The following is a 57,671-nucleotide window of genomic DNA, read 5'->3' on the forward strand; positions in this document are numbered from 1 at the left end:
TTAAATTTCGTCTTTCTTTTAATATCATTTCACATCTTAAAAATTTGACATTTACAAGAGGTAAGTTATTTAATCATTCATTTATAAATTATTAAAACGAATAACAAACTTTCCAATACAATTACTAATTCGTCTAGAGATTTTTAATTATAAACTTTTTTTTACCGTCATGCCTCATATTTTAGCTTACTGTAAAATTGGACTTGCAACAAAAAGTCGGACAAATTTTCTAAGACCTATGCCACATTCTTCATTTGATAAAATTCTAATTCCATCTCTTTAGGTGTTTTGTATCCCAAAGACGAGTGCAATCGTTTTCTGTTATACCAGACCTCTATATATTCAAAGACTTTAGATTTAGCTTCCTCGATAGTTTTAAAGTTATGATGATAAATTAATTCAACTTTAAGTGTTTTAAAGAAACTCTCTGCTACAGCATTATCCCAACAATTCGCTTTTCTACTCATGCTTTGGGTAATTAAAGTATTCTTATTAATCCATTTTCTAAATTCTATAGAAGAATATTGTATGCCTCTGTGTGAATGAAAAAGTAAAGATTCGGATATTTCTCTTTTTGATACTGCCATTTTCCAAGCTGGAATAATAGTTTGATTGGTATATAACCTTGAGCTTAATGACCATCCAATTACTTGCCTGTCATATAAATCAATAATGGTAGTAAGGTATAGCCAACCTGTAACTGTTTTTATATAGGTTAAATCTGATACCCAAACTTCATTTAGTCTATTTGCTGTAAAGTTTCTATTTAAATGATTTCTACAAAGTAGGATATGGATGATTAGAATCTGTAGTAACTTTAAACCGCTTTTTAAGTTTACTCCTCCAACCATTGATACGCATCAGTTTAGCAACTCTCTTTTTTGATATATGATGACCTTTCCTTTTTAGTTGTTCAGCTATTCTAGGGCTACCATAAGTTTGATTGCTTAAATCAAAAATCTCTTTTATTAAATTTGTAAACAGACTGTTTTCTATAGCTCGATTTGATGGTCCATAACTGAACCATCTATAATAACTACTTCGACTTACTTTTAAAACTTTACACATCTTTTCAATAGGATACATATGTTTATAGCTTACTATAAATTGATAGACTTCCCATAGCTCTTGGAAAAGATGTGAACGGCTTTTTTTAATATTTCAAGTTCTAATTCTTTTTCCTTAAGGGCTTTTCGCAATCGTTTTAATTCTATAGAATCAGTCTCTTGTTTTATAGTAGCCTTTGGAGAAGCTTTTGTTTTTTGACCTGCTCCCCACTTATAAATCCGTTGCACCTGAACTCCTAGCTCATCTGCTAATTCTTTAATGTTTTCTCGCTGATAACTTAATCGTACTGCTTCTGATTTAAACTCAGTACTGTAAACTCGTTTTTTCATTATTCTAAGATATTTGTTTTTATTTAAACAGTCTTAAAATTTCTGTCCGAGTAAATGTAGTAACTCCAACCAAATCATAGTGACCAACATTAAACAAATTGCACTTCAAAAGTGTTAACAAAAAATCAAACTTATTAACCATTAAAAATCCAAATTAATATAGATTAAAATAAAACAATCTAAATTAAAATAAATGCACAAATACCTATAATCCAGTATTTTAAAATATAAAAAAACTTAAATATATTAGTTGAAAATTTATATATTATGTTACGTAGAATAGACCCTTACACAGGTGAAGTTTTTTATCCAAAAAGAAATAACCAATACTTCGCTAATAGACAAAACCAAATTGCCTATAACAATCAAAAAGCAAAAGAAATTAGAGATTTGATGGCTAAAATTGATAATCATATCCGCAATAATTGGAAAATCTTAGTAGATGCGCTTGAAGAAAACAAATTCTTAATAAGAAATAAAGATTATTTATTAGGTTGTGGTTATAATTTTAACTTCTTTCATTTTACTAAAATCATTAAAAATGAATATTACTTTGGCATATATAACTATGGCATTACTTTATTAGATAACGGATTATATAAAATCATTAAACTTGAAGGCGATGAATGAATACTTAGAAATAGAAGATATCATAAAACTATCAAAGACTAATATCAATACTCAAATAGATATGTATTCAAACCAAGATACAATCCAAATTGAAAAAACTAAAAGTAAATTAACCCAAATTAACATAGGTTTATTTGTAATTATTTTAATAGTTGGAGGCATCTTATTTTATAATTACAATATAAAAAAAGAAGAAGTAAATAAGCCAATTTAAACTGTTTTAAAGTAAATTAATTTAGATTAATTTACTTTAAAACAGTTTAACATATAAAGGTATTATCTAATAAAATGTGTGAGTTTATAAATCTCAAGTTAAAAATTAATCTGATATTTTTTATTTATTAATTTTAAATTTTACCTACTTCTGAAACCATAAGACATTTTAAAGGAAGATTTTTTAAAGCAACTAAAATATATTTTGGAAATGAAAAAATAATCCCCCACTATTCTTTTAATTTCTCTGGGTTTTTCCATATGAAATTATTAAAAGATACTATTGCTGATATAATATCTACTCAATTAGCAACCTAACATATAAAAAGGTTTTTTTTCCTTGGCGGTGCAAGGCTAGCTTATTTAGGTTTAATTTAAAATAGGCATTCACCTAATATTACAGATTCTAAAACGACCGGCTTTTGAACTAAAATGTCATTAATCTAATTAGCATTATTCTTAATTACTTTACTATTTTACTGTGTGGTGATTATAACTAATTTGTTTAGCCAAACGGATTTTTTCATTTAACCCTAATTAACTTAAAGTATTTGAGCGCCACATTTGTTTTTGATAGCCCGAATCTATATTTTAAAAAATGTATCCCATACAGTTTTATCGTAAATGGGGAATTAGGAATTAGCAAATTAGCTTTTGGTACCCCCCTATACTTTATCTTTATTATTGATAATTCTAAAAAAACTGATTTTTTGACCGTTGATACTTTTGGTGAAAAACTCTATACTTAAATCCTTATGAATCATGTATTTTCTCAGATAATTACTAAAGGTTCTTTGAGTGAATGTATTATTACCGTCTTCGTATAATTCTTTATATTCTTCATATAATTCTTTGGTATTGTACTCCTCATTTGGCTTAAATTCTTTGCTTTTAGCCCAGCCAAGAAATTCTTCTCCTATTATTTGCCTTAACCGATTTTCAACCATATTAATGGATGGGGCCGGAATTAGACCTTTATCTAAGTACAATTGTATGCAATCTATCATATACCAGTAAAACCTATTATATTCGTTATCATCCCACTCATCTGTAAAAAACCGACAGCCATGTTCTTCAACGATGGGTTCTTCGACTCCTGAACCTATTTTACGTGAATAATAATCAGATAACTCAATAATAAATTGACGCCGTTTTCTTGTTGAGCCAACACAATCCAATATAATATTTGAGCATATCAAGATTTTAGGACTGTCTTGAGCAAGTATAAAAAAAGAATCTTTGAACTTCTGTTCTAAATTAAATCCGTCAGTTGAAAGGGAATTAAATCGATCGATATCCATTTCCTTGCTTACGTCATCAATCCATAATACTTTAGTAGCTCTATCTACATCTTGAAAGTCAAAACGACTATTACCTTTAAATTTTTTTCCATCGATTTTTACTGTATTTCTTATCATAGCGATTGCATTCGATATAAGTCCCTTTCCTGTGCCTCCCTGAGGAATATTTACATCGGTTATCGATTCGTCATACAATAAGACCATTTGCCCTCCAGAACTCCTTTGAAAAGAGTGCATTAAATACCCTAAACCACTTCTAAGTGATCGTATTCTTTTACGATCCTTATTACAAACATTTTCAATAAATTTTGAAAAATGGCAACTTGAAGAATCTCTTTGCTTAATTTGACGATTAATTATATTTTTTTTCCATATTAAACCATCTACAGTGATACTATATGGTATTCTAACAACTTTTTTAGCCTTAATTTCAACTATTCCATTCTCAAAAAATACACATGCTTTTTCTGTTGAATCTTTTTTTATTGGGCTTTCATCTTTGCATAAAAAATCCAAAAAATTATCATTCAATACTGTATTTGTTTGACGATAAAACATTTCTGTTTGTGCCTCCGAAGTAAAACATCCTTCTACACAATCAATCTCAATATTTAACTCCGGTAATTGCGTTAAGTAATCATTAACGAGGTCTTTTATTTCTTTTAAGGAAATTTCAGAAATTATATTAAACTCTTTTCGAACTAGTATAAATGATTGATTTTCTCTTACATGACAAATTCCTAGATGTTCTAGAAGGCTGATAACTCCTTTTTTATATAGTCCCGATAAAAACAAATATTCTTCTCCGCTTTTCTCTTTTTTCTTTATTATAGTGAAAATATCAATCCCAAATTTTGAATTCCCAAGGTCTACCTTTTCTGTGCAAAAATGACCGTCAATTTTTGATACTTCATTGAATGTATTCAGTATGTCTGAAGTTAATAAGTCTTTATTTTCCATTATTTTCTTCCTTTTTTATTCATGAATTTATCTGCTTTAGTTTCAGCTACAGAGGGTCTTCCCTTTTTAATCCACTGGTTTAATTCTTTCCTTGAAAATGTTAATGGCCGGCCAAAAGAAACAACTGGTATTTCAAGTCTTGAAACTTTGGTGTATATCGTTTTTTTTGTGTAACCAGTTAATGCAACCGCTTGATCAACATAAATAATGTCTGATTTATTAATTCCATGCTTTTGTAAATCAGAAGGGTTTAGATTAACCTCACGTGTTAAGGATTTGTTTAGCTTAACAAATTCTCCTACAGTCAGGGTAATCAAGAGTCTTTTATCATTTTCCATAATATTTATATTGGTATTTAATTTGAGTTTTATAAACGCAGATGGAATAAACAAAACAGCCATACATTAACTAGCTTAGAATATTATTCAAAAGATGTAACAACATCTTCATTTTTTGATATTCTTAATAGTAAGAGTTATGCTTTATTCTTTTTTTAAAAACAAGTGATTTGACCGTTTTGGGATAAACGCTACTTTACTGTATTAAAAAATGTGGTTTGCAGTTTTACCCCCCGATACTATGAAATTTTGAATATTGCCGTAAAAAAAAGTGTTTAGTGATTGTTTTCCTGAATATTCTCATCGATCAATCTGACGATATCCTTATGTTTATAAAAAATCCGCTTTCCTACTTTTGAGGTTCTGATATTATAATCCGCTGAGAAGGTTGACATTTTAGTGTCTCCATAATTGAAAAAATCTTGAACAACCTTTTTAGGTATCCAATCTCCAAAAGTTATTGATTTTTTTAGCGTCTGTGTTTCGTTTATTTCCATTTGAATTTATTTTGATTCAAATTTCTAATAAAATACTAACTTGCTGTGGAACAAAAAACTAACTAAGACAAAATCAGCCGCTCTACGCGTTTAATCTTAAATCGCCTTAAAGTTTCATAATTTGATATTGCTTCTTCACTATTGTTTAATAATTCCTTTTCCCTTAAAATAATTTCTAATAAATCATAAAACTCGACTTTAAAATCAGACTCATTAAAGTCTATAGAATTAAGTTCTTTATTAAAATCTACTAAATAATTATATAAATTATGTAAGTCATTTTTATGAGAATATTTTATTTTATGCGTTACAGATGTCAATGGGTTTTTCACAGAAATATCCATTTTATAGCTGGGGATTTCTTTTTTAATTAAATCATTTAATATATGGATATCTTCTATGGCTTCTGTCAAAATTGGAGGAAAACTTTGGCTGTGTAATTGTCTATTCACCTTACGTGCAATAGCTGAAAAATTTATATTAAAATCCAATGCCATTTTTTCCTTAATTACAGATAAACTATACAGCTCATAAAAGCCCCATATGACTTCGTAAGGATATAAATATTTTGATTCTTCATGGTATTGATCTAAAGATTTAAAAAAATATAAATAGGACATAAAAACTTTAGGTGTATATTTTTTTAAACTCAATCTTCTAACAACATCTTTTACCTCATCATCATTATAAAAACATAAAGCAGCTACATACTTATAAATTTCAACATAGCGTTTCAATTCATTAAGTTTCAAATAATCCTCTTCATGTGTATTTAAATGATTGATGATTTGACTTCTCTTCGATTGTAATAAATCAAATATTTTTTCCTTAAACGCTATATTTATGCTTTTGAGCTTTCCCTTCATTTTAATAACTTTTTAAAATGTTTTTGTAATTTCTTTTTGGCACCCTTTAAAATATCATCACTTACATTAAAATAATGACTGTCTATATCATTACTACTGGTATGACCCATTAAGCTTTTAATAACTAAACTTTCTCTGATTCCAGATTCAAAGATAGATTGTCTGAAGAAGCGTCTTGCGGTATAGGTACTAAGTGAAAAATCGATTCCCGTCTTTGCTGCTATAAGCTTTAAGTTTAAATTCATTTTGTCTAAACTACGCTCAGGTAGTATCCTGTCTTCTGGAGTTTTTCCGTCATATTTATCTACGAGTTCCACTATCTGTTTTGTTAAAAATTGCTTCGTCTGTACCTTTGATTTTTTTCTCTTTAACTCTATTAAACCGTTTTTTATATCTTGATATGTTAAATCTGTTGCATCACAGTAACTCAGTCCACTATAACATAAAAATAGAAAAATATCTCTATATACTTCTAAAGTACTATTTTTTGATAAATCTAGTTTGGCTATTTTTACAAAACAATCATTAGCCAAACGAGGCCTATCTGCTTTTTTAAAAGGAACTTTTACACCATTAAAAGGATTAGTTGTAATACGCTCCTCAAATAGTAGTTTATTAAATATGGGCTTGACATTCTTAACAATTGAGTTCACGGATTGGCTATTCATTCCTATTTTTTCTTGCTCAGGAATGGGTGTTTTTAGGTATTCAATGAACATAGAAACATGCAGCTTTTTAAAGTCTTTAATACCTAAAAAATTTAACTTTTTATGCTCTAAAAAGTTACATAGATGATTGATTGATTTTTTGTAATTTCTTTTGGTTCCAGGAGCCTTATCGACATCTGGAAATATAATTTTATCATAAAATTGATTGGCTGCATTTATAACTGAAATACCCTCCTCGTCCTTTTTTCTTGACAGCAGATAGTCAGTAATTTGGTGCGGCGTTACTGTTCCCATTTTAGTTAGGTGGATTCGCAGGTAGTTATGAAATTCATTTTGTATTTCATTAAGCAAAATATTATGTGCTAGCAAATGCTTTTGTTTTGAGCTAAAGCGCTGCAAATCTTCATCCCAGTATTTGATATCCTTGCTACTGATTTTTGTGGTACTAATTTTTCCTTCAGCTTTTTTTCGATTGTGTACAATTCTTAAATACAAAGGATAAGACTTATTGTCCACTATCTGCTTTGGCGTTTTAATGTAAAAATTGGATGTTGTTCCCATAATTTTAAATTTTGTTAAAGATTTAAATTCTTATAAAATGTTTGTGGAACAAAAAATTGACATCACTTCGATTGTCATGAACTTAATTGAAATTAATCTTGCTATCTGTTTCGTCTTTTAGAAGCAGAAATTTTATGTCTTTTCAAAACTTTAACATTTTTGTGAAACATTTTTTCATTTGGTGAAACAATAGTGAAACAAAAATGTGGTTTGAAACGAATTCTAACAAACCCAATTGAAAACAAAAACCCCACAGTTCCTAAGAAACTGTGGGGTAATGAAATTAATTGAAAATGTTTTAGTGACCGCGAAGGGATTCGAACCCCCAACCCTCAGAGCCGAAATCTGATATTCTATCCAATTGAACTACGCAGCCCTTTTTATTAATAACTAACTTAAGATAATTTAGACTTTACTATATTAGATATGGTTTTACCATCTGCTTTACCTGCTAGTTCTTTACTAACCATACCCATTACTTTTCCCATATCTTTCATAGAGTCAGCTCCTGTTTGCTCAATAATAGCGACAACAACTTTCTCTATTTCTTTATCAGTTAATGCCTCTGGCAAAAACTGTGCTATAATATCAGCTTCTGCAATTTCCGAACTTGCTAAATCTTCTCGTCCTTGTTCTATATAAATAGCAGCACTATCTCTGCGTTGTTTTACTTGTTTTTGTAAAATTTTAAGTTCTAGCTCTTCTGATAAGTCTGCTTTTGCACCATCTTCTGTTTGTGATAATAAAATAGCTGATTTTACAGCTCGTAATGCTGTTAATGCTGTTTGATCTTTTGCTTTCATGGCTTCTTTTAAAGCTGTCATAACTGCGTCTTGTAAACTCATCTTTATTTATTTTTTGATACGCGAAGATAAAAAATAGATTCTTGACATTATTAATAAGTAGAGAAACTTTATAAAATAAAAAACCCAAAAAGATGAGGGTTTCTTTTTGGGGTTTAATAACAAAGTATGGTTAAATTAATCTACATTATCATGTAAAAACGAATTATTTGTTCTTAATTGGATATCATCATTATCATCTAATCCTATACTAGTTCTAGACATATCGGTTTCAGAGGAATGCTTAGCATCCTCTAAACTTACACCTTGCCTTTTATAAGCTGGTACTTTTTCTATATCATCAATTTTAGCATTATTGAATTTATAGTTGAAATCTTTCATTTTGCGTCTTCTTTCTTCTGCACGCTCTTTTAGCAAATCAGAAATTGGACTATTCATTGGATCAATTTCATCCAAAACTTCTTGCTCTTCAACAAACTTTTCTATAACTTTTTTCTCAAAAACAACTTCTTGATCATCTATCTCTAGAATACTATTTAAAGCTTCTTGTTTCTTATTCATTGAAGATTCTATTTCTAGATAATCATCAAGCGCATATCTAATATCACCTTCTTTGTTGGTTTCATTTACAGGAATTAACTCAACATAGTCATTTACCGGAATATCTTTTACTTCCTCATCCGTTAATTTATATGAAATAACCTCATTTTCAGTTTCTTCCTTTTTACTGCTTTCGTTAAATGATAAAGGCAAATCAAAAGTTAAGGTTATTTGTTGTTCTTCTTCTACATTATCTGAAACAGAAAGTTTATAATTCTTGTCTTCCATTTCTGAAGACATTCTAGTTACTGGTTTAATTATAAAATCTTCCTCTTCTTCAATATTAGCGTATACTTCATCATACACAACATCAATATTTTTAATTATTTCTGATGTTGGAATTAAATCTATAAGATCTGAAACTGATGTATTTGATTGTTTATTTATATCGGTTTTTTCAATATAATTAGCATCAATCTCTTCAGTATCAAAATCTAAAGTATGCCGTACAAAAGAAGTTTCTGCTTTCTTTTCTAACTCAATGATTGGCGCAATAATTACGGGCTCTTTCTCTTTTTTACTTACTACTTTATCTTCAGTAAGAGAATGTACAACCTTTTTAGTTTCTGTATTCGAAATTTCGTCTTGTTGTTCAACATTAAATCCGGTTGCAATAATTGTTACGGCTATAGACTCTTCTAAAGATTCATCTTCACCAACACCCATAATAATATTTGCACCATGCCCAGCTTCACTTTGAATATGATCGTTAATTTCACCAATCTCATCAATAGTAATTTCATGAGAACCAGAAACAATAAGCAGCAATACATTTTTAGCTCCGGTTATTTTATTATCGTTTAATAATGGTGAATCTAGTGCTTTACGAATAGCATCTTGAGCACGGTTTTTACCTGATGCTAATGCAGAACCCATAATAGCTGTACCACTATTACTTAGTACCGTTTTAGCATCACGCAAATCAATATTTTGAGTATAGTGGTGTGTAATAACTTCGGCTATACCACGAGCAGCAGTAGATAGCACTTCATCAGCTTTTGAAAAACCTGCTTTAAAACCAAGGTTCCCATAAACCTCCCGAAGTTTATTATTATTAATTACAATTAATGAATCTACAACTTCTCGTAAATTTTCTATACCTTTTTGAGATTGTTCAATACGCATTCTACCCTCAAATTGAAACGGCATAGTAACAATCCCAACTGTTAAAATATCTAAATCTTTAGCCATTTTAGCAATAATAGGCGCTGCGCCTGTACCTGTTCCACCACCCATACCTGCGGTAATAAATACCATTTTGGTATTGGAATCTAACATTTGTGCGATATCATCAAAACTTTCTACAGCCGATTGCTCACCTATATCAGGGTTTGCACCAGCTCCTAACCCTTCAGTTAAGTTAAGTCCTAATTGAATTTTGTTTGGTACACCACTATTTTGAAGTGCTTGTGCATCAGTATTACAGATATAAAAATCTACACCTTTAATGCCTTGTTGAAACATGTGATTGATAGCATTGCTACCACCACCGCCAACACCAATAACTTTAATAACATTTGATTGATTTTTAGGTAAATCAAATGCGATGCTTTCGAATTCTTTTTTGCTGCTCATAAATTCTATTTTACTGGGGTTTTATACTTAATATTTTTTTTAATTCTATGGATTATCTTCATATGCCTTTTGGCAATTTTATTCTCGATTTCTTATTCGGCATTATCTAAAAAGTCTTTAACTCTTTCCGTTAACTTGTCTAGAAAAGAACGTCTTTCTTTAGTTGGTTTCTCTTTAATTTCTTCTTCTGAAGGTTTTTCTTCAATATTTTCAACTTCTTTTTGTTGTTCTACTTTTTTTCTTTCATGGCGTTTTAAACCATCTAAAACTAAACCAACGGCTGTTGCATAAAGAGGGCTTGTTATATCATCATCGCTGTCGCCAGCTAAATGCTCATTTGGATAACCTATTCGGGTATCCATACCTGTAATATATTCAACTAATTGTTTTAAATGTTTTAATTGGCTTCCTCCTCCTGTTAAAACGATACCAGCAATTAGCTTTTTCTTTTGTTCTTCGTGACCGTAATTTTTTATTTCAACATAAACCTGTTCTATAATTTCTACAACACGGGCGTGAATTATCTTAGAAAGATTTTTTAAAGTAATTTCTTTAGGCTCACGTCCTCTCAATCCTGGAATGGAAACAATCTCGTTATCTTTATTTTCTCCTGGCCAGGCAGAACCAAATTTAATTTTTAATAATTCGGCTTGTTTTTCTATGATAGAGCAACCTTCTTTAATATCTTCAGTAATCACATTACCTCCAAATGGAATAACTGCAGTATGACGAATGATTCCATCTCTGAAAATTGCTAAATCAGTGGTACCCCCTCCTATATCAATTAAAGCGACTCCAGCTTCTTTTTCTTCTTGACTTAGTACAGCGTTAGCCGAGGCTAGTGGCTCTAGAGTAATACCTTCGAGGTTTAATCCAGAACTTTGAACACATCTACCAATATTTCTTATTGATGACACTTGCCCAACAACGACATGAAAATTAGCCTCCAATCTTCCACCATACATACCTATTGGCTCCTTAATTTCAGCTTGTCCATCAACTTTATATTCTTGAGGTAATACATGTATAATTTCTTCACCAGGTAGCATTACTAATTTATGCACTTGATTAATAAGCCTGTCAATATCATCTTCATCAATAACAGTCTCAGAATTTGAGCGGGTAATATAATCACTGTGTTGTAAGCTACGAATGTGTTGTCCAGCAATACCAACGGTAACATCTTCAATTTTCATATCTGCTGCAACTTCAGCCTCTTGAACTGCTTGTTGAATCGACTGAATAGTTTGTGTAATATTATTTACCACACCACGGTGTACCCCTAAACTTTTAGATTTGCCAATGCCTAAAATTTCGACCTTACCGTATTCGTTTTTACGACCAATCATCGCCACAATTTTTGTGGTTCCTATGTCTAATCCTACTGCTAAATTATGCTCCATGGCTTAAATTTTGGTACATATTACTTGGTTTTCAAACTGTAAATTTACTTTACTGTAATTATTTAATGTTTTCTCTTTTAAGCTTTTCTGATAAAAAGCTTTTAGATTATTTATTTTTTTATCCAAAAAATCTACATCTCCCAGTTTTACTGTAAAATTGTATTGTCTTAATCTTAAATACAGTTTTTCACCTATATCTTGATGTATTTCTATAACATGTTTTTTTAAAAATTCATCATCTTTAATTTTTTGCGCTATTTTATAGGCACTTTTTAAATTATTTTTTTCAACAAAACCAGTAACTAACGGCACCCTGGCTGAATAATTGGGTGACAAAGGCATGTAAAAACCTTCGTCATCAATATAATAAGACGCATTAGTACTTACTCTAGCTATAGGTGTTTTTTGTTCAATTTCGGCATTAAGTGTACCATTTACAGATACATACACTTCAGCATTTTTTACCATTGAATTAGATTTGAGGGCTTTTTCTAACAGACTCAAATCTAAAGTTTCTTTGGGTACATTTTTAACGCTTCCATAATTTTGTATTAACAATTTACTAACAGTCTCGTTAGTTATAAAAAGGTTGTTTTCTCCAATAAATTTAACATTAGGTTTTGATATTTCTCGTTTCGCATTTCTTGCAGAGGCAAATGCGAATAAAAAGACTATCAAGCCTAATAAAGCACAAATTTTTATGTGAAACCATTTAACTCGCAATAGTAAATTCTTTTTTTATATGTTTTACTTCTTCACCAATATCACCTGCTCCAATAGTTAAAATAACCTGTGCATTACTTTGATGTATTTGGTAAACTAAATCTGTTTTATTTACTAATTTTTTGTTTTGATTAGTAATTTTATTTAACAACCAACTTGAAGTAACACCTTCAATTGGTAACTCTCTTGCAGGATAAATATCTAATAAAATTACCTCATCAAAATTGGATAAACTTTTTGCAAAATCATCAATAAAATCTCGTGTTCTACTAAATAAATGTGGCTGAAAAATAGCTAATACTTTTTTATCAGGATACATTTCTCTTACCGCTTGATGAACCGCATTAATTTCTTCAGGATGATGTGCATAATCATCAATAAAAACTAATTTATCTGTTTTAATATGGTAGGTAAATCTGCGCTTAACACCCTTATAAGATGCTAATGCTTTGGCGAGCTGTTGGTGAGGGCATCCATACTCTACTGACATCGCCAAGGCTATTAATGCATTCGACAGATTATGTCTACCAGGTAGGTTAAATTGTAAATTTTCTAGAATTGTTTTAGGTGTTTTAACATCAAAAACATAAGTTCCGTTTTCTATTTTAATATTTTGAATTGAGTAATCTGCGTCATCCTCAATGCCATATGTAATCCCATTTAACGGCAAGCCGTTTTTAACAAATAATTTTCCATCAGTTTTTACTTTTTTAGAAAAATCTTCAAAAGATTTAATCAACTCGGAGGCATCACCATAAATATCTAAATGATCAGCATCCATTGAAGTAATACATGCCATATCTGGTGAAAGTGTTAAAAATGATCGATCGAATTCATCAGCCTCAACTACAGAAACCTCAGTACCATTAAGTATTAAATTGGAATTATAATTTTCGCTAATACCACCTAAAAAAGCGGTTACAGGCACATTACACTCCTTCATTAAATGCCCCAGAATACTAGTTGTAGTTGTTTTACCATGTGTACCTGCTACAGCTAGACAAAACGTGTTTTCAGTTATAATTCCTAATATTTTAGATCGTTTAAAAACTTGAAAATTATTTGTTTTAAAATAGGTTAACTCAATATGATTTACAGGAATCGCTGGTGTATAAACCACCAATGTACTTTCTGGGTTTAAAAAATTTGAATTGATATTTGAAATAGCGTCTTCAAAATGAACCTCAACACCTAAAGCAGATAAACTATCTGTAATATCCGTTTGGGTTTTATCATAACCAGCAACATGTTTACAGTTGGCAACAAAAAAACGAGCTAAAGCACTCATGCCGATACCTCCTATACCAATAAAATAAACATTATGTATACCGTTTAAATTCATTTTATTTTTTTAAGAAGTTTTTCAACTTCATCAACAATATCATTTGTAGCATTAACCAATGCAAGTTTTTTAATATTATCACCTAATTCTTTTTGTTTTTCGGCTGAAGCTACGAGCTGCGAAAACTTGTTTTCGAAATCGGCATTCAAATCCTCTTCTTTAATTATCATAGCAGCGCTATTATCAACAATAGCCATAGCATTTTTAGTTTGATGATCTTCTGCTACATTTGGTGATGGAATAAAAATAACTGGCTTACCCACAATACAAAGCTCAGATACAGAACTCGCCCCAGCTCTTGAAACAATTATATCTGCTGCAGCATATGCAAAATCCATATTATTTAAAAACTCATAAACCTGCACATTATTTGTGTTATTATAAATTTTATATTGCTGATAATACAACTTCCCACATTGCCAAATAACCTGAACATTTTGAGTATCAAGAAAATCTAATTCTTTTTCAATTAACTCGTTAATGCGTCTAGCACCCAAACTGCCTCCAATAACCAATAAGGTAAGCTTGCCATGTTTCAAATTAAAAAAGTTTTTAGCTTCAACAGTTTTTGTATCTATATCTAACAATCCTTTTCTAACAGGATTCCCTGTTTTAATTATTTTATTTTCAGGAAAAAAGCGCGCTAAATTATCATAGGCAACACATATAGTATTAGCTTTTTTTGATAATAGTTTATTAGTAATTCCTGGATACGAATTTTGCTCTTGAATTAAACTTGGTATTTTATTTAAAGATGCTACAAATAATAGAGGTCCACTGGCAAACCCACCTGTTCCGATAGCAATATCTGGATTGAAGGCTTTTACAATTTTACAGGCATTCCAAAGACTACTTATTACTTTAAAAGGAAACATTAAATTTTTCAATGTTAGTTGTCGTTGAATCCCTGAAATCCATAGTCCTTTAATTTCATAGCCACATTCTGGAACTTTTTCCATTTCCATCCTATCTCTAGCACCAACAAATAAAAACTCTGCATTTGGGTAACGCTGTTTTAATTCGTTTGCAATAGCAATAGCAGGATAAATATGTCCTCCTGTCCCTCCTCCTGATAATATGATTTTATATTTCTTCATTTAAATAGCTTCAGACAAAATCTCTAAAGGATTATCTTCACTTACTTCTTGGTCTTTAATCTCTTCTCTTTTAGCACTTACACTAAGAATAATACCTATGGCTAAACAGGTCATCCAGATTGAAGTACCACCACTACTTATTAACGGTAGCGTTTGCCCAGTAACTGGAAATAATTCTACGGCTACTGCCATATTAATTAATGCTTGAAAAACTATTGGTAAACCAACACCTAAAACCAAAAGCTTACCAAATATGGTATCTGACTTTTGAGAAACTATAACGATTCTAAAAAGCAACCATAAGTAAAGCGTCATTATTACAAAACCTCCGATTAATCCATATTCTTCTATGATGATTGCAAAAATGAAATCGGATGACGATTGTGGTAAAAAGTTTTTTTGCATGCTTTTACCCGGGCCAACTCCATAAATACTTCCAGTAGCGATAGCAATTTTTGCTTTTTCAATTTGATAATCTGCCTCTGTATCTTCAGGATTAGAAAAACTTTCAATCCTACCCATCCAAGTATCAATTCTATTTGGCATAGCATCAGGAAAAGCTTTTGCTATCAAAATAAATAATGCTAAAACTAAAATCCCAGAACCTATTATAACAGCCAAATAACGAAGTGGATAACCCCCAAGAAAAACCAACATAACTACCATTAAAAACATAATGGCAGCCGTTGAGAAATTAGCTGGAAGTATTAATATAAGTACTAAAAAAACCGGAGTCCATAATGGCAAAACAGACTCTTTAAATGTGATGTCTTTATCTTTAATTTTAGACATGTATCTTGCAACATATACCATTAACACAACTGATGCCAATGTGGATGTTTGAAAAGACATACCAACTATGGGTATTTGTATCCACCTACTTGCATTAGCACCTTCAATGGTGGTACCTTGTAACATGGTAATCCCCAACAAAACCAATACTATAGGTATCATTACTAATGATAAGCCTCTAAAGTATCTGTATGGGATTTTGTGTACGCCATACATAATGACAAAGCCTAAAAACAAATGCATAAAATGCTTTATAAAAAAAGTAAACGTATTACTCCCTCCTCCTTTATAAGCCAGATTACTCGCCGCACTATAAACAGGCAAAAACGATAGAATAGCCAGTAACGCCACTATTGCCCAAATTAACCTATCTCCTTTTATGTTATTAAACAGTGTTTGCACTTTATTATTTTATAGATTTCTTACGGCATGTTTAAACTGACGCCCTCTATCTTCGTAGTTTTCAAATAAATCAAAACTCGCACACGCAGGTGATAACAAAACATTGTCTCCAGCATCAGCTACTTTATATGCTATTTTGACGGCTTCACTCATAAATTGAGTTTCAACAATGATATCGACCATATTTCCAAAGGTGTTCATTAGTTTTTCATTATCAACTCCCAAACAAATAATAGCCTTTACTTTTTCGTTTACAAACTGAAACAACTCCTCGTAATCATTTCCCTTATCAACACCTCCAACTATCCAAACTGTTGGCGCATTCATACTTTCTAAAGCGTAATATGTAGCATTTACATTGGTAGCTTTTGAGTCGTTTATATATTGAACTTTATTAATTTTCAAAACCTCTTCTAATCGATGCTCTACACCTTGAAAATTTTCTAAACTTTCACGGATTGTTTGTTTCCTTATTTTTAATAAATGTGCTACGGTTGAGGCTGCCATGGCGTTTTTAATGTTGTGTTTTCCTTCTAATGCTAGATTTGATGTAGGCATAATTAATTGGTTGTTATCTATAGTTATTTTAATATTCTCTTTATCTAAGTAAGCGCCATTTTCGATAGTTTTTGATAACGAAAAGGGCAATAATTTTGATTGAACTGGATTATTTTCTAAATGATTCACTATCACCTCATCATCAGCATCATAAATAAAATAATCATCACTAGTTTGATTCATGGCGATTCTGAATTTTGAAGCGATATAGTTTTCAAACTTATAATCATATCTATCTAAATGATCTGGCGTAATATTCAGTAAAACTGCTATTTTTGGTTTAAAATCTTTAATATCATCTAACTGGAAACTACTAATCTCTAACACATAGTTTTCAAAATCATCTTCTAAAATTTGTTTCGCAAAACTATCACCGATGTTTCCTGCTAAACCAACATTTAATTCTTGTTTTAAAATATGATGTGTTAATGTTGCTGTAGTAGTTTTACCATTACTACCTGTAATTCCAACTACAGTTGCATTCGTATATTTTACCGCGAATTCGATTTCTGAAACCAAACTAATTCCGTTTTCATGAATTTGTTTTACTATCGAAATCTTGTCAGGAATACCAGGGCTTTTCATGACGATATCTGCATTTAAGATTTTATCTTCTGTATGCTTTTCATCTTCCCATTCAATCTCATTATGTATAAGAACTTCTTTATATTTATCTTTTATTTTTCCTTTATCAGAAACAAAAACATCGTATCCTTTTGCTTTTCCTAAAAGCGCTGTTCCAACACCACTTTCTCCTCCTCCTAGAATTACCAACCGTTTCATTATCTAATTTTTAAAGTGACAATAGAAAGTATGGCTAACAAAACGCCAACAATCCAAAAACGGGTTACTATTTTACTTTCGTGATATCCCAATTTTTGATAGTGGTGATGTAATGGCGACATTTTGAAAATGCGACGCCCTTCTCCGAATTTTTTCTTGGAGTATTTAAACCAACTTACCTGCATAACCACCGATAAATTTTCAGCTAAAAATATCCCACACAAAACAGGAATTAACCATTCCTTACGAACTGCTATGGCTATTACCGCTATAATTCCACCTATAGTTAAACTACCAGTATCGCCCATAAAAACTTGCGCTGGATAGGTATTATACCATAAAAACCCAATGAGCGCTCCAACAAATGCAGCTATATATATGGTAATCTCGCCTATGCTCGGGATATACATGATATTGAGATAATCTGAAAAATCGATACGACCAGAAACAAAAGTGAATATCCCTAAAGTGAGGACAATTATTGCTGAGGTGCCTGCTGCTAAACCATCAATACCATCGGTTAAATTGGCTCCGTTAGAAACTGCTGTAATTATAAAAATAGCAACTAAAACAAATATTACCCAGGCATGTTTTTTTAAATCTGGACTTATCCAAGTGATTAAATTTGCATAATCAAACTCATTATCTTTTATAAATGGTATCGTAGTTTTAGTTGATTTTTCTTCAGCTTTAAAAAGTTTTGAAGGTAAAATATTGGGGTTTTTTGCCAATAATTCTAGTTGTTGATCTAAAGGAAGTTTTTCTTTAATAGTTACATCTTGATTAAAAAATAATGTCAACCCTACAATCAACCCTAAACCAACTTGACCTGCAACTTTAAAACGACCTTTTAGACCCTCTTTATCATTTTTAAATTTCTTTAAATAATCATCAATAAACCCTATGGTTCCCATCCAAAGTGTAGTGACTATAAGAAGAATGATATAAACATTTTCCAGTTTAGCTAATAAAAACACAGGTATTAATGTTGCTAAAATTATAATAATCCCACCCATAGTTGGCGTACCTGCTTTCTCTTTCTGACCCTCTAGCCCTAAATCTCTAATGGTTTCACCCATTTGTTTTTTTGCTAAAAAGTGAATGATACGTTTACCATAAATAGTAGAAATTAACAATGACAAAATCATCGCTGCTGCAGCTCTAAAAGTGATAAACCCAAAAAGAGATGCTCCAGGAAATTGAAACTGTTTTTCTAAATATTCAAATAGGTAATAAAGCATTTTATAGTTGGTTGTTGGTTATTTTCCTAATTGTTTTAATAATTCTTGTACTATTTTAAAATCATCAAAATCAAAGCGTTCTCCTTTTATTTCTTGATAAGTTTCATGTCCTTTTCCAGCTATTAAAACAATATCGTTTGGTTGTGCCATTTGGCATGCTGTTTTAATAGCTTGTTTCCTATCTGCAATTGTTAAGACTTTTTTAAAGTTTTGAGGTTCTACGCCTTGTTCTATTTCAGTTAAAATAGTTTGAGGGTTTTCGCTCCTAGGGTTATCATTTGTAAAAATGACTTTCGTACTCAAAGAAGATGCAATATGTCCCATTTTTGGGCGTTTGGTTGTATCTCTATCTCCACCACATCCTACAACGGTTATCAATTCTTCATTTTTAGTGCGGATACTGTTTATGGTTTCCAATACATTTTTTAGAGCGTCTGGTGTATGTGCATAATCGACAATAGCCGTTATTTTTTGATCTGATACTACATATTGAAAACGTCCACTTACACTTTCCAAATCACTTATCAATCTTAGAATTTCAACTTTTTCAAGTCCCAATAATTCCGCAGTAGCGTAAATAGCTAAAACATTGTATGCATTAAAATTGCCTATAAGTCTTGTCCATACTTCGCTTTCATTTAACTTAAGTAATAAACCTCCTAATTGGTTTTCTAAAATCTGCGCTTTATAATCTGCATAGCTTTTTAAAGCGTAAGTGTATTTTCTAGCTTTAGTGTTTTGCATCATCACCAAGCCATTCTTATCATCTATATTAGAAATCATGAAAGATGAAGGTGAAAGTGAATCAAAAAAGCTTTTTTTAACATCTCTGTATTCAGCAAAAGTTTTATGATAATCTAAATGATCGTGAGATAAATTAGTAAATATGCCACCTTCAAAATGCAAACCTTCAGCCCTGTATTGATGTATCCCATGAGAACTCACCTCCATAAAACAGAACTCTACACCAACGGCATTCATTTCATTTAAATACTTATTAATAGTTATGGAATCTGGAGTTGTATGCGTTGCTTTATACTCAGTATTATCAACCATTATTTTTACAGTAGACAACAAACCAACTTTGTAACCTGCCTTTTTAAATAATTGATACAATAAACTAGCAACGGTTGTTTTACCATTGGTACCAGTAACACCAACCAATCTTAAGTTTTGAGATGGATTATTATAATAGTTTGAAGCTATAATAGCCAAGGCTTTATTAGAATTATCTACTTCAACATAGGTAATACCTTCAATAAGACTCTCAGGCAACTCCTCACAAACCACACTTTTTGCACCATTATTTATAGCGACATCAATAAATTTATGTCCATCGGCGATTAAACCTTTTATAGCTACAAATAAATTGTCTTGTTTTATTTTTCGCGAATCAAAATCTATGGCATTCACACCTACACTTGTACTGCCTACAACTGCATTAATAGTTACTTTATATAATATATCTTTGAGCGCTATCATGAAGCCTTTAATACAATCGTTTGATTATTTTCTAATTTTGTGTTTTTATCTACTGATTGAGATTTAATAATACCTGTACCATCAAGTTTTACTTTAACATTTACTTCCATATTCTCCAAAAGAGAGACAGCATCCATTGCTGGAATACCAACTAAATTTGGCATGATAGTTTTATATGTTTGAGCCGTATTGTAAAATGATTCGTATTCATTTTCTATACTAGACTCCGTAATTTGTAACATTTTAACCTCATCAACAATTGGTGTATCTATGAAGATTTTTTGAGCAATTTTTTTAAATACAGGTCCAGATACATCTGCACCATAGTAACCAACACTTTTATCCGGCTCATGAATTACCACTATGCATGAATATTTTGGATTTTCTGCAGGAAAATAACCAGCAAAAGAAGATATATAGTTCAGCTTTTCCTTATTCTTATAATCTTTTTGACACGTTCCCGTTTTTCCAGCCATAGAAAAGTTTTCAGAATACAAACGATGACCAGTTCCATGTTCTTTTTCAACAACGTTTTTAAGTAATTGTTGTAACTTAGATACGGTCTCTTTTGAACAAACTTGCTTATTAATAATTTCTTTTTGAAAGGGCTCCACAACTTTATCGAATGATTTAACCTCTCTTAAAAATCGAGGCTTCACCATAACACCATCATTTGCGATCGCATTATAAAAAGTTAATGTTTGCAAAGGTGTGAATGAAACGCCATACCCATAAGCCATCCATTGAAGCGCGATACCACTCCAACGCCCATTTTTAATTCTTGGATCTGGAATAATTGGTTTTGGTTCACCTTTTATAGGTAAGTCTAAATCTTTATTCAGACTCATATCATATAACCTATCAACAAATTTTTCAGGTTGATGTTTATAGGCTTTATCAATTGCTTTTACGATACCTGTATTCGAAGAAACCTCAAAAGCTTTTGAAATAGTTATTTTTCCGTAACCTCCATTTTTTGAGTCTCTAACTTTTTTACCATAATAAGTTATAATTCCTTTTTCTGTATCAACAACATCACTACTATCTACTAATTTATCTTCAAAGGCCGCTGCTAATGCCATTAACTTGAATGTAGAACCAGATTCATGACTTTCTCCAACCGCATAATTTAAACGCTCATAATAATACCCGTTTGCATTTCTTCCTAAATTAGAAATAGCTCTAATTTCACCGGTTTTGGTTTCCATCACAACAACACATCCGTGGTCTGCTTTGTATTTTTCTAACTGTTCTAACAGTGCATGATGCGCAATATCCTGCACATTAACGTCAATAGTTGTATAAACATCATATCCATCTTGCGGCTCCACTTCATTAGCATCACTTAAAGGTTTCCATTGCCCTTTTCCTATTTGTTGTTTTTTTCGTTTTCCATCTATTCCGCGTAGATATTTCACTCCAAAAGCCCCATCAATACCTGCTCTGGTAACATTACCTTTATCATCAAAACGTTCATAACCAATGGAACGTTGCGCAATACCACCCATAGGATGTTCGCGCTTAGTAGTTTGCTCTACAATTAAACCTCCTTTAAAAGCACCAAGGCTTAACAACGGAAAATTTCTTAATCGTGTATAATCTGAATACCCAATATTTCTAGCCAATAAATAATATCTGTTTTTATTAGCACGTGCTTGCCTTAAATCTTTCTCAAGTTTACCAGAAGATTTACCTGAAAATTTAGAAAGCGAATCGCACAAAGGCTTTATGTGCTTTTCAAATATATTTGACGATGGCGTTATAGCATCAATTCTGATATCATATTTAGGTATAGAAGTGGCTAATAAATTTCCATTTACAGAGTAAACATTGCCTCGGTTTGCAGGTATAACAACATCTTTCACAACACGCTCTGTCGCCAAGGCTCTATACTTATCACCTTGAAGAAACTGAATGCTAAATAGTTTAAAAACCACAGCAAGCCCGAAGATGAACATACATCCAGCTATAAAATACAAACGGTTTAATATGTTTTTCTCGTTTATTGCCAAGTTTAAATTATCAATTTTGAGATTTTACTTTTATTTTTTTGGGTGGAATTACTGACGGCGAAATTCCTTTTTCTTTCATTTCTATTACTATTGTTGATTCCATTTTAAGCTTCATCAACTTTGAACGCCCGTCAACAAAAGCTGAACGCATTTCCTTTGCTTCATTTTTTAATCGTGCTATTTCGTAAACTTTGTTATCAGCACTATGAGAACTTGCAATCATAAAAATTGCTAAACCGGATATGAATAAAATGAATCTCCAATTCTTAAAAGAGTCATCGCTAACTAAAAATGTGCCTTTTAATATGTTATAGATATTATTCTTCACCTACCCAACTAAGCTTATATTTTTTCAGCTATTCTAAGTTTTGCACTTCTAGCTCTACTATTAATTTTTATTTCCTGTTTTGAAGGAACAGTCAAACCATTTACCTTTCTCAAAGGCACTTCAAAATTTCCGAACATATCTCGCTCAGGCTCTCCTTCAAACAGACCATTTCGAATAAAACGCTTTACCAATCTATCTTCTAACGAATGATAGGATATAAAACTCAATCGACCACCTTCATTTAAAAGATCTGGCGTTTGCTCTAAAAACTCCTTCAGCGCTTCTATCTCTTGATTTACTTCAATCCTAATAGCTTGATATATTTGAGCTAACACTTTATTTTCGTGTCTTGGTGGTAAAAACTTTTTTAAAACCATTTTTAACTGATCACTTGTTATTATTGATTCAGTCTTTCTATGCTCGATTATTAATGCCGCCATAGCAGAAGCAGCACGCAATTCACCGTACTGCAGAAATACTTGTTTTAATTGTTCTTCCTCATACTCATTAACCACATTAAAGGCAGATAATTTATTTTGCTGATTCATTCGCATATCTAAGTTAGCCTCAAAACGGGTTGAAAAACCGCGTTCAGCAATATCAAATTGATGTGATGACACACCAAAATCTGCCAAAATACCGTCAACTTTTTTCACTCCATGAAATCTTAAAAAACGTTTTATGTATCTAAAATTTTCATTAATAAGTATAAATCTTGAGTCATCAATTATATTTTCAAGAGCGTCTAAATCCTGATCAAAAGCAAGCAATCTTCCTTGATGCCCAAGCCTTTTCAAAATTTCTTTACTATGACCGCCACCACCAAAAGTCACATCAACATAAACACCATCAGGTTTTATATTTAACCCATCAACGGTTTCTATTAAAAGAACAGGGTTATGATATTCCATAGTCATCATCATCTTGCCCCATAACTTCTTCAGCTAAATCTGCGAAATCAATAGTTGCATCATCAATAGCTTGTTCGTATAAATCCTTATCCCAAATCTCAATGATATTTATAGCAGAGGTAACTACTATATTTTTTGAAATAGATGCAAAAACAGTTAAATCTTTGGGTATTAATACCCGCCCATTAATATCAACCTCTACCATTTTTGCTCCAGCAGTAAATCTTCTAATAAAATCGTTATTCTTTTTTTTAAATTTATTGAGCTTATTCATTTTCTGCATAAGAACCTGCCATTCACTCATTGGATACAGCTCCAAACATTTTTGAAAAACAGAACGACGCAACACAAAACCTTCTTGCAAAACAGATGATAATTGCTTTTTTATTGCAGCAGGCATCATTAATCTGCCTTTAGCATCAACTTTACAATCGTATGTACCTGTAATTAAGTCCAAAGCGGTTTTACTTTAAATAAATGTTTATGTTTCAAATATATTGAAAATTTTACCACTTTCTACCACTTTATACCACTTTGTTAATAAATTTATAATTAAATAAGCCTCTGAACAGTTTTTTAAAGAAATTAATAGTAATTAAATCTGATTACCAGCAACTTATACTTACATTTCTAAGACAGTTGTGTTGTTAACATCCATTCAATAATTTATAACTTTACTTTTCAAATTTTAATAAATTATTTATTTATTGAAAACGGATAACTAAGCTTGTACAAACTATTTTCAATTAATTAAAATCATTGAAATATCATTGAAATAACTATATTTGTTTCTAACGCAATGACCAAGCAATTAATGGCGCATAGATTAAAAAAAGAAAAAAACTACAGTTACATGGAAGTGGGTGAAGGCACCCCTATCGTTGTATTACATGGTTTAATGGGTGGCTTAAGTAACTTTAAAGAAGTATCAGATTTTTTTAGCTCTAAAGGCTATAAAGTCATCATTCCTGAACTACCCATTTACAGCATGTCTTTACTAAAAACCAACGTAAAAAGTTTTGCAAAATATTTACATGATTTTATAATATTTAAAGGTTTTAAAGAAGTTATACTACTAGGTAATTCTTTGGGTGGGCACATAGGTTTATATCATACTAAGTTATATCCAGAAACAGTAAAAGCCTTAATAATTACCGGTAGTTCTGGCCTTTATGAAAGTGCAATGGGTGGCGGATATACTAAGCGAAGTGACTATGAAGTTATTAAAAAGAAAGCACAAGACGTTTTTTACGACCCTGCGATTGCAACAAAAGAAATAGTAGACGAGGTTTATGAAACTGTTAACGACAGAAATAAACTTATTAAAACTTTAGCTATTGCAAAGAGCGCAATCAGACACAATATGGCTAAAGATTTACCAAATATGCAAAAACCAACTTGTATTATTTGGGGAAAAAATGACACAGTTACACCACCAGAAGTTGCAAATGAGTTTAATGAACTTTTGCCAGACTCTGAATTATTTTGGATTGATAAATGTGGACACGCAGCCATGATGGAACACCCTGAAGAATTTAATAAAATTCTTGATAATTGGTTTCAAAAAAGAGGATTTTAATAATAAAACCTATATAAATGCTTATTAAATCTGCTGAATTTGTTATGAGTAACTCTGATGTTACCAAATGCCCAAAAAGCAGATTACCTGAATACGCTTTTATTGGCCGAAGTAATGTTGGAAAATCATCATTAATCAACATGTTAACTAGCCGAAAAAGTTTAGCAAAAACATCAGGAAGACCAGGAAAAACGCAACTTATAAACCACTTTTTAATTAATAAAAATTGGCACTTAGTAGATTTACCAGGCTATGGTTATGCCAAAGTTTCAAAAAGCTCTAAAAAAGTTTTTCAAAAATTTATAACAGAATATTTTGGATTGCGAGAGCAGTTGGTTAGCGCCTTTATCTTAGTAGACATAAGACACGATCCGCAACCTATAGACTTAGAATTTATGCAATGGCTGGGTGAAAACGGGGTGCCTTTTTCAATCATTTTTACAAAAGCCGATAAGTTAAAACCAAACGCCATTTTAAGGCATGTTGAAGATTATAAGAATGTATTATTAGAAACTTGGGAAGACATTCCGAATTATTTTATTACTTCCTCTTCTAAAGATATTGGTAAAGATGATGTATTAAATTATATTGAAGAATTGAACGGGAATATGAAATTAGATGCTCTTTGATCCTATCAAAATTAACGATCATATCAAAGTTTTGATTATTTAAAACAGTATTTAAAAAACAATAAAACGAATATACTAAATGCTCTTTAATTCAATAGACTTTGCTATATTTTTACCTGCAGTGTTTTTTCTTTATTGGTTTGTTTCGAAAAAAAACTTAAACCTTCAAAATTTTATTATTGTAATATCTAGTTACCTCTTTTATGGTCTTTGGGATTGGAGATTTCTTTCTTTAATATTATTTAGTACTACTATTGATTATTATATAGCGAATAAGTTAGATTATTATGAAAATAAAAAAATAAGGAAATTATTGCTTTTCATTAGCATTTTTATAAATATAAGCTTTCTAGGATTTTTTAAATATTACAATTTTTTTTTAGATAATTTTATTTCAACTTTTTTATTTTTTGGAATTGAAATTAAAGCCAATTCTTTAAATATTATCTTACCTGTAGGCATTAGCTTTTACACTTTTCAAACTTTAAGTTATTCTATAGATATATATAATAGAAAACTAAAACCAACTAAAAATTTTATAGCATTTGCTGCATTTGTAAGTTTTTTTCCGCAATTAGTTGCTGGTCCAATTGAAAGAGCAACTCATCTTCTCCCTCAATTTCATAAAAAAAGAGAATTTGATTACTCTAAAGCAGTTGATGGTATGCGTCAAATACTCTGGGGATTATTCAAAAAAATAGTAATAGCAGATAATTGTGCTAAATTTGCAAATCTAATTTTTAATAATCATGAGGAGTATACAGGGAGTACTTTAGTTTTAGGTGCCCTGTTTTTTGCTTTTCAAATTTACGGAGATTTTTCAGGCTATTCAGATATAGCAATTGGAACTTCTAAGCTATTTGGATTTAATATTTTACAAAATTTCAAACTCCCATACTTCTCAAAAAATATTGCAGAATTTTGGAAAAGATGGCACATTTCCCTTACTTCTTGGTTTAGAGACTATATCTATATTCCAATGGGAGGAAATAGAGTTAATAATTATAATAAAATAAGAAATATTTTTTTTGTCTTCATACTTAGCGCTTTTTGGCATGGAGCTAATTGGACTTTTATTCTTTGGGGAATTTTACACGCCTTTTATTTTTTAATTAATCTACAAATACAAAAAATTAAAATTAACATTCATGATTTTAGTCAACACAAAATAATTACAAGTTTAAAAAAAATAATAAGTAATGGATTAACTTTCAGTCTTGTAACTTTCGCTTGGATATTTTTTAGAGCAGAAAATATTAATCATGCATTTTCATACATAGTAAATATTTTTTCAAAATCACTATTTATTACCCCAGATTTCAATCAATTAAAACACGCTTTAATATGTTTTGCATTAGTCCTATTAATGTTAATTTGCGAATTTATAACTAGAAAATTAGAACACCCCTTAAAATTCAACAATTACTTATTTCCAAGAAAACTAAGATGGCTTATTTATTTGACAATCATACTATTAATTATAAACTACCCAGGAGAAAAACAAGATTTTATATATTTTCAATTTTAAATTAATTATGATAAAATTATTCATTAAGCGAACTGGTTATTTTCTTGTCTTTTCTATTTGTTTTTATATAATCACCTACAGTATTTTATCTCATTTTTATCTAAAAACAAATACAAAAAATTCTATATTCATATATGGAGATTCTCAAACTGTTCAAGGAATAGACTTAAAAGTACTAGAAACCAAAACTGGTCTAAATGTATATTCTGCAGCTAAACACGGTTCTGGTGTTTATGATTTTTACTATTTTGCTAAATCAGTTCCAGAAAATTCAAAAATAGTTTTATCCATTTCGGAACATTCTCAAATTAGACCTGATATTAATGAAGCTAACACATCTCCTATAGATTTCAATTCTTTAAAAAAAGCTTTTTCATTAAATTATTCTTTAGATGGTTTTGAAAATATTATAAGAAGAGGTATAAAGTTACCACACAATTATTACTTCCAAACAACCCAAAAACTATATCCTTATAATGATTCAATAAATTTACACACCAAATTATTTGTATTTAAAGAACTATATTCTAAATCAACTAAAGAAGGAATAGAACATAAACAGGATATGTATTTAGAAGGTATCAGAACACTAATTAATAAAAATTGCTTGATCACTTTTATAGAATTTCCTTACAACAAAAGTCTTACTATTCTTAAAAAAGAATATAAAATAAACAAAAAACTAAATTTATTTAGAGAAAAAATATCTCAAGAATTTAACCAATTTAAATTTGATACTATTTTGTTAAAATCTGATAAAAACTTAATGTATGATTATACACACTTAAACGAACATGGTGCAAATATTTTAACTCTAATGGTTGGTAACAAAATTAATAGTGCTAATTATTTTAATAATACAAACATGCTTATTGTAAAACCTCATTAATAAACAAAATTTTAGTCTTTTACATCCAAAGCATCTCTTAATGCATTACCAATAAGCATAAAAGCCATTACCAAACTCATAATACATAGTCCTGGAATTATAGCTAAATAAGGTTTTCCAAGGATAATGTAATTATAATGATCTTTAATCATAGCCCCCCAACTTGCCATTGGTGGTTGTGCACCAATACCTAAAAAACTCAAACCACTTTCTATCAAAATAGCTCCTGCAAAATTTGCTGCAGAAATAACAATTACTGGTGCCATGATATTTGGTAATATATGCTTCTTTATGATTCTAATATTGCCAAACCCTAGAGCTCTAGCAGCAGTAACATATTGCATTTCTTTAACACTAATTATTTGTCCTCGAACTACTCTTGCAACTTCAACCCACATAGTTAAACCCACTGCAATAAATACTTGCCAAAAACCTTTTCCCAAAGCAAGAGTTATAGCTATAACCAATAACAAAGTTGGAATAGACCATGTAACATTAATAATCCACATAATGACAGCATCCACTTTTCCGCCAAAATACCCAGAGATACTTCCCATAAAAGTGCCGATTATCAATGAAATAAAAACTGCTACAAAACCAATAAAAAAGGATATTCTAGCGCCAACTAAAACCCGACTTAATAAGTCTCTACCATATTTATCTGTTCCAAAAAGAAAAGTTTTTTCTTTAATAAAATCATCAACTGAGTTATTTTCAAAAACATTTAAACTTATGGATTTCTCAGTGCCTTCTAATCCCTCAGCAGAAAACTCTTTATAAGTTAACGTATCATTTTTAATGAAATGTTGCGAAATTGGCACCTCTGTGTCAGTGTTTTTTTTTCCAAAAAACATTTTATCTAATGTTCCTTGGTTGATTTCTAAATCAGACGGCAAAGTAAGCATCGTAACTTTAAAACCGGGCTTTTTAGAATGAATTGACACATGCATTTGATTAGCAAATTGAGAATTATCTGGTGCAATAACATAAGCAAATAATGAAACCAAACCAACCAAAACTATATAAAAAAAACTAAAAACGCCCCAGAAATTTTTTTTAAACTTTTGGAGCGCTAATTGTTTTAAAGAGTTAGATTGATGACTCAAAATTTATTTAATTTTTTACAGATGAGGCTGATGCTACCTTTTTTAACGGATAAGATATTTTTAAATCCTCTAAAACATTAAGAGCCTCTTCAACATAAATATCTTTACTTAAACTTTCATGCCAGCGTTTACGCTTTTCCTTTAAATCTGTTGTGTCCTTTTGAATTAAAGCTTTTTCGTATTTAGTAGAGTAAAAGGTTAAGTTTGTTTTGTAATTTGTAATAGCATCAAATTGTTTAGATTCCTCTTCATTTAACGCCATTTTTTCTTGATATTTTGGATAATTTAGAGGAAAAACCGTTTCATCAATTCTACTTTTAACCCATTTAGCATTTTCTTCTATAAGTTTTAATTCTTTATTATTACTCATACGTTCTTTACTCTTCTTAATTGTAGCATCATAATCAAAATAGTTTTCCCAAAGTGTATATTCGGCAGCATCAATTTCATCCCACGGTAATGGGTTATCTTTATCTTTTTCACCTACATCAATAAAACTAAACCGTCCTGGAACATTCACATCACTTTTTACACCTTCTAACTGAACTGAACCTCCATTAATTCTATAATACTTTTGGGTGGTCAACGCTAAAGCACCTAAATCTCCACTTGTATTGTTTCTAAGCATGTTATTTAAATTAATAACATTTTGAACTGTACCCTTTCCATAGGTTTGCTTGCTCCCTATTATAATAGCTCGTTTATAATCTTGCATCGCAGCAGCCATAATCTCTGAAGCTGAAGCTGAAATTTCATTAACTAAAATAACTAATGGTCCGTCCCAAGAAATTGATTTATCTCTATCTGTTAAAACTTCTTTAGCTTCCCCAGTAGAACGCACTTGAACTACTGGACCTTCTTTTATAAATAATCCTGCCATCTCTACAACTGCTGGTAATGATCCACCACCATTATTTCGTAAATCTAACACCAATCCTTCCATGCCATCAGCTTTCAAATGCTCAATTTCTTTTTTAACATCTTTAGCAGCATTAACGTTTTTATAATCTTGAAAATCTACATAAAACGCTGGAAGATTAATAATTCCAAACTTCTTACCATCTTTTTCAACTACAGAAGATTTAGCATAAGTATCAAAAGCTTCAACTATATCTCGCGTTATAGTTATCTCTTTCATAGTTCCATCAACCTTTTTAACAGTTAAAGTCACTTTAGTTCCTTTTGGTCCTTTTATGTATTTTATAGCATCGTTAATTCTCATACCCACAATATCTACAGGGAATTCTTCATCTTCTTGTTTTACTTTCAGAATTACATCTTCGACTTCCAATTCATTTCCTCTCCATGCTGGACCACCAGATATAAGCTCTACTACTTTTATGTAGTCCATACGTTTTTGTAATCTAGCACCAATACCTTCTATTTTGCCAGACATTCGCTCATCAAAATCTTCCTTATTTTTTGGAGCTAGATAATAGGTATGTGGATCAAATTCTTCTACAATAGTATTGACGTAAATAGCGAACCAATCTTCACGACTTTGATCATCAATAAAATCTTCAAAATATATATTTAATGATTTCAAAGTAGCCTCCCTAGACTCTTTTTCAATTTGTTCTTCAGATTTCATAACATAAGAGGCATCTTTATCTTTTGCTAATTTTTCTTCTTTTTTTAAATCATCATAATTTGATAAAGTTGAAAACTTTAATTGCTGTCTCCAACGCTCAATCATTTGTTTTTTATTTTTCACGTACTCGCTGTTCTCATAGTTTGTATCAAAATACTCCTCTTTTGAATAATCAAAAGGTTGTGATAAGACGTCTTTATATATCTGTTTTGCTTCGTCCATACGTTTTACCATGCGCTCATTTACTACATTAAAAAATGTAATATCTGTTGCTTTAAGCTGGTCATCAATAGTCAACTTATATTTTTCAAAATCTTCATAATCAGACTCGTAAAAATATCTTTTAACTGGATCAATAATCCCTATATAATCTTCAAATAATTTTTCAGAAAAATTATCATCTATGGCTATGGGATCAAAATGTCCTTGTTCTAAAACAAAAGTTATAATTTGAATAAGTAATTTATCTTTATCTGGATTACTGAATTTTTTGGTAGTAAAACTGCAGGAAGCAAATGCTAACAGTAAAACAAGTAATAAAACCTTATAATTCCTTTTCATAATATTTTTCATCTAATAATATTTAACAGCTAAAAAGCTTAAGATATTTCTACTAAAATAAAGAAAAAACCATGCCAATAATAGCATTAGTTACTAATTTTTTGTTAAACCTGAAAATATAACAATTTGCTAATGAATTTATGTATTTTAGCGATGAATTTATAGATGAATATGACAAAAAAACCACTCATATTAGTTACTAATGATGACGGCATAAATGCTCCAGGTATTAGAACACTTATTAGCATCATGAATACCCTTGGAGAAGTTGTTGTAGTTGCGCCAGATAGTCCACAAAGTGGGATGGGACATGCTATCACTCTAAACTCTACGCTTTATGCAGAAAAGGTTTTAATAGATAATGGACCACAAAAAGAATTTAGTTGCTCTGGCACACCTGCAGATTGTGTAAAAATTGCTATCAGAGAAATTTTAGAAAGAAAACCAGATCTTTGTGTTTCTGGCATTAATCACGGATCAAACGCATCTATAAACGTAATTTATTCTGGAACTATGAGTGCTGCAATAGAGGCTGGAATTGAAGGCATACCTGCCATTGGTTTTTCACTTTTAGATTACACCTGGAATGCCAATTTTGAAAACTCAAAATCATATATAAAAACAATTGCTGAAAAAGTTTTAAAAGAAGGCTTACAAAATGGCATTGTTTTAAATGTCAACATTCCAAATATTTCAAAAGAAACCATAAAAGGCATTAAAATATCGAGGCAAGCTAAAGCTAATTGGGTTGAAGAATTTGATAAACGCAAAACTCCAAATGGCAGAGATTATTATTGGCTAACGGGAAAATTTGTAAATTTAGATAGTGGTGAAGATACTGATGAATGGGCTTTAGAACATAATTACGTTTCAATAGTTCCAGTTCAATTTGATTTAACAGCACATCAATTTATAAAAGAATTAAAAACTTGGGATTTAGAATAAATGAAAAAAAACATTTTTATTGGTATGTTGGTAGGATTAATAGCTAATGCCATTGGACTACTTTTAACAGCAACACTTTTAGGAAAAGGAGATGATTTTACAAACGTTATTAAAGCGGCTGTCGCTGAAGGTTTTATAGGAAAACTTATTAGTTTGGGAGCCATCTTAAACTTAATTGCTTTTTTTATTTTTATTAAAAAAAAACAAGATTATCGTGCAAGAGGCGTTTTATTAATTACCGTTTTTATTGCTGTTTTTACGTTTGTATTTAAACTTTTTTAATTAATGAAATATTACATTATCGCTGGTGAAGCTTCTGGAGATTTACACGGCTCAAACCTTATGAAAGCATTGCAAAAAGAAGATACAAATGCTGTTATTAGGTTTTGGGGTGGTGATTTAATGCAAGCTGTTGGTGGTAATTTGGTAAAACATTACAAAGAGCGTGCTTTTATGGGTTTTATTGAGGTAATTTTAAACCTTAATAAAATATTTAAAGACATGTCATTTTGTAAAGAAGACATTAAAAAATTCAATCCAGACGTAATTATTTTTATTGATAATTCAGGGTTTAATTTACGGATTGCAAAATGGGCAAAACTTGAGAGCTTTAAAACCAATTATTATATTTCACCTCAAGTTTGGGCATCTAGAGCTAGCAGAGTTAAGGCTATAAAACGCGATATAGATGCCATGTATGTTATATTACCTTTTGTAAAACCTTTTTATAAAAAATATGATTATGAAGTTACATTTGTTGGTCATCCATTAATAGATGCTATTGCAAAAAGAAATCAAGTAAGCGAATTAGAATTTAGAGAAATTTATGGTTTAAGTGAAAAACCTATTATTGCCTTATTACCTGGAAGCAGAAAACAAGAAATAAAAAAAATGCTAGCTGTAATGGTTAGTTTAGTAGATGATTATCCAGAGTATCAATTTGTAATTGCTGGTGCTCCTAGTCAAGATTATAGCTTTTACCAAACGTTCATCAAATCAAACAAAGTTAAGTTCATACCAAATAAAACTTATGATTTATTAAGTGTTTCAAGTGCTGCACTTGTTACTTCCGGAACTGCAACTTTAGAAACGGCTTTGTTTAAGGTGCCACAAGTTGTTTGCTATAAAGGGAGTATTATTTCATATTATATAGCAAAACAAATCATTACTTTGAAATTTATTTCTTTGGTAAATTTAGTAATGGATAGAGAGGTAGTTACTGAACTTATTCAAAACGATTTCACAAAAAAAAGACTCAAAAAAGAATTAGATAACATTTTGAATACTGAAAACCGCAAGAAGATATTTTTAGATTATTTCAAATTAGAGAAGGCTTTGGGAGGAAAAGGCGCAAGTGAAAAAACGGCAAGTCTAATTTATAAATCCATTCAATCTTAATAATTTAAATGAAGAAAATTCTTTTATTATTATTCCTAATTATAAGTTTTAATAGTTGTAAAGCTTCAAAAAGAGCTAAAAACAAAAAGGTTTCTCCCACTGAAATTATAAATAAGCAGTTTGAAAATAAAAATACTGAAAATATAGATTTTGTTAAACCCAACAATTCTAAAATCCCAGAAAACCACATAACTAAAACCGAAGGCATTATAGCTTATGCAAAACAATTTGAAGGTGTTCGTTACAAATGGGGTGGAACTACAAAAGACGGAATGGATTGCTCTGGTTTGGTCTCTGAATCGTTTAGGGCTTTTGATGTTATACTTCCCAGAATATCTAGAGATATTGCCAAACAAGGCGATAAAATTCCATTGAAAGATGTTACAACTGGCGATTTATTATTCTTTAAAACTGGCAATAGAAGAAATTCAATAAATCATGTAGGTTTAATAATTTCAATAAAAGATAATGATATTGAATTTATACATGCTACTACTAGTAAAGGCGTTATAACATCTTGGCTGAATGAAACTTACTGGCTTAAAGCTTTTTCTGAAGCCCGTAGAATTTTATAAGATATTTTATATCTTACGTAGGTATGCGACTACTCAATTTCACCATTATTAAATTAACTTTTTGCCTCATTATAGGTATTATAATCGGCTATTTTACAAACATACCACTTTTCATCTCTTTATATATTACATTAATTATATTTGGGTTATTTATCACGTACTATTTTATTGCAAGAAAACAATTTATTAAAACCATTTGGTTTGGTGTTTTTACTTATTTAATAATGATTTCAATTGGCATATTAACAACCAATTTCCACGATCAAAAAAAATTTTTAAATCACTATACCAATCAACTTTCATTAGAAAAAGATTCTTTAAAAACTATCACTTTTAGAATTCGAGAGGTTTTAAAACCAGGAAACTATTATGATAAATATACCATTGATTTATTAGAGGTTGATGGCCAAAAAACGAAGGGAAAAACATTTTTAAATATTGAAAAAGACTCCTTAAAATCTTCTTTAAAAGTTGATGCTGTTTTTATTACGAAAACAAATTTTAAAAACTTAATTAACCCCCTCAATCCAAATCAATTTAACTACAAAAATTACTTAGAAAAAAAATATATTTATCACCAAATTTTCATTAGAAACGAAGCTCTTTTAAACGTTAGCTCTAATACCCACACATTATTTGGAGTTGCTAATGATATTCGTGATTTTATAAATAAAGAGCTAAAATCTTACAACTTTAAACCAGACGAACTCGCCATTATAAATGCACTTTTGTTAGGGCTAAGACAAGATATAAGTGAAGAAGTTTACATCAGTTATACCAATGCTGGAGCCATCCACATTCTGGCTGTTTCAGGCCTGCATGTTGGTATCATATTATTAATTCTCCTGTTTGTTTTTAAACCCTTAGACCAACTAAAATATGGTAAACTAATAAAAACTATTTTACTAGTAACTATACTTTGGGGTTTTGCTTTGATAGCCGGTTTATCAGCATCTGTAACACGTGCTGTTACCATGTTTAGTATAGTAACCATCGCGTTAAACTTAAAAAGGCCAACTAATATTTATAATACTTTGGCCATTTCGCTGTTTATAATTTTATTAGTCAAACCTTTATTTCTTTTTGATGTTGGTTTTCAACTAAGCTATTTAGCTGTTTTCGCTATTGTAACCATAGACCCTCATTTATATAATATTTGGCGACCAAAAAACTATATGATTGATAAATTTTGGCACACTTTTACAGTTACAGTTTCCGCACAGTTTGGTATCATTCCTGTTAGTTTGTTTTATTTTCATCAATTCCCTGGATTATTCTTTATTTCAAATTTATTTATCATCCCTTTTTTAGGACTCATTTTAGGATTTGGATTGTTGATTATTTTATTAGCTGCTTTAAATATACTACCAAACTTTATTGCATCTTGTTTCGGTTATATTATTAGTTTAATGAATAATTTTGTGTACTGGGTTGCTAAACAAGAATCATTTTTATTTAAAGATATTCCGTTTAATTTTATTTATATTATGGTTACTTACTTACTAATTATATCATTAGTAAGACTTTTTATTAAAAGGAATTTTTCAAGATTAAAACTTTTTTTAATTGCTATTATCATATTCCAATTGGCTTTTATTTACACTAAATACAAAAAACCTTCAAATGAATTTATAGTGTTCCATAAAAGTAGAAATACTGTTTTAGGCAACGTTTATAATAATCAAATAATGATTGCTAATGACTTGGATAGTATCAGCAGATTTAACAATCGAATTATTAAAGATTACATTGTTGGAAATCAGATAAAAAAAATTAATGAAACTAAAATCCAACCTATTTACATACTTAATAATAAAAAACTTTTAGTAGTGGATAGTTTAGGTATCTACAACATCAAGTCGTTTAAACCTAATTATGTTCTACTGAGACAATCTCCTAAAATAAATCTAAATCGCTTGATAGATTCTATAAAACCTAAACAAATTATCGCAGATGGTAGTAATTATAAGTCGTATGTAGAGCAATGGGAATTAATATGTGAAAAAAGAAAACTCCCTTTTTACCAAACTAGTAAAAAGGGAGCTTATATTTTAAAATATTAGTTTATTATAAATTACTTTTAACAATATTACCAGCTACTTCTAACCATTTTTCAGCACCACCACGCACATAACCTGTACTGCCTAAACTGTTTAAATTTTTCTTTCCTTCAGAAGAAATTTCTGGTTTTGCAAAATGTATTGTAGGAAACCCACTAACTTGAAACATTCTTTGCATTTGATTATTCTGAGCTTTGGTGTTAGCGTCTTGTGGTGTACGTCTTGGAAAATCTAATTCTACTAAAACCACATTTTCTTTAGCCCAATTATTAAAATCAGGGGTTTTTAAAACCTCATTTTGAAGTCTTATACACCAACCGCACCAATCAGAACCTGTAAAAAACAACATCAGTGGTTTATTCTCTTTGGTTGCAATATCAAAGGCTTTATTCATATCTGTATGCCAAGTTAAATTCTCTTGGGCTATACCATTAGCTGATATTATAATAGCTATAAACAATGTAAAAAATATCTTTTTCATGATAAACTTGGTTGCAAAAGTTATTTCGAACTTACAAAAAAAGCACCAAATATGATGCTTTTTAAATATTTTTTCGATTAACGCACACCGTGCATTAGTTTTTTAATAACAGGTTGGAATAAAATAGAAACTACACCAGCTATAACAGAAATAACGGTTAAAATCCAGAAAAAATAACTTATACCATTTTCATCTGCAATTTTATCTACATTTTCACCAAAAACACCAGCGCCTTTCATACCAATTGCAATTGCCAAATACCAAACACCAAACATGAAAGCAATCATTCTTGCTGGCACCAATTTACTTACATAAGATAGCCCAACTGGAGAAATACATAATTCTCCCATAGTATGAAATAAATAAACAAGAATTAACCACATAATACTTACAGAAGCTGTTTTAGCACCTGGCTCTATTCCCATAGCTCCAAAAGCTACACATGCCATACCTAATCCTAATAAAAACATACCAATCCCATATTTTGCATTGGCAGAGGGATTGTATTTACTCTCCCACCATTTTGAAAATAATGGTGCTAATGTGATTATGTATAACGAGTTTAAACTAGCAAACCATGAAGCAGGAATTTCTAAATTTTCACTATTAAATTGATTCACTAACATCCATATAGCTATAGCCCAAACTATTATAAAACTGACACTTAAAACTATATTTGCCCATTTATATTTAGCAAAAGTTTGCTTAAATAATAGATATAAAACCCAAGTTATTATCCCTAAAGGTATAATTACCATAAAAGAATTTACAATTCTGAAAATATTTGCAGATGATCCGTCTAAAGTTCTATCCGTATAATCTCTCGCAAATATGGTTAATGAACCAGGAGCTTGTTCAAATATAGCCCAAAAGAAAACTGATAAAAGTGCAAAAAAGGAAACTGCTATTAACTTGTCTCTAGTAATTTGAGAGTACTGTGTAAATCTGTAAAACAACAAAACAAGAAATAATCCTAATGCAGTTAAAATGGCTATATTATTACCATTATCACCTAGGAATGAAAATAGATTAATTTTTCCTTCTGAAATTGTGGTTGCCGGTGCATTAAGAATCCAAAGCAAGCCTAATAAAACCATCAAGAAAATTAAACCTAGTTGCCATGATGTAAATGGCACACGTTTATCATTGTCTAGAACCTCTGCAGAATTTGCATCACCCTTAACTGGCTTAAGTCCTATATTTCCAAAAATATTTTGAGCTAGCCAAAATTGTATCAATCCAAAGAGCATGAAAATTCCTGCTAATCCAAAACCTAAACTCCAACCAACTTGCTCTCCTAAATAGCCACACAAAATAATTCCTATAAAAGCGCCTGCATTCACACCCATGTAAAAGATGGTATAAGCACCATCTTTTTTTTCTGGTCTGTCTTTATACATTTCAGATACAATAGAGGTCATATTTGGTTTAAAAAAACCATTCCCTATGACTAATAAAGCTAAACCTAAGTAAATAGACCATGAAGTTTCAACGGCCATAGAAGCATGTCCTAAAGTCATTAACAAAGCACCTACTAATACGGCATATCTGTAACCTATAACCTTATCTGCAAAATAACCACCCATCATTGTAGACAAATAAACCAATCCCACATAAGATCCAAATAGGGCCATGGCATGTTCCCTTGGCCAACCCCAACCTTCATCAAGTAGTGAGGCTGTTAAAAATAATACTAGTAAAGCACGCATTCCATAATATGAAAAACGTTCCCACATTTCAGTAAAAAATAATACAAATAAACCTGATGGATGCCCTAATACGGTACTTTTAAAAAATTGATCGGTTGAGTTTTCTGCCATAATGTTTGTTTTTAATTTTAAGATAATTCAAAGCCTTCAGCTTCTTCATTTTTCAGGATTCTTTCACTTTCCTCAGCGCCATGGGTTAATCTTTTCAGAGGCTTCAATATCAAAATAAATAAAACTCCAATAATTACTGTGAAAATTACTATTCCCGAAAATATGGTTAATTCACCAAATTCTGAAGCTGACTCCCCTACTATTCCTGCTACTTTATTTCCTAAACCAGTTGCAGCAAAATAAACACCCATCATTAATGATGCGTATTTAACAGGTGTTAGTTTCGTTATAAATGATAGTGCTACAGGTGAAATACATAACTCTCCAATTGTATGAAAAAAGTAAGCCAATACTAACCAAATCATACTTGAAGTTCCTAATTTTTCAAATTCCATAGCGGCAAAAACCATAAAAAGAAAACCAAATCCCATAATTATAATACCCAAAGCCATTTTAAATACTGAAGACGCCTCTTTACCTTTTAATTTTCGTTTAGCCCATATACTAGCAACTACAGTAGCAAATAAAATAATAAATCCAGCATTTAAACTTTGATACATAACTGTAGGAATTTCAAACAAGCCAAAAAAGTTTCTATCTGTTTTTGTATCGGTATATAAATTCATCAAACCACCCGCTTGCTCAAAAGCACCCCAAAATATAATTACCATAATGAATGATAATAATAAAACCATAAATCTATCTTTATAAACTTGAGAGTCTAACTCTTTGTATATCATCATTAAAAGTGATGCTATTGCCGTTAGAAAAACAAATAACAACCCATACCCCCAATCCATGTAATACCAACCAATAATAGAAGCTAATAATAAAATCCCTGCATATAATAATTGTTTAGGCGATTTAAATAATTTTGAGTATAATTTTCCATAAGACACTTCACTTTCATCATTAGCACTAGGAATAAAATTACCTACTTGAGTTAAATGTTTTTGTCCTGCTAAATAGTTTATTAAACCTAAAACCATTACAATACCAGCAAGCCCAAATCCTGCATGCCAACCCCATTTAGCAACAACGCCACCAACCACCATAGTAGCTAATAAAGACCCTAAATTGATTCCTATGTAAAAAATACTAAATCCTTTATCTCTTCTAATATCGCTTTGTTTATATAAGCCACCAACCATTGTAGAAATATTTGGTTTTAACAAACCTACTCCTAAAATAACAAGACCTAAACCTGTGTAAAAAGCCCAAATATCAGTTAACACTAAAACCCCATGACCAATACAAAGTACTATAGCACCTGCTAGAACAGCTTTTTTCTGTCCAATCAATTTATCAGCTATCATTCCTCCTGGAATAGACATTACATAAACTAACATTGTATACCATCCGTAAAGCGCTAATGCCTCTTTACTAGTCCAACCTAAACCGGCACCTCTTGCATCATCTCCAAGTGTTGAAGATGTCATGTATAAAACTAATAAAGCACGCATTCCGTAGTAAGAAAAACGTTCCCACATTTCTGTTAAAAATAAAATGTACAGACCTATTGGTTGTCCAAAAAGTTCCTTTTGATGTGGTTTAATTTCTGTAGTTGCCATTTATATTAGTTTGATTATTAATTAGTTTGAATTTTTCACTTTACTAGATTTTACAATTTATCTCCTAATTTCTCGTTGAGAAAATGAGTCATTTTTTTATATAAATGAATTCGTGTATTACCACCATAAATCCCATGGTTTTTATCTGGATAAATAGCCCAATCAAATTGTTTATCTGCTTGAATTAAAGCTTCTACTAAACGCATCGTGTTTTGCAAATGCACGTTATCATCTGCAGAACCATGTACCAAAAGAAAATTTCCTTTTAATTTTTCAGTATGATTTATTGGTGAATTATTATCATATCCTGCTGGATTTTCTTGTGGAGTAGACATGTAACGCTCTGTATAAATTGAATCATAAAAACGCCAGCTAGTTACAGGGGCTACTGCGATAGCCATTTTAAAAACATCGTTACCTTTAAACAAGCAATTACTACTCATAAATCCACCATAACTCCAACCCCAAATCCCAATTCTTGTTTCATCTATAAAAGGTAAAGCTCCTAATTTTTTGGCTGCTTGAATTTGGTCTTCCACTTCATATTTACCTAATTCATTTTGTGTTACTTTTTTAAATGCAGCACCTTTAAACCCTGTACCGCGCCCATCTACACAAGCCACTATATAACCTTGTTGCGATAAATATTGATACCAATAATCGTTTGCGCTATGCCATCTATTTGCTACTTGCTGAGAACCAGGTCCCGAGTATTGAAACATGAATAATGGATATTTTTTAGTTTCATCAAAGTTTGCCGGTTTAATCATCCACATATTCAAATCGTTTCCATTAACGCTTATGCTACTGAAGTCCTTTATTGAAATTTTATAATTTGTAAGATTTTGAGATAGCTCAAAGTTATCTTTTATGCTTTTAATTAAATCTCCAGAAAACGCACTATTTAAAGTATACTTTGGTGGTGTATTAGCACTTGAAAAAGTATTTATAAAATATGAGAAATCAGCACTAAAATCGGCACTATTAGTGCCCTCTATTTTAGTTAGTCTTGTTTTATTTCGTCCGTTAAGTTTTATGGAATAAACATCTCTATTAATGGAACCATTTTCCACAGACTGGTAAAAAATCGTATTGTTTTTTTCATCAAAACCATAATAATTGGTCACTTCCCAATTACCTTTAGTTACCTGATTTATAAGCTTTCCGTCTTTATCATAATGATAAAGATGATTGAACCCATCTTTCTCACTAGTCCAAATAAAACTATGATCCTTTAAAAAAGTTAAATTATCGGTAACATCTATATAAGCTTTATCTTTTTCTGCTAAAACTAAATTAGAGGAATTGTTTTTAGCATTTATCATCCATAAATCCAATTCGTTTTGATGCCTGTTCATGTATTGTGCACTTAAAACATCTGGATTATTTGTCCACTTAATTCTTGGAATGTAAAAATCATTGTATACTTTATCAACTTTAATAGTTTCAGATTTATTGGTGTTAAGATTATAAAGATGAAGAGAGACTTGAGAGTTAGCTTCACCTGCTTTAGGATATTTAAAAACTTGCTGAGTTTGATAAAGTCCTGTGCCATAAACATCCATTGAAAACTCAGGCACATTGGTTTCATCAAAACGAATAAAAGCTATTTTATTACTATCAGCACTCCAATCGAAAGCTCTTACAAATGCAAATTCTTCTTCATAAACCCAATCGGTAATTCCGTTTATAATTTCGTTTAATTTTCCATCAAAAGTAATTTGAGTAGTTCCCTTAGAATTCAAATCTTTAATATACAAATTATTTTCTTTAGCAAAAGCAACTTTATTTCCATCTGGTGAAAATGTTGGTTCTTGAATTTTTTCTTCAGAAATTAAATTTAAAGTATTGTCATTAACATTGTAAACATAATAGTTTCCTAACGAAGAGCGACGGTATATAGACACTTCATTGGTTGCCAAAATAATTTTACTTTCATCTTCACTAAATTTATAATCTGTAAAATATTGAATAGCTTCAAGGTTTGCAGAATTAACTAAAGTTTTAATTTTCTCCAAGGTTTTGTAATCGTAAATATCAATAGATGTACTTCTTGTAGCTCTATCAAAATTTAATACAGAATACTGCTGACCATTTGCCATGGAATGTAATACATCCATACCTTCTGTTCTAAAAGTGCCATGACTCCAAATATCTTCAAGTGTGATATCCTTTTTCTGAGCTAATAAAATTGTAGATAAAAAAAGATAAACACAAAAAGAGAATTTAAAATGTTTCATAAATTATTTTATTGTTTTTAAATGTTAAATTCAACAACCAAAGTTTTATTATTAGTTATTAAAATTAATTAATAAAAGATGTTTCTTTAAAAAATAGTTATTTCACAAAATGATGTCAAGTTTACTAAAAATTATATAAAAAACCTCCAATATTAACACTTTAATAATCTTGGTTTCAATTAAGATTTTCTTTATTCGTTCTAAGAGTAGTATCTTTGCTTTGCAAATTAATACCTTATGAGTAAATCTATTTCTGGCTTTTCTAAACTATCTAAATCAAAAAAAATCGATTGGATTGTTGATACTTATTTTTCTAATGCCGAAGAAGCTAAAACTATTTTAAAGCAGTATTGGAATAGTAACGAAAAACTGCAACAACTGCATGATGAGTTTATTGAAAACACAATAACCAATTATTACTTACCGTTAGGGGTTGCTCCTAATTTTCTAATAAACAACAAGCTATATACCATACCGATGGCTATTGAAGAAAGCTCGGTTGTTGCTGCTGCAAGTAAAGCTGCTAAATTTTGGCTAGATAGAGGTGGTTTTAAAACAACAGTTATTTCTACAACCAAAATTGGTCAGACACACTTTATTTACAAAGGTGATTTTGAAAAATTAAAACAGTTTTTTTGCAGCGTAAAATCAAAACTCCTTGAAGAAACAGAGCCTATCACTAAAAACATGAAAAAACGTGGTGGTGGCATTATTGATATTGAGTTGCGTGATAAAACCAGTGATATTAAAAATTATTATCAATTACATGCATCGTTTGAAACACTTGATGCTATGGGTGCTAATTTTATAAATTCGTGTTTAGAGCAGTTTGCAAAAACCTTTAAAAATGAAGCTTTAATATTTGATTTGTTTACTGAAGAAGAAAAGCAGATAGATATTATAATGAGTATTTTATCCAACTATGTTCCTAATTGCTTGGTTCGTGCCGAAGTAAGTTGTAAAGTTGAAGATTTAAGTGAAGATGAGCGCATTTCTGGTGAAGCCTTTGCAAATAAATTTGTTCAAGCTGTTAAAATTGCAGAGGTTGAACCTTACAGAGCAGTAACACACAATAAAGGCATCATGAATGGAATAGATGCGGTTGTTTTAGCTACCGGAAACGACTTTAGAGCTGTTGAGGCTGGCGTACATGCCTATGCATCGCGTCATGGAAAATATAGTAGCTTAACCCATGCAAAAATTGAAAATGGGATTTTTACTTTTTGGATGGAAATACCATTAGCATTAGGCACTATTGGTGGCTTAACAGGACTGCATCCTTTAGTAAAGCTTTCTTTAGAATTATTACACAAGCCATCTGCTAAAGAGTTGATGCAAATTGTTGCCGTAGCAGGTTTAGCACAAAACTTTGCTGCACTTCGTTCGTTAACAACAACTGGGATTCAACAAGGACACATGAAAATGCACCTGATGAATATTTTAAATCAATTTGAAGCTAATGACTTTGAAAAGCAATCGCTAACCGAATACTTTAAAAATAACACCGTTACACACAGTGCAGTAACCGAAGCTATAAATGAATTAAGAATAAAAAATTAATAGTGGAAACATTTTATAGCAATGGAAAATTATTATTAACTGGCGAGTATGTTGTACTTGATGGTGCACTTTCTCTCGCAATACCCACAAAATATGGACAGTCTTTAACTATCGAATCTATTGATGGACCTAAAATTATCTGGAAAAGTTTTGACTATCAAAATACTATTTGGTTTGAGAGTTCATTTTTTATTAAAAACTCCATTATAGAAGCTAGCCAATCAAATGAATTTACTCAAAGACTACTTCAAATTTTAAATGCTGTAAAACAATTAAATCCGCAATTTTTAAAAAGCAATAGGGGTTTTAAGATTACCTCTAAACTTGACTTTCCTAATAATTGGGGGCTTGGCACCTCATCAACTTTAATAAATAATATTGCAAATTGGGCAAAAATTGATGCCTATCAATTACTAGAAGTTACATTTGGCGGAAGTGGTTACGACATAGCATGTGCACAAAACAACTTTCCTATTACTTATCAAATATGGAATGAAAAGCCAGTTGTAAATGCAATTGATTTTAATCCATCTTTTAAAAAAAATTTATATTTTATTCATTTAAATAAAAAACAGAATAGTAGAGATGGTATTAAACACTATCATGAAAATAAAGGGAAATATAAATCTGCAATTCTAGAAATTGATAAAATTACTACCAAAATGATAGGGTGTGATGCTTTAAAAAGCTTTGAAGAACTTATTATTAAACACGAGAACATGATTTCAAAAATAACAAATCAAACTCCTGTAAAACAGGCTTTGTTTGATGATTTTGATGGCGCCATAAAAAGTTTAGGTGCTTGGGGTGGTGATTTTATATTAGCAACATCTCAAAACAATCCATCAAATTATTTCAAACTCAAAGGCTTTAAAACAATTATTTCTTACGAGGATATGATTCTATAAAAAGAAAAATTCTTACTAAAGTTTAAACCAATTTTGAGTTATATTTTTTTCAATTGAAGAATTATTAATATTGATAAACTCATTTTTTATAGCATCATATCTATACTCTTTACCCCATTGTTTATAATTTTTTGAAACACTTTTAATTGCATCACATATAAATTCCACCTCTTTATTTGTCATCGTAGGGTGTAAAGACATTCTAATCCAACCTGGACGCTCCATTAAACAACCTTCTAAAATTTTTTGTTCAATAGCTTTTGAAGTTAACTGATCTACATGCAATAAATAATGCCCATAAGTACCAGCACAAGAACAGCCTCCTCTAGTTTGTACACCGAAGTGGTCGTTTAACAATTTAACTATTAAATTATAGTGTGCATCTTCAATATAAAATGAAAAAACACCTAATCTATCTTTATGGTTTGGTGCTAGAATTGTGAGGTTATCAATCTTTGATAATCTATTGAACACCAAATCACACAATTCGTGCTCTCTATCTAAAATATTTTGAACACCCATTTCTTCTTTCAACTGGATAGAAAGTGCAATTTTAAAAGCTTGTAAAAATCCAGGAGTACCACCATCTTCTCGGGTTTCAATATCATCTATATAGTCATGATCTCCCCAAGGGTTAGTATAAGTTACAGTACCGCCGCCAGGGTTATCTGGTACTAAATTTTTATATAATTTTTTATTAAATATTAAAACACCCGATGTTCCTGGTCCGCCTAAAAACTTATGAGGCGAAAAGGTTATTGCATCCAAATAAGCATCTTCATCTTCTGGATGCATATTGATATGAATATAAGGTGCAGAACACGCAAAATCAACAAAACACAAGCCGTTATTTTGATGCATTATTTTTGCAACTTGATGGTAGTTTGTTTTTATACCAGTAACATTAGAACAGCCTGTAATGGCAGCAATTTTGATTGGTACATCTTGATGCTCAATCAATAATCCTTCTAGACTTTCTAAACAAGGTAATCCTGCCTCGTTTGATGGAATGACTTTAACCATAGCTATGGTTTCTAACCAAGATGTTTGGTTAGAATGATGCTCCATGTGGGAAACAAAAATGATAGGTCTTTTTTCTTTAGGAACTTGTGTGTAATTTTTTAAATTTTCGTTTAGTTTAATACCTAAAATACGCTGAAACTTATTAATAGCTCCTGTCATTCCAGTTCCAACGGTGATTAAAACATCATCTTTAGATGCATTAACATGATTTTTTATTATGTTTCTAGCATCATGATACGCTAATGTCATCGCAGATCCTGTAACAGATGTTTCTGTATGGGTATTTGCTACAAAAGGACCTATCTCGTTTAAAAGCTTTTCTTCAATAGGCCTATATAAACGTCCGCTAGCGGTCCAATCAGCATAAATAATTTTTTTATTTCCGTAAGGTGACTCAAAATAGGTATCAATTCCAACTATATTATTTCTAAAAAGTGAAAAATGATCTTCTAATTTAGATCTATTTTTTTTTGACCCCAAATCTGCTTTAAAAAAATTACCTAAAACACTCATAAGATTAAACATTAATCACCTTTACTTTTATTTAAAATTTGAAATACCTTCTTTAAGCCAATAAAAATAAGTGTCAACATCAGGTGTATAAGCAATTGGTTCTATAAGATTTTCCTCATTAAGATCCATTAAAACATACATTGGTTGCGTGTTTGCTTTATATTTAATAGTTTGTAACTCACTCCATTTCTGACCTATATATTTTAATTTTTTACCAGGTTTCAGTTTTGATTCTTTGATATCACTTTCAGCTAAAGGTCGCTTATCGTCTACATACAAAGAAACAAGCACTACTTCATTTTTAAGGATATTTAGAATATTTGGTTTTATCCAAACGTTGTTCTCCATTTTTCTACAATTAACACAAGCGTGACCTGTAAAATCTATCATAACAGGTTTACCTACTTTTTTAGCGTACGCTAAACCTTTATCGTAATCGTTAAAAGCTAAAATATCATGTGGCGCCATTAAATGTGAACCATCAGGTAATCCATCTTGAATTTCTGAGATTATTCCATTAGATAACTTAGTATAACCAACACCGTAGGGAGATTCGCTATAATGTTGTGGTGGTGGGAAAGCACTTATTAAATTTAAAGGTGCGCCCCAAAGCCCAGGTATCAAATAGATAGTAAATGACAAAACAATTAAACCTAAACTCAATCTACCTACTGAAATATGTGATAGAGGCGAATCGTGAGGTAATTGTATCTTTCCAAATAAATAAAGTGCTAAAGCTCCAAAAATGGCAATCCAAATAGCAATAAATACTTCACGCTCTAAGAAATGCGCTTGTAAAACCAAATCGGCATTCGATAAAAATTTGAAGGCTAATGCTAATTCTAAAAATCCTAAAACAACTTTTACGGTATTTAACCATCCGCCAGATTTTGGCAATGAATTTAACCATCCTGGGAAAGCAGCAAATAAAGCAAATGGTAAGGCAATGGCTAACGAAAAACCTAACATACCAACAATAGGTCCTGTTTGACTTCCTCCTGCTGCTGCCTGAACTAATAAAGTACCAACAATAGGTCCAGTACAAGAAAACGACACAATAGCTAAAGCTAATGCCATAAAAAAGATGCCAATTAAACCACCTCTATCTGCTTGAGAATCTACTTTGTTTGCCCACTTATTTGGTAACATAATTTCGAAAGCACCCAAAAATGATGCTGCAAAAATTAATAACAAAATAAAGAATGCAATATTAAACCATACATTAGTTGACAAGGCATTTAAGGCATCTGCACCAAAAATTAAGCTTACAAGAATACCTAACAATACGTAAATTACTATGATTGAAAGTCCATAAATAACAGCATTTCTAATTCCAGCTGCTTTGGTTTTGCTTTGTTTGGTAAAAAAACTTACCGTCATGGGAATCATTGGAAACACACATGGTGTTAACAACGCCGCAAAACCAGAAAAGAATGCAATGAAAAATATAGACCAAAGTCCTTTTTGTGAATCAGCTGTATTTGTGGTATTAGTATCTAATGTTGCAAGTGTTTCTGTAGTTTTTTCTATTGAAGTAACAACTGCTTGATTTGAAATTTCAAATATTAAATCAACTTCGGTTGGTGGTAAACATCTAGTATCATCACAAACCATAAATTCCACATAGGCCTTGATAGTTTTTGTATCTCCCTCCACTATTACTTTTTGTCTGAAAGTAGCGGAATTTTCAAAGAATTTTATTATCATTCCAAAAACAGGATCGTCAACAGTGTATCCATCTTGTTCTGAGGTATTTCCAGAAATTTTAAAGTTTCCTTCGCTATCGTCATAAGTAAAAGTCGTTGGAATGGGACCATCTTCTGGAACATTTTGCGAATACAAATGCCAACCTGCATCTATAGTGGCTTTTGAAATTAACACATATTCGGTATCTGATAATTTTTCTACTGATGTTGCCCATTTAACAGGCTGAAAAACCTGTGAATTCGCTATTAATGTTAGAAATAAAACACTTAGAATAAAAAGAAATTTTCTCATTTTTGACACTAATTATTTGATAGTAAACACTAAATCGACTTCATTTGGTGGTAGACATCTGCTTTCGTCACAAACCATAAATTCTACGGTAGCATCTATTTTAAATGGTACGTTTCCTTTCAATTTTATACGCTGTTTAAATGAAGCTTTGTTTTCGAAAAATTTAATTTGCATTCCAAAAATAGGATCATCAATAGTATGTCCTTTTTCTTCTAACGTATTTCCTTTTTTTAGATAATTACTATTTCCTTTAAATGTAAAACTCGTGGGAATTGGTCCATTTTCAGGTACCGTTTGCGAATATAAATGCCATTTTGCATCAATGGTAGCAGTAGCTATTAATTCGTATTCGGTATCCGAAATTTTAGAAACTGATGTTATCCACTTTACTGGTTCTAATATTTGAGCCTGTAAAAAACTAAACGTTAAAAAGGTGAAAAGAAAAAGGACTTTTTTCATTTAAATAAAATTTATTGTTTTGGTTTAAAAACTACTTCATAAGATTTTCCACCTTCAAGCACTTGTTTTGCAATATCTTGAATGTCTTTTTTGGTCATCATATTTACAATGTTTTCAAAGTTTTTAGGGTCGTTCATGTTTTCATTATATCTAAAATAAGATGTAAGCACTTGCATGTCGTATCCGTTTTTATCTTTTGCTTGTTCGCGCTCTTTAATAAAATTGGTTCTGGTTTTATTTAAATCATCATCATTAATATCGCCATTTGCTATTTTTCGCAGTTCTCCATTAACAATATCTACTAATTTATCTGCCATATCTGGATTACAGTCAAATCTAAACGAGACAAAAGCTTGCGATTTTGGTTCTCTTGAGAAATAAGCCGAAGCTCTTGGGCTATATGCACCACCTTCTGCTTCTCTTACGGTTTCAGTAACTCTTAATTGTAAAATATCGCCTAAAGCATCGGTATAAATTTCATTGCTTTTAGTATAAGGCATCTCTTTTTTGTAAGCAATATTTACATTTGCTTTAGGATCTTCCATGGTTAAATAAATGTCTTCATCTATACTATTTGCTAACCATTCTGAACCATTATCTTTAAAGGTTTCTTTGGTGCTTTTAGTTGGCAAACTAGCCATATACTTTTCTAAAAGCGGTTTTAATTGGTCTTCTTTAACATCACCAACTATAAAAAACTCAAAATCTGAAGCATCTGAAAAACGACTATTGTAAATGGCCTTTATTTTTTCAAAAGAAATATCGTTTGCATATTCTTGGTTAAAAATACGTTCTTTAGGGTTGTTTTTCCCATAAATTGCTATGGTTAAACTATCTCGCATTTTTTCACCTATATCTTTACTTCTTCTAACTATATAGTTATTTATGTTGCTTTCTAAAACTTTAAAAGCTTGTTCGTCGAAACGTGGTTTTACAAAGTAAACATGCAGTAATTGTAGCATTGTTTCTACATCTTTAGTGTTTGATCCACCAAAGAAAGACTCGTTTATCTCTCCTAAATTTGGACTTACACTTGCCGTTTTCCCTGCTAATACTTTTTGTAAATCGGTTGCAGTGAAATCGCCTAGTCCAGACATTTGAACTAGATTTCCAACTAAGCTAGCCGATGGTAACTCATCATCACTTAATAGCGATGTACCACCATAACTAACAGCATTTAAGGATACTTTGTCTTTTTCTTTATCAACAAATTTATAATGTACTTTAACACCATTACTTAGCATGAAAGTAGTAGAGCCAGTTTGTTCATTTATTGAAGCTTCAACTATTTTACCTGGTTTAATACTAAGGTCGGACACCAATGTTTTACCTGCTAATGCTTCAGAATATGGTTGTAAAGTAGTATCGTTTTCTACGGCTGTAATTATTTGTTTTACTTGCTCTTCGGTTAAATTATCTTGATCTTCTACACCCGTAACATTTACATATCTATTTTTTTCTAGATATAAACTCTTAATGGTATTATGAAGCTCTTCTTGATTTAAAGTACTTATTATTTTTTTTGCGATATCGTATTCTTTTTCAATATCTGCCATCGTGTTATTGTTTAAGAAATCATTTTGAATGGCACGTTCTATTTGACCATGACTCATATCGTCTTTTTTCGCTATTTGATTTTCGTAAGAACTTGTCATTTTTGCAACAGCTCTATCTATTTCTGGTTGTAAATACCCAAATTTAACAGCTCTTACGACTTCTGTTAACACCTCTTGAAATGCTTCTTTTTGTTGATTTGGTTTAGGGAAAATGGTCATAGTAAATGCATTTGACGTTCTAGACATTTGCCCATAACCAACACGTGCACCTAGAAAAGTAGCTTCTGGTTTTTGAGATTTTTCTGAAATTCTAGAAGACAACATACTTGTTGCCATAGATTCTAATAACGAACGTTTTAAATCGGCAACCGTCTCATTTTCAATTGATTTTTTCTGACGAATACCAAAACTAATATTTGCAGTAGAAACCTCTGGGTCTTTACCCAAACTGTACATCATAGTATCATTATCAGGGATATCAACTATATAACGTTCTTTTGGATTATCAATTGCTGGTATTTCAGAAAAACTAGCAATAATTTTTTGTTCAATATCATTTACATCTACATCGCCTATAACAGCAATAGCTTGTAAATCTGTTCTATACCAATCGTGATAAAAATCTCTTAATGCTTTATAATCGAAACCTTCAACAACAGACATTAAACCAATTGGTAAACGATCTGCATATTTAGATTTATTGAATGTTACAGGCAAACTTGTTTGGAATAAACGCATTTGTCCGTTTTGGCGTGTACGCCATTCTTCTTTAATAACACCGCGTTCTGAATCTATTTCTTCATCTGTTAATAATAAATAATTAGACCAATCCTTTAAAACTAAAAGACAAGTATCTACTAAACCTTCTTTAGTTGGTATATTATTTAAATTATAAACAGTTTCATCAAACGATGTGTAAGCATTAATGTCTTTACCAAACACAGCTCCATGTTTTTGTAATGTGTTTAAAATACCTTTTCCTGGAAAATTTTCGGTCCCATTAAACGCCATATGCTCTAAAAAGTGTGCTAAACCTTGTTGATCATCATTTTCTAAAACAGAACCTACATTTTGTATGATATAGTAACTAGCGGCATCTTTTACAACATCTGTACTTTTGATGTAGTAGGTCATTCCATTAGATAAAACCCCTTTTTTTATTGTTTGATCAACAGGTAATGGGTCTTGGTAGTTAAGTGTTTGCGAAAAACTCAAAGAACTTAGAGCAACAAACATGGTAAATGATAAAATTAAAATACGTTTCATTTCTTTTTAGGTTTTTATTGTTTACAAAACTAATCCTTAAAACATGGTTTATGCTCAATTTAAGATAATTTTAATAAAAGAGGACCATAAAATACAGTCCTCTAAATTCTTTTTATATTGTAGTGACTAATTCAAAATAAGAATTATAAAAATAAAAAAAGATCAATTCAATTATTAAGACGAAAAATTTAATTAAAATTTAGATTTGAATCTTATCTACATACTAATGTGACAAACAATTCCAAACCCTAGAGTAAAAAATATGTTATTTCTTAAAATGAAGTAATAAGACAGGATTTATAAACCGAAGCTCAAAAGTTATATTTTAAATAATAAATTAAAGATTAGTTTTCAAAAGGAATTAATATAATTTAAAAAAAACAATTAATTTATTTACAAATCAGCATTTCCTCAACCTCCTCTAGACTTTTCCCTTTAGTTTCAATTACAAACTTCATAACAAATAACAAAGATAAAACAGCCATACCTGCATAAATTGCAAAAGTAAGTGTTGGCCCTAAATTTGTTAATTCCCATGGAAAAAACTGCGTTACTGTGTAACTTACTAATGAATTAAAAAAGCCAACAACTGAGATGGCAATACCTTTAATATTTCCAGGAAATATTTCTGACAATAAAGTCCACATTACAGGTCCTAAAGAAATTGCAAATGCGGCAACATACAACAATATGGCTATAAGGACTAATGTTGCGTTGATTGAAATAAAATTTTTAACCTCATTACGTTTAAACTCGTATAACTGCTCTTGGCTTAATACCGGCATTAAGTTATTAAAAAACTCACTTTGAGAACTAAAAGATTTACCATCAAGAGATGCAATTGCAGTTTTTATTTCTAAACTCCCAACTTTTTCAATTGCATTACTATTTACATCATAAGTTGCATTATTAAAGGCAAACGTAGCCATTGACAAGGCAATTGACATAGTAGCAGTACCTATTATTAAAAGGGGTTTTCTACCTAATCTATCAATAAGTCTAATAGCAACCAATGTAAAAACCAAATTAGTTAAACCAACAACAATAGCCTGTAAAAAAGAAGAATCTGTACTGCCTCCTGCTTGTTCGAAAATGGAAGGTGCATAATAAAAAATAGCATTAATACCTGTTATTTGTTGAAAAAAAGCAATTCCAAAAGCGATGATAATAATGGTGCGCATGCGGCTACTAAACAATTCTAAAATAGTACCTTTCTTCTCTTTTTTTGAAACACCTCTTAAAATTTCTTCAATAGTTGTATTTGCATAATCTTCCCCCCCAATTTTAACTAAAGTTTTTTCAGCTACCTCCACTAAATTAAGCCTTTGTATTAACCATCTTGGGCTTCTTGGAACTGTAAATAATGCTAAAAAATAAATAACAGCAGGGATGGCTTCAACACCCAGCATCCATCTCCAACTTTCTCCTTCTAAATCCTTCAAAAAATAATTAGAAAAATAAGCAACCGATATACCCAAAACAATGTTTAACTGATTTAATGACACCAAACTACCTCTTAGCTTAGGTGGTGCAACTTCAGCTATATAAATAGGAGCAATTAATATGGCGCCTCCTATACCAATTCCTCCAATAATTCTTGCTACCACAAATTCTGTATAGCCTGTTGCTAAAGCAGACCAAATAGCAGAAACAGTAAACAAAACAGCAGTACCAATAAGTACTTTTTTTCTACCAAATTTATCACTCAAGGGACCTGCAGTAATATTTCCTGCCATAGCACCAAAAATTACACAGCCAACAGAAAAACCAAGTTCCCAATCAGACATATTAAAATAAATAGTGATTCCTGATACAGCACCAGAAATAACAGCACTATCAAACCCAAGAAGAAAACCACCAAGGGCTACTATAAAACTGATGAAAATGGTATAAGATTTATTCATGATAAGTTTGGTTAATTTATTTTAGTAGTTTAAAAAAAATAAAGATAATATTTTTATAATAAGAATATTATTAAAATCTAAATCCTAAATCCTTATTTATACTTTTTAAATCATGAAATAATAATTAAATAAAAATAAATAAGATGTTATTCTCAATTCTTACTTGTTTTGTTATGATAATCATATATCCAAAAAAAAGTAAAATATTTTTGACTGATTATAGCCTATATTAGTATATAAATTTACTTAATTTGGTATTTTAATTTTACAAATTGAAACACTATTAAAAAATAATGAATGCTGATTTAATAAATAAAATAAGGACAAAATTTCAGGAGACTTTTAAAACTAAGCCAATAATGATATTTTCTCCAGGTAGGATCAATATAATTGGCGAGCATACCGATTATAATGAAGGTTTTGTATTTCCAGCTGCTGTAAATAAAGGCATTATTACTGCCATTGGAAAAAGCGATTCTAATAATTCAACAGCCTATGCTTTTGACAAAAATCAGATGATAAAATTCTCATTAAATAAATTAACCCCATCCTCAGAGGGCAGTTGGGAGAATTATATTTTTGGTGTGGTATCAGAACTTCAACACAGGAATAAAACTATTGATAATTTTAATATTGTTTTTGGAGGTGATATACCTGGGGGCGCAGGTATGTCTTCATCAGCAGCACTAGAGAACAGTGTTGTTTTTGGCTTAAATGAACTTTATAATTTAAGCTTAACAAAAGAAGAAATGATTTTAATTTCACAAAAAGCCGAGCACAATTATGTTGGAGTTAAATGTGGCATTATGGATCAGTACGCTAGTATGTTTGGAATAGAAAATCATGCCTTACAATTAGATTGTAGAACAGTAAAATCAAAACCGTTTAAAATTGATTTTAAAAACCATGAGTTTATCTTAATCAATACCAATGTGAAACATAGCTTATCGGACAGCGCTTATAATGATAGACGTTCTGTTTGTGAATCTATAGTAAGTATGCTAAAAGTCAAAGCACTTAGAGATGCTACAGAAAATGATTTAGATACTATTAAAGAGCAAGTAACTCCAGAAAATTTTCAAAAAGCACTATACGTTATCCAAGAGAACAAGCGGGTTATAGAGGCATCCACAGCGATGAAAGCAGGTGATTTAAAAACCTTAGGGAAACTTATATATGCATCACACGATGGCTTACAAAATCAATATAAAGTGAGTTGTGACGAACTGGATTTTTTAGTAGAGCAAGCTAGATTAAGCGGGCATGTTTTAGGAGCCAGAATGATGGGAGGTGGTTTTGGTGGATGTACTATTAACTTAATTTCAAAATCAGAAACAATAGGATTCAAAGCTTTTATTTCTGAAGCTTATAAACATAAATTTAATAAAGACTGTTCTATATATTCCATTAAGCTTTCAAATGGCACAGATATCATAAATTAGAGCTATTAAACTTATAAATAAAAGTAGGTAATAACTTAAACTTGGTGAATCTTTAAAGAAAACGTATTTATCAATCTTTTTCTAAAACCGTTATAGGTAAATCTGTTGTTCCAGCATAAAATACAACGATTTCTACAGGTTTATTACCTTCATTAATTCCATAATGTACTTTGTTTACAAGCTCTACAATAACATCTCCTGGTTTTAGATGCAAAACGTTATTAGCTTCATCAATAACTGTTAACTCACCTTTTAAAACGATCCCAGAATTTATAACCGGATGATGATGTTTGTGCAACTTAGTTTTAGGTGGTATTGTAATTTTCAAAACAGTAACCTTAGGTGAGCCATCTGGATAATTTGGTAATACATCACCATTCCAGCTTGTGGTGGTTTCAGCTAGTTTAACAACAGTTACAGCTTGTTTTTTTTTTACAGCACAGGAGGCTATTAAACATATTATACCAAAAAATAAAATTATTTTTTTCATGTGTATTTATTTCTTAAAATTCTATGAGAATATAATTCTAATGAAAACTTAAGGTTATTTTTTAATTTAAAACTAATTTATATTATTAAAAAAAACGATTAATTATCAAAAAAATTAATTATAGGGATGTATTTAAAAAAAACCCAACTTAAACAGTTGGGGTTGAAAAATCTGAAAGTTCTTATGATTATGCCCTCACATAATTTTAACAATTCTACTTATCAAAATTTTCATAACATAACTAAACGTAAATGCTATTTTTTTAAAAAATTATTCTTTAATGATTCTATACATTTCAGAAGCTTCATCTATATGAAGTTCTTAGACAGAAATAATTAATTTTCGATGTATTAGATTTATTTCATTAAAATATTATTACAGTTTATTTAATTTTCAAATACAACAATAGATAAAAATTCCAGTAGCTAATCCAGTAGAGAAAATAAACAAGAAAAGAAGTTCCCACTCAAATGATGAATATTTGGCCTTTTTTTTTAATTTGTGATCAATCACAGTAAATCTTTTTCTCATATTTAATAGATAAAAAATTAATTAAAGAATAAATCTGATACTGAAAATACAATTAGAAACGAATCAATGTTGATAGTATTTAAGTACCATATGTTATTTGTATGTAACTGTGAGAGTTATTTGGAAGTATAATTGTGTTGCACAAAGGAACAACAGAATAAATTATCACAAAAAAACAAATTAAAATTTTGTAGGATTTGACACAAATTTTCTAAATTTGACACATGCTTTCAAATCTATTTTCATTTTTTATTGGTTTTATTTTATTGTTACTGATTCCTGTAATTTTTATTAACCATAATAATGATAAAAAATTAAACCCTTATTTTCTTATTATATTAGCTATAGCAGGTTTACAGAGGTTTATTCATGGGCTCGAAGTATTTAATATAATAAACCCTTTATTAAATCCTTTTGAAACAAGTTTACATTTCGCCTACTTTATCCCTCCTATTTATTATTTATTTTTCAATAACTTGTTGTATAAAATTGTATCCTTAAAGAAGTCTGTCTTATTAATTGGTGTAGCCATAATTATAGTCGCAATTTCTATAGTTTTCAAATTAAAAAAAGAGAGTAATCAGTTAATTTTTCTTATATACTCTTCTACTTACATGATTTTTTTACTAAAAATCATTAGAAAATATCTTTTTAATAAAAAAAATTATCATGAATATATACATTACAGGTCAATTAAGATATGGGCATTAATAATGTTTACATTTTTCACCGCAGTATTTATATTTGCTAATTACACATTTAAAAGCTATTTAAATCAAGGAGAAAATATTGTTTTAAATAAATTTAACATCAGCACCTCGTTTTTCTTTTTCTTTTTAATTTTATACATCTTAATGAATCCAGTAATATTATACGGGGAGCAACTTTTGCAAAAAACACTAAATAAACCTTCTATTGATGACATAGTAGTTTGGAAAAAAAACAAAAAAACTTTTACAGATAGAATAGATTTAGAAGTTGAAAAAAAAGTAAAACCTAATCGAGAAAACCTGCTTTTGTCTATTAAAAAATTTGAAAACAGCTTATTTGATAATTTCACAGAAGTTCCTACTCTTAAAGAATTATCAATAAAACTTGAATATCCTCAAAGTCATATTAAATATATTTTTAAATATTTTAACAATTATTCATTCAGTGAATATCAAAATGTATTAAAAATAAAATATGCTTTGAAACTAATTCACAATAATTATTTATCATCACATACAATTGAATCACTTTCAGAGAAATGTTTATTCACAAACAGAAGCACTTTTTTTAAAAACTTCAAAAATCTATCTGGATATTCTCCAACAGATTACAAAATAAACATCATTAATAATTCATAATAAATCAAATAAAAAAACGCTAATAATTAAAAATTATCAGTGTGTTTTAATATTAATATACGAGTCAAGGTTAGTGGATTAAATAGGTTCATCCTAATAAAGTTTTATTACTAAAAACTAAAAAATCAATCTTTTTTAGTTTTTAGTTTTTAGTTTGATTTTAAAAATTAATGTAAAGCTTTAAATTGAAACAAATAAAAAAGCCGAACAAAAAAT

49 protein-coding genes and 1 tRNA gene are annotated in these 57,671 nt (G+C 30.4%); 15 read left to right on the forward strand and 35 right to left on the reverse strand.

The window, feature by feature from the left end; all coding sequences use genetic code 11:
* Positions 1-236: 236 nt before the first annotated feature.
* Genes AC1XJX_RS06435 through AC1XJX_RS06445 form a run of 3 tightly spaced genes read right to left on the reverse strand, consistent with a single transcriptional unit; the run spans position 237 to position 1,397 of the window.
* The gene (locus AC1XJX_RS06435; RefSeq protein WP_482003149.1) at positions 237-851 is read right to left on the reverse strand and encodes an IS3 family transposase; all 615 of its coding nucleotides are present in this window, start codon (positions 849-851) and stop codon (positions 237-239) included.
* Positions 778-1,086 carry an IS3 family transposase gene (locus AC1XJX_RS06440; protein WP_482003150.1) on the reverse strand — a complete coding sequence of 103 codons (309 nt, stop codon included), beginning with the start codon at positions 1,084-1,086 and terminating at the stop codon, positions 778-780. The genes AC1XJX_RS06435 and AC1XJX_RS06440 overlap by 74 nt, the downstream gene beginning before the upstream one ends.
* Positions 1,087-1,100: 14 nt before the next feature.
* Positions 1,101-1,397 carry a transposase gene (locus AC1XJX_RS06445; RefSeq protein ID WP_482003151.1) on the reverse strand — a complete coding sequence of 99 codons (297 nt, stop codon included), beginning with the start codon at positions 1,395-1,397 and terminating at the stop codon, positions 1,101-1,103.
* Positions 1,398-1,664: 267 nt separating this feature from the next.
* On the opposite strand from AC1XJX_RS06445, the gene AC1XJX_RS06450 reads away from it, so the two are divergent.
* On the forward strand, positions 1,665-2,027 hold the full coding sequence (locus AC1XJX_RS06450) for a hypothetical protein (protein ID WP_482003152.1): 363 nt from the start codon (positions 1,665-1,667) through the stop codon (positions 2,025-2,027).
* On the forward strand, positions 2,020-2,241 hold the full coding sequence (locus tag AC1XJX_RS06455) for a hypothetical protein (protein WP_482003153.1): 222 nt from the start codon (positions 2,020-2,022) through the stop codon (positions 2,239-2,241). Before AC1XJX_RS06450 ends, AC1XJX_RS06455 begins: the two co-directional genes overlap by 8 nt.
* Positions 2,242-2,905: 664 nt before the next feature.
* Here the strand turns inward: AC1XJX_RS06455 and AC1XJX_RS06460 are convergent.
* From AC1XJX_RS06460 to mraZ, 20 genes are all read right to left on the reverse strand, one after another.
* Positions 2,906-4,501 (reverse strand): DUF5906 domain-containing protein, encoded by a 1,596-nt coding sequence (locus tag AC1XJX_RS06460; protein WP_482003154.1) that lies wholly within the window; start codon positions 4,499-4,501, stop codon positions 2,906-2,908.
* Positions 4,501-4,902 carry a helix-turn-helix domain-containing protein gene (locus AC1XJX_RS06465; RefSeq protein ID WP_482003155.1) on the reverse strand — a complete coding sequence of 134 codons (402 nt, stop codon included), beginning with the start codon at positions 4,900-4,902 and terminating at the stop codon, positions 4,501-4,503. Before AC1XJX_RS06465 ends, AC1XJX_RS06460 begins: the two co-directional genes overlap by 1 nt.
* A 212-nt stretch (positions 4,903-5,114) precedes the next feature.
* A complete protein-coding gene (locus AC1XJX_RS06470; protein ID WP_482003156.1) occupies positions 5,115-5,336 on the reverse strand; it encodes a hypothetical protein in 222 nt (73 codons plus the stop codon).
* A gap of 62 nt (positions 5,337-5,398) precedes the next feature.
* Positions 5,399-6,202 carry a hypothetical protein gene (locus AC1XJX_RS06475; protein ID WP_482003157.1) on the reverse strand — a complete coding sequence of 268 codons (804 nt, stop codon included), beginning with the start codon at positions 6,200-6,202 and terminating at the stop codon, positions 5,399-5,401.
* Entirely contained in the window at positions 6,199-7,431 is a 1,233-nt protein-coding gene (locus AC1XJX_RS06480) for a tyrosine-type recombinase/integrase (protein WP_482003158.1), read from the reverse strand. Before AC1XJX_RS06480 ends, AC1XJX_RS06475 begins: the two co-directional genes overlap by 4 nt.
* 302 nt (positions 7,432-7,733) lie before the next feature.
* Positions 7,734-7,807 (reverse strand) — tRNA-Arg (locus AC1XJX_RS06485).
* Between the two features lie 19 nt (positions 7,808-7,826).
* A complete protein-coding gene (locus AC1XJX_RS06490; protein WP_482003159.1) occupies positions 7,827-8,276 on the reverse strand; it encodes a GatB/YqeY domain-containing protein in 450 nt (149 codons plus the stop codon).
* Positions 8,277-8,411: 135 nt separating this feature from the next.
* On the reverse strand, positions 8,412-10,409 hold the full coding sequence (gene ftsZ / locus AC1XJX_RS06495) for a cell division protein FtsZ (protein WP_482003160.1): 1,998 nt from the start codon (positions 10,407-10,409) through the stop codon (positions 8,412-8,414).
* Between the two features lie 92 nt (positions 10,410-10,501).
* Positions 10,502-11,812 carry a cell division protein FtsA gene (gene ftsA / locus AC1XJX_RS06500; protein ID WP_482003161.1) on the reverse strand — a complete coding sequence of 437 codons (1,311 nt, stop codon included), beginning with the start codon at positions 11,810-11,812 and terminating at the stop codon, positions 10,502-10,504.
* A gap of 3 nt (positions 11,813-11,815) precedes the next feature.
* The gene (locus tag AC1XJX_RS06505) at positions 11,816-12,490 is read right to left on the reverse strand and encodes a cell division protein FtsQ/DivIB (protein ID WP_482003162.1); all 675 of its coding nucleotides are present in this window, start codon (positions 12,488-12,490) and stop codon (positions 11,816-11,818) included.
* 34 nt (positions 12,491-12,524) lie between these two features.
* On the reverse strand, positions 12,525-13,877 hold the full coding sequence (murC, locus tag AC1XJX_RS06510) for a UDP-N-acetylmuramate--L-alanine ligase (protein ID WP_482003163.1): 1,353 nt from the start codon (positions 13,875-13,877) through the stop codon (positions 12,525-12,527).
* Positions 13,874-14,974, reverse strand: a complete 1,101-nt coding sequence (gene murG, locus AC1XJX_RS06515) for an undecaprenyldiphospho-muramoylpentapeptide beta-N-acetylglucosaminyltransferase (protein WP_482003164.1) — start codon at positions 14,972-14,974, stop codon at positions 13,874-13,876. The genes murC and murG overlap by 4 nt, the downstream gene beginning before the upstream one ends.
* A complete protein-coding gene (locus tag AC1XJX_RS06520; RefSeq protein ID WP_482003165.1) occupies positions 14,975-16,168 on the reverse strand; it encodes an FtsW/RodA/SpoVE family cell cycle protein in 1,194 nt (397 codons plus the stop codon).
* A 9-nt stretch (positions 16,169-16,177) separates the two neighbouring features.
* Positions 16,178-17,509, reverse strand: a complete 1,332-nt coding sequence (gene murD, locus AC1XJX_RS06525; protein ID WP_482003166.1) for a UDP-N-acetylmuramoyl-L-alanine--D-glutamate ligase — start codon at positions 17,507-17,509, stop codon at positions 16,178-16,180.
* The gene (gene mraY, locus AC1XJX_RS06530) at positions 17,509-18,750 is read right to left on the reverse strand and encodes a phospho-N-acetylmuramoyl-pentapeptide-transferase (RefSeq protein WP_482003167.1); all 1,242 of its coding nucleotides are present in this window, start codon (positions 18,748-18,750) and stop codon (positions 17,509-17,511) included. The genes murD and mraY overlap by 1 nt, the downstream gene beginning before the upstream one ends.
* An 18-nt stretch (positions 18,751-18,768) precedes the next feature.
* Positions 18,769-20,232, reverse strand: a complete 1,464-nt coding sequence (locus AC1XJX_RS06535; RefSeq protein ID WP_482003168.1) for a UDP-N-acetylmuramoyl-L-alanyl-D-glutamate--2,6-diaminopimelate ligase — start codon at positions 20,230-20,232, stop codon at positions 18,769-18,771.
* On the reverse strand, positions 20,229-22,190 hold the full coding sequence (locus tag AC1XJX_RS06540; RefSeq protein ID WP_482003286.1) for a penicillin-binding protein: 1,962 nt from the start codon (positions 22,188-22,190) through the stop codon (positions 20,229-20,231). Before AC1XJX_RS06540 ends, AC1XJX_RS06535 begins: the two co-directional genes overlap by 4 nt.
* 64 nt (positions 22,191-22,254) lie before the next feature.
* Positions 22,255-22,572 (reverse strand): FtsL-like putative cell division protein, encoded by a 318-nt coding sequence (locus AC1XJX_RS06545; protein ID WP_482003169.1) that lies wholly within the window; start codon positions 22,570-22,572, stop codon positions 22,255-22,257.
* 14 nt (positions 22,573-22,586) lie between these two features.
* Positions 22,587-23,483 carry a 16S rRNA (cytosine(1402)-N(4))-methyltransferase RsmH gene (gene rsmH, locus AC1XJX_RS06550; RefSeq protein WP_482003170.1) on the reverse strand — a complete coding sequence of 299 codons (897 nt, stop codon included), beginning with the start codon at positions 23,481-23,483 and terminating at the stop codon, positions 22,587-22,589.
* Positions 23,470-23,940, reverse strand: a complete 471-nt coding sequence (gene mraZ, locus AC1XJX_RS06555) for a division/cell wall cluster transcriptional repressor MraZ (protein WP_482003171.1) — start codon at positions 23,938-23,940, stop codon at positions 23,470-23,472. The genes rsmH and mraZ overlap by 14 nt, the downstream gene beginning before the upstream one ends.
* A gap of 357 nt (positions 23,941-24,297) precedes the next feature.
* Between mraZ and AC1XJX_RS06560 the strand changes: the two genes are divergently transcribed.
* The 4 genes from AC1XJX_RS06560 (at position 24,298) to AC1XJX_RS06575 (ending at position 28,108) form a co-directional block, all read left to right on the forward strand.
* On the forward strand, positions 24,298-25,062 hold the full coding sequence (locus AC1XJX_RS06560) for an alpha/beta fold hydrolase (protein WP_482003287.1): 765 nt from the start codon (positions 24,298-24,300) through the stop codon (positions 25,060-25,062).
* Positions 25,063-25,079: 17 nt separating this feature from the next.
* Positions 25,080-25,691, forward strand: a complete 612-nt coding sequence (gene yihA, locus AC1XJX_RS06565) for a ribosome biogenesis GTP-binding protein YihA/YsxC (protein WP_482003172.1) — start codon at positions 25,080-25,082, stop codon at positions 25,689-25,691.
* A 79-nt stretch (positions 25,692-25,770) separates the two neighbouring features.
* Complete coding sequence (locus AC1XJX_RS06570; protein WP_482003173.1) at positions 25,771-27,219, forward strand: MBOAT family O-acyltransferase; 1,449 nt, start codon at positions 25,771-25,773, stop codon at positions 27,217-27,219.
* Positions 27,220-27,226: 7 nt separating this feature from the next.
* Positions 27,227-28,108: a hypothetical protein gene (locus AC1XJX_RS06575; protein ID WP_482003174.1), complete on the forward strand. Its 882-nt coding sequence runs from the start codon at positions 27,227-27,229 to the stop codon at positions 28,106-28,108.
* An 11-nt stretch (positions 28,109-28,119) separates the two neighbouring features.
* Here AC1XJX_RS06575 and AC1XJX_RS06580 read toward each other — a convergent pair whose 3' ends face one another.
* Together AC1XJX_RS06580 and AC1XJX_RS06585 are read right to left on the reverse strand one after the other, a co-directional pair.
* The gene (locus AC1XJX_RS06580) at positions 28,120-29,214 is read right to left on the reverse strand and encodes an ABC transporter permease (RefSeq protein WP_482003175.1); all 1,095 of its coding nucleotides are present in this window, start codon (positions 29,212-29,214) and stop codon (positions 28,120-28,122) included.
* 7 nt (positions 29,215-29,221) lie between these two features.
* Positions 29,222-31,366, reverse strand: a complete 2,145-nt coding sequence (locus AC1XJX_RS06585; protein ID WP_482003288.1) for a carboxy terminal-processing peptidase — start codon at positions 31,364-31,366, stop codon at positions 29,222-29,224.
* A gap of 171 nt (positions 31,367-31,537) precedes the next feature.
* On the opposite strand from AC1XJX_RS06585, the gene surE reads away from it, so the two are divergent.
* Genes surE through AC1XJX_RS06610 form a run of 5 tightly spaced genes read left to right on the forward strand, consistent with a single transcriptional unit; the run spans position 31,538 to position 36,347 of the window.
* Positions 31,538-32,311, forward strand: a complete 774-nt coding sequence (surE, locus tag AC1XJX_RS06590) for a 5'/3'-nucleotidase SurE (protein ID WP_482003289.1) — start codon at positions 31,538-31,540, stop codon at positions 32,309-32,311.
* Positions 32,312-32,593: a hypothetical protein gene (locus AC1XJX_RS06595; RefSeq protein WP_482003176.1), complete on the forward strand. Its 282-nt coding sequence runs from the start codon at positions 32,312-32,314 to the stop codon at positions 32,591-32,593. It begins immediately after the preceding gene.
* 3 nt (positions 32,594-32,596) lie between these two features.
* A complete protein-coding gene (gene lpxB / locus AC1XJX_RS06600; RefSeq protein WP_482003177.1) occupies positions 32,597-33,709 on the forward strand; it encodes a lipid-A-disaccharide synthase in 1,113 nt (370 codons plus the stop codon).
* Between the two features lie 8 nt (positions 33,710-33,717).
* Positions 33,718-34,284, forward strand: coding sequence for a C40 family peptidase (locus AC1XJX_RS06605; RefSeq protein WP_482003178.1), 567 nt, complete (start codon positions 33,718-33,720; stop codon positions 34,282-34,284).
* A gap of 23 nt (positions 34,285-34,307) precedes the next feature.
* Positions 34,308-36,347, forward strand: a complete 2,040-nt coding sequence (locus tag AC1XJX_RS06610) for a ComEC/Rec2 family competence protein (RefSeq protein ID WP_482003179.1) — start codon at positions 34,308-34,310, stop codon at positions 36,345-36,347.
* 4 nt (positions 36,348-36,351) lie between these two features.
* Here AC1XJX_RS06610 and AC1XJX_RS06615 read toward each other — a convergent pair whose 3' ends face one another.
* The 4 genes from AC1XJX_RS06615 to AC1XJX_RS06630 all read right to left on the reverse strand — a co-directional run bounded on the left by AC1XJX_RS06615 (position 36,352) and on the right by AC1XJX_RS06630 (position 42,456).
* Positions 36,352-36,825: a thioredoxin family protein gene (locus AC1XJX_RS06615; RefSeq protein ID WP_482003180.1), complete on the reverse strand. Its 474-nt coding sequence runs from the start codon at positions 36,823-36,825 to the stop codon at positions 36,352-36,354.
* 77 nt (positions 36,826-36,902) lie between these two features.
* Positions 36,903-38,645 carry a peptide MFS transporter gene (locus AC1XJX_RS06620; RefSeq protein WP_482003181.1) on the reverse strand — a complete coding sequence of 581 codons (1,743 nt, stop codon included), beginning with the start codon at positions 38,643-38,645 and terminating at the stop codon, positions 36,903-36,905.
* Between the two features lie 17 nt (positions 38,646-38,662).
* Positions 38,663-40,216, reverse strand: coding sequence for a peptide MFS transporter (locus AC1XJX_RS06625; protein WP_482003182.1), 1,554 nt, complete (start codon positions 40,214-40,216; stop codon positions 38,663-38,665).
* A 50-nt stretch (positions 40,217-40,266) separates the two neighbouring features.
* Positions 40,267-42,456, reverse strand: a complete 2,190-nt coding sequence (locus tag AC1XJX_RS06630; protein ID WP_482003183.1) for a S9 family peptidase — start codon at positions 42,454-42,456, stop codon at positions 40,267-40,269.
* 237 nt (positions 42,457-42,693) lie between these two features.
* Here AC1XJX_RS06630 and AC1XJX_RS06635 point away from each other — a divergent pair, with 237 nt between their 5' ends.
* Both AC1XJX_RS06635 and AC1XJX_RS06640 read left to right on the forward strand, forming a co-directional pair.
* Positions 42,694-44,016 (forward strand): hydroxymethylglutaryl-CoA reductase, degradative, encoded by a 1,323-nt coding sequence (locus tag AC1XJX_RS06635; protein WP_482003184.1) that lies wholly within the window; start codon positions 42,694-42,696, stop codon positions 44,014-44,016.
* Positions 44,017-44,018: 2 nt separating this feature from the next.
* Entirely contained in the window at positions 44,019-44,924 is a 906-nt protein-coding gene (locus AC1XJX_RS06640; RefSeq protein ID WP_482003185.1) for a GYDIA family GHMP kinase, read from the forward strand.
* Between the two features lie 15 nt (positions 44,925-44,939).
* Here AC1XJX_RS06640 and AC1XJX_RS06645 read toward each other — a convergent pair whose 3' ends face one another.
* The 5 genes from AC1XJX_RS06645 to AC1XJX_RS06665 form a co-directional block, all read right to left on the reverse strand.
* Positions 44,940-46,460 (reverse strand): aminotransferase class V-fold PLP-dependent enzyme, encoded by a 1,521-nt coding sequence (locus AC1XJX_RS06645; RefSeq protein ID WP_482003186.1) that lies wholly within the window; start codon positions 46,458-46,460, stop codon positions 44,940-44,942.
* Positions 46,461-46,487: 27 nt separating this feature from the next.
* Complete coding sequence (locus AC1XJX_RS06650) at positions 46,488-48,458, reverse strand: protein-disulfide reductase DsbD family protein (RefSeq protein WP_482003187.1); 1,971 nt, start codon at positions 48,456-48,458, stop codon at positions 46,488-46,490.
* 12 nt (positions 48,459-48,470) lie between these two features.
* Complete coding sequence (locus AC1XJX_RS06655) at positions 48,471-48,917, reverse strand: protein-disulfide reductase DsbD domain-containing protein (protein WP_482003188.1); 447 nt, start codon at positions 48,915-48,917, stop codon at positions 48,471-48,473.
* An 11-nt stretch (positions 48,918-48,928) separates the two neighbouring features.
* A complete protein-coding gene (locus AC1XJX_RS06660) occupies positions 48,929-51,739 on the reverse strand; it encodes a M16 family metallopeptidase (RefSeq protein WP_482003189.1) in 2,811 nt (936 codons plus the stop codon).
* Between the two features lie 389 nt (positions 51,740-52,128).
* Positions 52,129-53,643, reverse strand: a complete 1,515-nt coding sequence (locus AC1XJX_RS06665; protein ID WP_482003190.1) for a sugar porter family MFS transporter — start codon at positions 53,641-53,643, stop codon at positions 52,129-52,131.
* A 293-nt stretch (positions 53,644-53,936) separates the two neighbouring features.
* Between AC1XJX_RS06665 and galK the strand changes: the two genes are divergently transcribed.
* Positions 53,937-55,085: a galactokinase gene (gene galK / locus AC1XJX_RS06670; RefSeq protein ID WP_482003191.1), complete on the forward strand. Its 1,149-nt coding sequence runs from the start codon at positions 53,937-53,939 to the stop codon at positions 55,083-55,085.
* Positions 55,086-55,155: 70 nt separating this feature from the next.
* On the opposite strand, the gene AC1XJX_RS06675 is transcribed toward galK, so the two are convergent.
* Entirely contained in the window at positions 55,156-55,575 is a 420-nt protein-coding gene (locus tag AC1XJX_RS06675; RefSeq protein ID WP_482003192.1) for a cupin domain-containing protein, read from the reverse strand.
* A gap of 1,244 nt (positions 55,576-56,819) precedes the next feature.
* On the opposite strand from AC1XJX_RS06675, the gene AC1XJX_RS06680 reads away from it, so the two are divergent.
* Positions 56,820-57,455: a helix-turn-helix domain-containing protein gene (locus tag AC1XJX_RS06680; protein ID WP_482003193.1), complete on the forward strand. Its 636-nt coding sequence runs from the start codon at positions 56,820-56,822 to the stop codon at positions 57,453-57,455.
* Positions 57,456-57,671 lie beyond the last annotated feature (216 nt).

Source organism: Flaviramulus sp. (assembly GCF_982512915.1).

Excerpts from the sequence above, each read along its gene's own strand:
- AC1XJX_RS06435 (WP_482003149.1), bottom strand. The coding sequence starts at position 851 with ATGGTTGGAGGAGTAAACTTAAAAAGCGGTTTAAAGTTACTACAGATT.
- AC1XJX_RS06440 (WP_482003150.1), bottom strand. The coding sequence starts at position 1,086 with ATGTATCCTATTGAAAAGATGTGTAAAGTTTTAAAAGTAAGTCGAAGT.
- AC1XJX_RS06445 (WP_482003151.1), bottom strand. The coding sequence starts at position 1,397 with ATGAAAAAACGAGTTTACAGTACTGAGTTTAAATCAGAAGCAGTACGA.
- AC1XJX_RS06450 (WP_482003152.1), top strand. The coding sequence starts at position 1,665 with ATGTTACGTAGAATAGACCCTTACACAGGTGAAGTTTTTTATCCAAAA.
- AC1XJX_RS06455 (WP_482003153.1), top strand. The coding sequence starts at position 2,020 with ATGAATGAATACTTAGAAATAGAAGATATCATAAAACTATCAAAGACT.
- AC1XJX_RS06460 (WP_482003154.1), bottom strand. The coding sequence starts at position 4,501 with ATGGAAAATAAAGACTTATTAACTTCAGACATACTGAATACATTCAAT.
- AC1XJX_RS06465 (WP_482003155.1), bottom strand. The coding sequence starts at position 4,902 with ATGGCTGTTTTGTTTATTCCATCTGCGTTTATAAAACTCAAATTAAAT.
- AC1XJX_RS06470 (WP_482003156.1), bottom strand. The coding sequence starts at position 5,336 with ATGGAAATAAACGAAACACAGACGCTAAAAAAATCAATAACTTTTGGA.
- AC1XJX_RS06475 (WP_482003157.1), bottom strand. The coding sequence starts at position 6,202 with ATGAAGGGAAAGCTCAAAAGCATAAATATAGCGTTTAAGGAAAAAATA.
- AC1XJX_RS06480 (WP_482003158.1), bottom strand. The coding sequence starts at position 7,431 with ATGGGAACAACATCCAATTTTTACATTAAAACGCCAAAGCAGATAGTG.
- AC1XJX_RS06490 (WP_482003159.1), bottom strand. The coding sequence starts at position 8,276 with ATGAGTTTACAAGACGCAGTTATGACAGCTTTAAAAGAAGCCATGAAA.
- ftsZ (WP_482003160.1), bottom strand. The coding sequence starts at position 10,409 with ATGAGCAGCAAAAAAGAATTCGAAAGCATCGCATTTGATTTACCTAAA.
- ftsA (WP_482003161.1), bottom strand. The coding sequence starts at position 11,812 with ATGGAGCATAATTTAGCAGTAGGATTAGACATAGGAACCACAAAAATT.
- murC (WP_482003163.1), bottom strand. The coding sequence starts at position 13,877 with ATGAATTTAAACGGTATACATAATGTTTATTTTATTGGTATAGGAGGT.
- murG (WP_482003164.1), bottom strand. The coding sequence starts at position 14,974 with ATGAAGAAATATAAAATCATATTATCAGGAGGAGGGACAGGAGGACAT.
- murD (WP_482003166.1), bottom strand. The coding sequence starts at position 17,509 with ATGAAACGGTTGGTAATTCTAGGAGGAGGAGAAAGTGGTGTTGGAACA.
- mraY (WP_482003167.1), bottom strand. The coding sequence starts at position 18,750 with ATGCTTTATTACCTATTTGAATATTTAGAAAAACAGTTTCAATTTCCT.
- AC1XJX_RS06535 (WP_482003168.1), bottom strand. The coding sequence starts at position 20,232 with ATGATAGCGCTCAAAGATATATTATATAAAGTAACTATTAATGCAGTT.
- AC1XJX_RS06540 (WP_482003286.1), bottom strand. The coding sequence starts at position 22,190 with ATGTTCATCTTCGGGCTTGCTGTGGTTTTTAAACTATTTAGCATTCAG.
- rsmH (WP_482003170.1), bottom strand. The coding sequence starts at position 23,483 with ATGGAATATCATAACCCTGTTCTTTTAATAGAAACCGTTGATGGGTTA.
- AC1XJX_RS06560 (WP_482003287.1), top strand. The coding sequence starts at position 24,298 with ATGGCGCATAGATTAAAAAAAGAAAAAAACTACAGTTACATGGAAGTG.
- yihA (WP_482003172.1), top strand. The coding sequence starts at position 25,080 with ATGCTTATTAAATCTGCTGAATTTGTTATGAGTAACTCTGATGTTACC.
- AC1XJX_RS06570 (WP_482003173.1), top strand. The coding sequence starts at position 25,771 with ATGCTCTTTAATTCAATAGACTTTGCTATATTTTTACCTGCAGTGTTT.
- AC1XJX_RS06575 (WP_482003174.1), top strand. The coding sequence starts at position 27,227 with ATGATAAAATTATTCATTAAGCGAACTGGTTATTTTCTTGTCTTTTCT.
- AC1XJX_RS06585 (WP_482003288.1), bottom strand. The coding sequence starts at position 31,366 with ATGAAAAGGAATTATAAGGTTTTATTACTTGTTTTACTGTTAGCATTT.
- surE (WP_482003289.1), top strand. The coding sequence starts at position 31,538 with ATGACAAAAAAACCACTCATATTAGTTACTAATGATGACGGCATAAAT.
- AC1XJX_RS06595 (WP_482003176.1), top strand. The coding sequence starts at position 32,312 with ATGAAAAAAAACATTTTTATTGGTATGTTGGTAGGATTAATAGCTAAT.
- lpxB (WP_482003177.1), top strand. The coding sequence starts at position 32,597 with ATGAAATATTACATTATCGCTGGTGAAGCTTCTGGAGATTTACACGGC.
- AC1XJX_RS06605 (WP_482003178.1), top strand. The coding sequence starts at position 33,718 with ATGAAGAAAATTCTTTTATTATTATTCCTAATTATAAGTTTTAATAGT.
- AC1XJX_RS06610 (WP_482003179.1), top strand. The coding sequence starts at position 34,308 with ATGCGACTACTCAATTTCACCATTATTAAATTAACTTTTTGCCTCATT.
- AC1XJX_RS06615 (WP_482003180.1), bottom strand. The coding sequence starts at position 36,825 with ATGAAAAAGATATTTTTTACATTGTTTATAGCTATTATAATATCAGCT.
- AC1XJX_RS06620 (WP_482003181.1), bottom strand. The coding sequence starts at position 38,645 with ATGGCAGAAAACTCAACCGATCAATTTTTTAAAAGTACCGTATTAGGG.
- AC1XJX_RS06625 (WP_482003182.1), bottom strand. The coding sequence starts at position 40,216 with ATGGCAACTACAGAAATTAAACCACATCAAAAGGAACTTTTTGGACAA.
- AC1XJX_RS06630 (WP_482003183.1), bottom strand. The coding sequence starts at position 42,456 with ATGAAACATTTTAAATTCTCTTTTTGTGTTTATCTTTTTTTATCTACA.
- AC1XJX_RS06635 (WP_482003184.1), top strand. The coding sequence starts at position 42,694 with ATGAGTAAATCTATTTCTGGCTTTTCTAAACTATCTAAATCAAAAAAA.
- AC1XJX_RS06645 (WP_482003186.1), bottom strand. The coding sequence starts at position 46,460 with ATGAGTGTTTTAGGTAATTTTTTTAAAGCAGATTTGGGGTCAAAAAAA.
- AC1XJX_RS06650 (WP_482003187.1), bottom strand. The coding sequence starts at position 48,458 with ATGAGAAAATTTCTTTTTATTCTAAGTGTTTTATTTCTAACATTAATA.
- AC1XJX_RS06655 (WP_482003188.1), bottom strand. The coding sequence starts at position 48,917 with ATGAAAAAAGTCCTTTTTCTTTTCACCTTTTTAACGTTTAGTTTTTTA.
- AC1XJX_RS06660 (WP_482003189.1), bottom strand. The coding sequence starts at position 51,739 with ATGAAACGTATTTTAATTTTATCATTTACCATGTTTGTTGCTCTAAGT.
- AC1XJX_RS06665 (WP_482003190.1), bottom strand. The coding sequence starts at position 53,643 with ATGAATAAATCTTATACCATTTTCATCAGTTTTATAGTAGCCCTTGGT.
- galK (WP_482003191.1), top strand. The coding sequence starts at position 53,937 with ATGAATGCTGATTTAATAAATAAAATAAGGACAAAATTTCAGGAGACT.
- AC1XJX_RS06675 (WP_482003192.1), bottom strand. The coding sequence starts at position 55,575 with ATGAAAAAAATAATTTTATTTTTTGGTATAATATGTTTAATAGCCTCC.
- AC1XJX_RS06680 (WP_482003193.1), top strand. The coding sequence starts at position 56,820 with ATGTTTACATTTTTCACCGCAGTATTTATATTTGCTAATTACACATTT.